Annotated in this window: 53 protein-coding genes and 2 pseudogenes (1 of these 55 only partly in view); 34 read left to right on the forward strand and 21 right to left on the reverse strand. The window is 73.1% G+C overall.

Going from position 1 to position 56,262, the window contains the following annotated elements; translation table 11 throughout:
- Positions 1-72 precede the first annotated feature (72 nt).
- Positions 73-1,911, reverse strand: a pseudogene (locus ACFWVC_RS05115) (DEAD/DEAH box helicase); the annotation flags it as partial.
- A 332-nt stretch (positions 1,912-2,243) separates the two neighbouring features.
- Here ACFWVC_RS05115 and ACFWVC_RS05120 point away from each other — a divergent pair.
- Positions 2,244-2,978 carry a ferritin-like fold-containing protein gene (locus ACFWVC_RS05120; RefSeq protein WP_384277707.1) on the forward strand — a complete coding sequence of 245 codons (735 nt, stop codon included), beginning with the start codon at positions 2,244-2,246 and terminating at the stop codon, positions 2,976-2,978.
- A gap of 303 nt (positions 2,979-3,281) precedes the next feature.
- Here the strand turns inward: ACFWVC_RS05120 and ACFWVC_RS05125 are convergent, their stop codons facing one another.
- The 4 genes from ACFWVC_RS05125 to ACFWVC_RS05140 all read right to left on the reverse strand — a co-directional run bounded on the left by ACFWVC_RS05125 (position 3,282) and on the right by ACFWVC_RS05140 (position 5,002).
- Positions 3,282-3,560: a hypothetical protein gene (locus tag ACFWVC_RS05125; RefSeq protein WP_384277712.1), complete on the reverse strand. Its 279-nt coding sequence runs from the start codon at positions 3,558-3,560 to the stop codon at positions 3,282-3,284.
- Positions 3,561-3,682: 122 nt separating this feature from the next.
- Complete coding sequence (locus ACFWVC_RS05130; protein ID WP_384277717.1) at positions 3,683-3,913, reverse strand: DUF3107 domain-containing protein; 231 nt, start codon at positions 3,911-3,913, stop codon at positions 3,683-3,685.
- Between the two features lie 116 nt (positions 3,914-4,029).
- Entirely contained in the window at positions 4,030-4,665 is a 636-nt protein-coding gene (locus tag ACFWVC_RS05135) for a TetR/AcrR family transcriptional regulator (RefSeq protein ID WP_384277723.1), read from the reverse strand.
- A 100-nt stretch (positions 4,666-4,765) separates the two neighbouring features.
- Positions 4,766-5,002: a hypothetical protein gene (locus ACFWVC_RS05140; RefSeq protein ID WP_384277729.1), complete on the reverse strand. Its 237-nt coding sequence runs from the start codon at positions 5,000-5,002 to the stop codon at positions 4,766-4,768.
- A 266-nt stretch (positions 5,003-5,268) separates the two neighbouring features.
- Here ACFWVC_RS05140 and ACFWVC_RS05145 point away from each other — a divergent pair, with 266 nt between their 5' ends.
- The 13 genes from ACFWVC_RS05145 (at position 5,269) to moeZ (ending at position 20,143) form a co-directional block, all read left to right on the forward strand.
- Positions 5,269-6,243: an alpha/beta fold hydrolase gene (locus ACFWVC_RS05145; RefSeq protein WP_384277736.1), complete on the forward strand. Its 975-nt coding sequence runs from the start codon at positions 5,269-5,271 to the stop codon at positions 6,241-6,243.
- 4 nt (positions 6,244-6,247) lie between these two features.
- Positions 6,248-7,624, forward strand: coding sequence for a DUF3152 domain-containing protein (locus tag ACFWVC_RS05150; protein ID WP_384277744.1), 1,377 nt, complete (start codon positions 6,248-6,250; stop codon positions 7,622-7,624).
- A 40-nt stretch (positions 7,625-7,664) separates the two neighbouring features.
- On the forward strand, positions 7,665-7,784 hold the full coding sequence (locus ACFWVC_RS05155; protein ID WP_384278594.1) for an Ms4533A family Cys-rich leader peptide: 120 nt from the start codon (positions 7,665-7,667) through the stop codon (positions 7,782-7,784).
- A 156-nt stretch (positions 7,785-7,940) separates the two neighbouring features.
- Entirely contained in the window at positions 7,941-9,656 is a 1,716-nt protein-coding gene (locus ACFWVC_RS05160) for an ABC transporter substrate-binding protein (protein ID WP_384277749.1), read from the forward strand.
- Positions 9,622-10,605 (forward strand): ABC transporter permease, encoded by a 984-nt coding sequence (locus ACFWVC_RS05165; RefSeq protein WP_384277752.1) that lies wholly within the window; start codon positions 9,622-9,624, stop codon positions 10,603-10,605. The genes ACFWVC_RS05160 and ACFWVC_RS05165 overlap by 35 nt, the downstream gene beginning before the upstream one ends.
- 5 nt (positions 10,606-10,610) lie before the next feature.
- Positions 10,611-11,600 carry an ABC transporter permease gene (locus ACFWVC_RS05170; RefSeq protein WP_384278599.1) on the forward strand — a complete coding sequence of 330 codons (990 nt, stop codon included), beginning with the start codon at positions 10,611-10,613 and terminating at the stop codon, positions 11,598-11,600.
- Positions 11,597-13,195 carry an ABC transporter ATP-binding protein gene (locus ACFWVC_RS05175; RefSeq protein ID WP_384277758.1) on the forward strand — a complete coding sequence of 533 codons (1,599 nt, stop codon included), beginning with the start codon at positions 11,597-11,599 and terminating at the stop codon, positions 13,193-13,195. The genes ACFWVC_RS05170 and ACFWVC_RS05175 overlap by 4 nt, the downstream gene beginning before the upstream one ends.
- Before the next feature lie 95 nt (positions 13,196-13,290).
- Complete coding sequence (locus tag ACFWVC_RS05180; protein WP_384277765.1) at positions 13,291-14,148, forward strand: alpha/beta hydrolase-fold protein; 858 nt, start codon at positions 13,291-13,293, stop codon at positions 14,146-14,148.
- A gap of 124 nt (positions 14,149-14,272) precedes the next feature.
- Positions 14,273-15,934, forward strand: a complete 1,662-nt coding sequence (gene pelF, locus ACFWVC_RS05185) for a GT4 family glycosyltransferase PelF (RefSeq protein WP_384277771.1) — start codon at positions 14,273-14,275, stop codon at positions 15,932-15,934.
- The gene (locus ACFWVC_RS05190; RefSeq protein ID WP_384277778.1) at positions 15,931-17,148 is read left to right on the forward strand and encodes a hypothetical protein; all 1,218 of its coding nucleotides are present in this window, start codon (positions 15,931-15,933) and stop codon (positions 17,146-17,148) included. The genes pelF and ACFWVC_RS05190 overlap by 4 nt, the downstream gene beginning before the upstream one ends.
- A 46-nt stretch (positions 17,149-17,194) precedes the next feature.
- Positions 17,195-18,109 carry an NAD-dependent epimerase/dehydratase family protein gene (locus tag ACFWVC_RS05195; protein WP_384277784.1) on the forward strand — a complete coding sequence of 305 codons (915 nt, stop codon included), beginning with the start codon at positions 17,195-17,197 and terminating at the stop codon, positions 18,107-18,109.
- A complete protein-coding gene (locus tag ACFWVC_RS05200; protein ID WP_384277792.1) occupies positions 18,097-18,858 on the forward strand; it encodes a spherulation-specific family 4 protein in 762 nt (253 codons plus the stop codon). Before ACFWVC_RS05195 ends, ACFWVC_RS05200 begins: the two co-directional genes overlap by 13 nt.
- 106 nt (positions 18,859-18,964) lie before the next feature.
- Entirely contained in the window at positions 18,965-20,143 is a 1,179-nt protein-coding gene (moeZ, locus tag ACFWVC_RS05205) for an adenylyltransferase/sulfurtransferase MoeZ (RefSeq protein WP_384277799.1), read from the forward strand.
- Between the two features lie 77 nt (positions 20,144-20,220).
- Here the strand turns inward: moeZ and ACFWVC_RS05210 are convergent, their stop codons facing one another.
- The 3 genes from ACFWVC_RS05210 to ACFWVC_RS05220 form a co-directional block, all read right to left on the reverse strand.
- Positions 20,221-20,463, reverse strand: coding sequence for a cold-shock protein (locus ACFWVC_RS05210; RefSeq protein ID WP_384277806.1), 243 nt, complete (start codon positions 20,461-20,463; stop codon positions 20,221-20,223).
- A gap of 68 nt (positions 20,464-20,531) precedes the next feature.
- Complete coding sequence (locus ACFWVC_RS05215; RefSeq protein WP_384277813.1) at positions 20,532-20,687, reverse strand: hypothetical protein; 156 nt, start codon at positions 20,685-20,687, stop codon at positions 20,532-20,534.
- Between the two features lie 55 nt (positions 20,688-20,742).
- Positions 20,743-21,234, reverse strand: coding sequence for a DUF4265 domain-containing protein (locus tag ACFWVC_RS05220; protein ID WP_384277820.1), 492 nt, complete (start codon positions 21,232-21,234; stop codon positions 20,743-20,745).
- A gap of 63 nt (positions 21,235-21,297) precedes the next feature.
- On the opposite strand from ACFWVC_RS05220, the pseudogene ACFWVC_RS05225 reads away from it, so the two are divergent.
- Both ACFWVC_RS05225 and ACFWVC_RS05230 read left to right on the forward strand, forming a co-directional pair.
- Positions 21,298-21,514 (forward strand): annotated as a pseudogene (locus ACFWVC_RS05225) (site-specific integrase); the annotation flags it as partial.
- 140 nt (positions 21,515-21,654) lie between these two features.
- On the forward strand, positions 21,655-22,278 hold the full coding sequence (locus tag ACFWVC_RS05230; RefSeq protein ID WP_384277825.1) for a hypothetical protein: 624 nt from the start codon (positions 21,655-21,657) through the stop codon (positions 22,276-22,278).
- Positions 22,279-22,522: 244 nt separating this feature from the next.
- On the opposite strand, the gene ACFWVC_RS05235 is transcribed toward ACFWVC_RS05230, so the two are convergent.
- The 6 genes from ACFWVC_RS05235 to ligD all read right to left on the reverse strand — a co-directional run bounded on the left by ACFWVC_RS05235 (position 22,523) and on the right by ligD (position 26,765).
- Complete coding sequence (locus ACFWVC_RS05235; RefSeq protein ID WP_384277829.1) at positions 22,523-23,080, reverse strand: DUF1990 family protein; 558 nt, start codon at positions 23,078-23,080, stop codon at positions 22,523-22,525.
- 129 nt (positions 23,081-23,209) lie between these two features.
- On the reverse strand, positions 23,210-23,560 hold the full coding sequence (locus ACFWVC_RS05240; RefSeq protein WP_384277833.1) for a hypothetical protein: 351 nt from the start codon (positions 23,558-23,560) through the stop codon (positions 23,210-23,212).
- A gap of 171 nt (positions 23,561-23,731) precedes the next feature.
- Entirely contained in the window at positions 23,732-24,058 is a 327-nt protein-coding gene (locus ACFWVC_RS05245) for a hypothetical protein (protein ID WP_384277837.1), read from the reverse strand.
- A 378-nt stretch (positions 24,059-24,436) separates the two neighbouring features.
- Positions 24,437-25,498 (reverse strand): phosphotransferase family protein, encoded by a 1,062-nt coding sequence (locus ACFWVC_RS05250; RefSeq protein ID WP_384277843.1) that lies wholly within the window; start codon positions 25,496-25,498, stop codon positions 24,437-24,439.
- Positions 25,495-25,680 (reverse strand): hypothetical protein, encoded by a 186-nt coding sequence (locus tag ACFWVC_RS05255; RefSeq protein WP_384277846.1) that lies wholly within the window; start codon positions 25,678-25,680, stop codon positions 25,495-25,497. The genes ACFWVC_RS05250 and ACFWVC_RS05255 overlap by 4 nt, the downstream gene beginning before the upstream one ends.
- Positions 25,681-25,724: 44 nt before the next feature.
- Positions 25,725-26,765, reverse strand: a complete 1,041-nt coding sequence (gene ligD, locus ACFWVC_RS05260) for a non-homologous end-joining DNA ligase (RefSeq protein ID WP_384277849.1) — start codon at positions 26,763-26,765, stop codon at positions 25,725-25,727.
- A 75-nt stretch (positions 26,766-26,840) separates the two neighbouring features.
- Here ligD and ACFWVC_RS05265 point away from each other — a divergent pair, with 75 nt between their 5' ends.
- Positions 26,841-27,896: an ATP-dependent DNA ligase gene (locus tag ACFWVC_RS05265; protein ID WP_384277852.1), complete on the forward strand. Its 1,056-nt coding sequence runs from the start codon at positions 26,841-26,843 to the stop codon at positions 27,894-27,896.
- Positions 27,897-27,983: 87 nt separating this feature from the next.
- On the forward strand, positions 27,984-28,199 hold the full coding sequence (locus ACFWVC_RS05270; protein WP_384277858.1) for a hypothetical protein: 216 nt from the start codon (positions 27,984-27,986) through the stop codon (positions 28,197-28,199).
- A 55-nt stretch (positions 28,200-28,254) separates the two neighbouring features.
- Here the strand turns inward: ACFWVC_RS05270 and ACFWVC_RS05275 are convergent, their stop codons facing one another.
- A complete protein-coding gene (locus ACFWVC_RS05275) occupies positions 28,255-28,854 on the reverse strand; it encodes an NIPSNAP family protein (protein WP_384277863.1) in 600 nt (199 codons plus the stop codon).
- A gap of 50 nt (positions 28,855-28,904) precedes the next feature.
- A complete protein-coding gene (locus ACFWVC_RS05280) occupies positions 28,905-31,931 on the reverse strand; it encodes a flippase-like domain-containing protein (RefSeq protein ID WP_384277868.1) in 3,027 nt (1,008 codons plus the stop codon).
- Between the two features lie 248 nt (positions 31,932-32,179).
- On the opposite strand from ACFWVC_RS05280, the gene ACFWVC_RS05285 reads away from it, so the two are divergent.
- From ACFWVC_RS05285 to nudC, 5 genes are all read left to right on the forward strand, one after another.
- Complete coding sequence (locus ACFWVC_RS05285) at positions 32,180-32,560, forward strand: MGMT family protein (RefSeq protein ID WP_384277873.1); 381 nt, start codon at positions 32,180-32,182, stop codon at positions 32,558-32,560.
- A gap of 222 nt (positions 32,561-32,782) precedes the next feature.
- The gene (locus ACFWVC_RS05290) at positions 32,783-36,073 is read left to right on the forward strand and encodes an ATP-dependent helicase (protein ID WP_384277879.1); all 3,291 of its coding nucleotides are present in this window, start codon (positions 32,783-32,785) and stop codon (positions 36,071-36,073) included.
- Positions 36,074-36,244: 171 nt separating this feature from the next.
- Positions 36,245-39,676: a UvrD-helicase domain-containing protein gene (locus ACFWVC_RS05295; RefSeq protein ID WP_384277885.1), complete on the forward strand. Its 3,432-nt coding sequence runs from the start codon at positions 36,245-36,247 to the stop codon at positions 39,674-39,676.
- Between the two features lie 10 nt (positions 39,677-39,686).
- Positions 39,687-41,075 carry a dipeptidase gene (locus ACFWVC_RS05300; RefSeq protein WP_384277891.1) on the forward strand — a complete coding sequence of 463 codons (1,389 nt, stop codon included), beginning with the start codon at positions 39,687-39,689 and terminating at the stop codon, positions 41,073-41,075.
- A 52-nt stretch (positions 41,076-41,127) separates the two neighbouring features.
- The gene (gene nudC, locus ACFWVC_RS05305; protein WP_384277895.1) at positions 41,128-42,099 is read left to right on the forward strand and encodes an NAD(+) diphosphatase; all 972 of its coding nucleotides are present in this window, start codon (positions 41,128-41,130) and stop codon (positions 42,097-42,099) included.
- A 53-nt stretch (positions 42,100-42,152) separates the two neighbouring features.
- Here the strand turns inward: nudC and ACFWVC_RS05310 are convergent, their stop codons facing one another.
- Positions 42,153-42,410, reverse strand: coding sequence for a glutaredoxin domain-containing protein (locus ACFWVC_RS05310; RefSeq protein WP_319665069.1), 258 nt, complete (start codon positions 42,408-42,410; stop codon positions 42,153-42,155).
- A 176-nt stretch (positions 42,411-42,586) separates the two neighbouring features.
- On the opposite strand from ACFWVC_RS05310, the gene ACFWVC_RS05315 reads away from it, so the two are divergent.
- The 5 genes from ACFWVC_RS05315 to ACFWVC_RS05335 all read left to right on the forward strand — a co-directional run bounded on the left by ACFWVC_RS05315 (position 42,587) and on the right by ACFWVC_RS05335 (position 46,272).
- On the forward strand, positions 42,587-44,773 hold the full coding sequence (locus ACFWVC_RS05315; RefSeq protein ID WP_384277904.1) for an ATP-dependent DNA helicase UvrD2: 2,187 nt from the start codon (positions 42,587-42,589) through the stop codon (positions 44,771-44,773).
- Between the two features lie 153 nt (positions 44,774-44,926).
- On the forward strand, positions 44,927-45,229 hold the full coding sequence (locus ACFWVC_RS05320; protein WP_384277910.1) for a hypothetical protein: 303 nt from the start codon (positions 44,927-44,929) through the stop codon (positions 45,227-45,229).
- Between the two features lie 102 nt (positions 45,230-45,331).
- Positions 45,332-45,679 carry a WhiB family transcriptional regulator gene (locus ACFWVC_RS05325; RefSeq protein WP_384277913.1) on the forward strand — a complete coding sequence of 116 codons (348 nt, stop codon included), beginning with the start codon at positions 45,332-45,334 and terminating at the stop codon, positions 45,677-45,679.
- Positions 45,676-45,987 carry a hypothetical protein gene (locus ACFWVC_RS05330; protein WP_384277919.1) on the forward strand — a complete coding sequence of 104 codons (312 nt, stop codon included), beginning with the start codon at positions 45,676-45,678 and terminating at the stop codon, positions 45,985-45,987. Before ACFWVC_RS05325 ends, ACFWVC_RS05330 begins: the two co-directional genes overlap by 4 nt.
- An 84-nt stretch (positions 45,988-46,071) precedes the next feature.
- Positions 46,072-46,272 carry a hypothetical protein gene (locus tag ACFWVC_RS05335; protein ID WP_384277925.1) on the forward strand — a complete coding sequence of 67 codons (201 nt, stop codon included), beginning with the start codon at positions 46,072-46,074 and terminating at the stop codon, positions 46,270-46,272.
- A 17-nt stretch (positions 46,273-46,289) separates the two neighbouring features.
- Here the strand turns inward: ACFWVC_RS05335 and ACFWVC_RS05340 are convergent, their stop codons facing one another.
- Complete coding sequence (locus tag ACFWVC_RS05340) at positions 46,290-47,660, reverse strand: ABC1 kinase family protein (protein WP_384277931.1); 1,371 nt, start codon at positions 47,658-47,660, stop codon at positions 46,290-46,292.
- A gap of 21 nt (positions 47,661-47,681) precedes the next feature.
- Positions 47,682-48,812: a TOMM precursor leader peptide-binding protein gene (locus ACFWVC_RS05345; RefSeq protein WP_384277938.1), complete on the reverse strand. Its 1,131-nt coding sequence runs from the start codon at positions 48,810-48,812 to the stop codon at positions 47,682-47,684.
- A gap of 244 nt (positions 48,813-49,056) precedes the next feature.
- On the opposite strand from ACFWVC_RS05345, the gene ACFWVC_RS05350 reads away from it, so the two are divergent.
- The 4 genes from ACFWVC_RS05350 to ACFWVC_RS05365 all read left to right on the forward strand — a co-directional run bounded on the left by ACFWVC_RS05350 (position 49,057) and on the right by ACFWVC_RS05365 (position 52,857).
- Positions 49,057-49,632 carry a M48 family metallopeptidase gene (locus tag ACFWVC_RS05350; RefSeq protein WP_384277944.1) on the forward strand — a complete coding sequence of 192 codons (576 nt, stop codon included), beginning with the start codon at positions 49,057-49,059 and terminating at the stop codon, positions 49,630-49,632.
- 86 nt (positions 49,633-49,718) lie between these two features.
- Entirely contained in the window at positions 49,719-51,383 is a 1,665-nt protein-coding gene (locus tag ACFWVC_RS05355; RefSeq protein WP_384277951.1) for a TerD family protein, read from the forward strand.
- Between the two features lie 12 nt (positions 51,384-51,395).
- Complete coding sequence (locus tag ACFWVC_RS05360) at positions 51,396-52,079, forward strand: AIM24 family protein (protein ID WP_384277958.1); 684 nt, start codon at positions 51,396-51,398, stop codon at positions 52,077-52,079.
- 16 nt (positions 52,080-52,095) lie between these two features.
- The gene (locus tag ACFWVC_RS05365; RefSeq protein ID WP_384277964.1) at positions 52,096-52,857 is read left to right on the forward strand and encodes an AIM24 family protein; all 762 of its coding nucleotides are present in this window, start codon (positions 52,096-52,098) and stop codon (positions 52,855-52,857) included.
- 30 nt (positions 52,858-52,887) lie between these two features.
- Here ACFWVC_RS05365 and ACFWVC_RS05370 read toward each other — a convergent pair whose 3' ends face one another.
- Positions 52,888-53,415: an NUDIX hydrolase gene (locus ACFWVC_RS05370; RefSeq protein ID WP_384277970.1), complete on the reverse strand. Its 528-nt coding sequence runs from the start codon at positions 53,413-53,415 to the stop codon at positions 52,888-52,890.
- The gene (locus ACFWVC_RS05375) at positions 53,412-54,866 is read right to left on the reverse strand and encodes a zinc-dependent metalloprotease (protein ID WP_384277974.1); all 1,455 of its coding nucleotides are present in this window, start codon (positions 54,864-54,866) and stop codon (positions 53,412-53,414) included. Before ACFWVC_RS05375 ends, ACFWVC_RS05370 begins: the two co-directional genes overlap by 4 nt.
- A 128-nt stretch (positions 54,867-54,994) precedes the next feature.
- Between ACFWVC_RS05375 and ACFWVC_RS05380 the strand changes: the two genes are divergently transcribed.
- Positions 54,995-56,098, forward strand: a complete 1,104-nt coding sequence (locus ACFWVC_RS05380; protein WP_384277977.1) for an SDR family oxidoreductase — start codon at positions 54,995-54,997, stop codon at positions 56,096-56,098.
- 66 nt (positions 56,099-56,164) lie between these two features.
- Positions 56,165-56,262 carry the beginning of a molybdenum cofactor biosynthesis protein MoaE gene (locus ACFWVC_RS05385; protein WP_384277985.1) on the forward strand. Its footprint extends 361 nt past the window's final position, so the window shows 98 of its 459 coding nt (coding positions 1-98); its start codon is at positions 56,165-56,167; its stop codon lies off the right edge, out of view.

The following is a 56,262-nucleotide window of genomic DNA, read 5'->3' on the forward strand; positions in this document are numbered from 1 at the left end:
CCGCGGAGGGTGCCCGGCCGTTCGCCGTCGTTCTCGTCCCGGCAACTCGCCGGGCGGGGTGCGTCAGCCCGCCGTCTCGGCGTCCGCGGGCTTGGCCGTACGGGTACGGCGCCTGCGGCGCGGCGCGGCCTTGGCCTCGCCTCCGTCGCCCTCGGCGGTCGTCACGCCGGCCGGGACCGCGGCCTCGGAGGTCTGCGCGGGAGCCTCGACGGCCGCCGAGGTGTCACCGGCGCCCACACGGGTGCGCCTGCGGCGCGGTGCGGCGGGTGTCTCCGTGGCGGGGGTCTCCTCCGCCACCGGGGCCGTTGCCGCGGACTCCGTGCCCGTACGGGTACGGCGCCTGCGGCGCGGTGCGGGGCGCTCCGCGGCCGGTGCGCCCTCGGCGGTGTCGAGCGCGGCCTCGGCGGCCTGCTCGGTGCCCGCGGCCTCCTCCGTCACCGGGCTTCCGCTGCGGGTGCGGCGGCGCTGGCGCGGGGCGCGGGTGCGGGCCGGGCGCTCCTCGGTCTCGGCCGCCGGGCCGGCCGCCTTGCGGCCGCCACGACCGCGGCCACGGCCGCCGGTCTCGCCCAGGTCCTCGATCTCCTCCGCGTCGAGCCCGGCGCGGGTGCGCTCGGCGCGCGGCAGGACGCCCTTGGTGCCCTGCGGGATGCCCAGCAGCTCGTAGAGGTGGGACGAGGTGGAGTAGGTCTCCTCCGGGTCGTTGAACGGCAGGTCCAGCGCCTTGTTGATCAGCTGCCAGCGCGGGATGTCGTCCCAGTCGACCAGGGTGATCGCGGTGCCGGACGCGCCCGCGCGGCCGGTGCGGCCGATGCGGTGGAGGTAGGTCTTCTCGTCCTCCGGCGTCTGGTAGTTGATCACGTGCGTGACGCCCTCGACGTCGATGCCGCGGGCGGCGACGTCGGTGCAGACCAGGACGTCGACCTTGCCGTTGCGGAAGGCACGCAGCGCCTGCTCGCGGGCGCCCTGGCCGAGGTCGCCGTGGACGGCGCCCGAGGCGAAGCCGCGCTGCTCCAGCTGCTCCGCGAGGTCGGCGGCGGTGCGCTTGGTGCGGCAGAAGATCATCGCCAGGCCGCGGCTCTCGGCCTGGAGGATGCGGGAGACGAGCTCCGGCTTGTCCAGGGAGTGCGCGCGGAAGATGTGCTGGGTGGTGTTGGCGACGGTCGCGCCCTCGTCGTCCGGCGAGGTGGCGCGGATGTGCGTGGGCTGCGACATGTAGCGGCGGGCCAGGCCGATCACGGCGCCCGGCATCGTCGCGGAGAAGAGCATGGTCTGCCGCTTGACCGGCAGCATGTTGATGATCTTCTCGACGTCGGGGAGGAAGCCGAGGTCGAGCATCTCGTCGGCCTCGTCGAGGACCAGCGCGCGCACGTTGCGGAGGCTGAGCTTCTTCTGGCCGGCGAGGTCCAGCAGCCGTCCCGGGGTGCCGACGACCACCTCGACGCCCTTCTTCAGGGCCTCGACCTGCGGCTCGTAGGCGCGGCCGCCGTAGATGGCCAGCACGCGGACGTTGCGCACCTTGCCGGCGGTCAGCAGGTCGTTGGTGACCTGCTGGCACAGCTCGCGGGTGGGGACGATCACCAGCGCCTGCGGCCCGTCGACGACGTCCTCGGGGCGGGCGCGGCCGGCCTCGACGTCGACCGGGACGACGACCCGCTCCAGGAGCGGGAGGCCGAAGCCCAGGGTCTTGCCGGTGCCGGTCTTGGCCTGGCCGATCACGTCGTTGCCCGCCAGGGCGACCGGGAGGGTCATCTCCTGGATCGGGAAGGGCGTGATGATGCCGACGGCTTCGAGGGCCTCGGCGGTTTCGGGGAGGATCCCCAGGTCACGGAAGGTCAAGGTGGTGGTCAGGATGCTGCCTCTTCTGTTTCTGGGCGCGGCGCCGTGCTGTGAAGCGGGGAGGGTCGAACGCAGGTGACTGCGTTGACCGCGCGGGGTGTCGTACGGCCATGGGCGGCCGAGGTGCGCGGGACCGCTGCCCTCGCGTGCGCCGCGAAGCGGGCCCCTCCCCAGACGCGGGGAGGGCGGTCGGTAGGAGCCGATCGGGCCACCGACCGGGCATCCATTTGTGCTCGTTCACAAATTACCCGCCGGTTCACCTGGCGGGCTCATACCACTGTACCCCGGAATCGCACAGCCGAGGTGGTCCGATTTCCGGGATGCGGGACGGGACCCCCGGGGGCTTTGGCGTGGCGGGGCCGTACGGGATGGTTGCCGACCTGGTGGGGTTGGCTATTGTGCGCACCATGGAGACGCCTGAGACCCCCGCCGAGACCCCCGACGCTCCCACCATCGCCGCCCAGTCCTGGGCGGCCGCGTCCGCGGACCCGCAGTACCGCGCCGCGGTGGTGGATCTGCTGGGGGCGCTCGCCTACGGCGAGCTGGCCGCGTTCGAGCGACTGGCGGAGGACGCGAAGCTCGCGCCGTCCCTGGAGGACAAGGCGGAGCTCGCCGCGATGGCGTCCGCCGAGTTCCACCACTTCGCGCAGCTGCGCGACCGCCTGTCGGCGATCGAGGCGGCCCCGACCCAGGCGATGGAGCCCTTCGCCGCGGCGCTGGACGAGTTCCACCGCCAGACCGCGCCCTCGGACTGGCTGGAGGGCCTGGTCAAGGCGTACGTGGGCGACTCGATCGCCTCCGACTTCTACCGCGAGGTCGCGGCCCGGCTGGACTCCGACACCCGCGAGCTCGTCCTCGCGGTGCTCGACGACACCGGCCACGCCTCCTTCGCCGTGGAGAAGGTGCGCTCGGCGATCGAGGCCGACCCGCGGCTGGGCGGCCGGCTCGCGCTGTGGGCACGGCGGCTGATGGGCGAGGCGCTGTCGCAGGCGCAGCGGGTGGTCGCCGACCGGGACGCGCTCTCCACGATGCTGGTGGGCGGCGTCGCCGACGGGTTCGACCTCGCCGAGGTCGGGCGCATGTTCACGCGGATCACCGAGGCCCACACGAAGCGCATGGCCGCCCTCGGCTTGTCTGCCTAGTTTTCAGGGCTCGGTTCGCCTCCGGGTCGCTTAAGCCGGTGTCGACAGTCGACCGTGCTCGCCTGCTCGTCCCTCGCAGGCTCCGCGCGCTCTCCTTTTCGACACCGGCCGCTCCCCTTTGGCTCACTCGCCACGGCTGCCCGCCTGATCAAGGGCTCGGTCCGCCTCCGGTGAGCTCAGCCGGAGTTGGGGCCCCTGTCAGCGGTTGCTGGGGGAAGTCGACACCGGCCGCTTCCCTTCGGCTCACTCGCCACCTCGCCGACAGGTCGCTCACCGGCGTGCCGGGGGCAGCCGGCGCGGGTCCTACGCGGGGCGGGGTGCCGGGCGGTGGCGTTCGGTGCGGGGGCGGCGGATCAGGACGGACAGGAGGGCGGCGGCCACGGCCACGGACAGGCCCAGGTTGACCGGGAAGAGCGCGGAGCCGAGCACCGTGCGGGCGATGGAACCGCCGACGAGGGCGGCGACGGGGCCGGTGACCAGGGCGAGCGGTGTCGCGGGACGGCGGCTCTGGGAGAGCAGCCTGGTCGCGGCATAGGCGACGGCGAGCCCGGCGACGGCGAACGCGATCGTTTCCCACAGCATGCGGCGGCCCCTCCCGGATGTGACGGTCGCTCCGGGTCCTACCCCGCCGGACGGGAACGTGAAACGGCGGGCCACCCCCCTCGTGAGGGTGACCCGCCGTCGTGCTCCGGAGCCGCGTACGGCTAGAGCTGGGCCCCGAAGCCCACCCGGCGCTGGGCGGGCTCGCCGATCTCGACATAGGCCAGCCGGTCGGCCGGGACGAGCACACGCTTGCCCTGCTCGTCGGTGAGGCTGAGCAGCTTGCCGGTGCCCGTCAGGGCCTCGGCGACGGCCTTCTCGACTTCCTCCGCCGTCTGCGCGCTCTCGATGCTGATCTCACGCGGCGCGTGCTGCACGCCGATCTTGACCTCCACGGCTTTCGTCCCTCCGAACGGTCTGCGGTGTGCGCGGTGATTCGCGCCGTACGCAGGACACATTAGCCGCGCCCGCGCCCCGCCGATCCGCCGACGGGCACGCCCTCAGCGAACAGTCAGTGCTCGGTGCCGTGCAGAGGGAAGCCGGCGATGCCTCGCCAGGCCAGTGACGTCAGCAGTTGCACCGCGGTGTCCCGGGGCATGGAACTGCCGCTGGAGAGCCAGTAGCGGGCCACCACCTGGGAGACGCCGCCGAGACCGACGGCCAGCAGCATGGACTGCTCCGTGGCCAGGCCCGTGTCCTCGGCGATCACCTCGCTGATCGCCTCGGCGCACTGGAGCGAGACCTTGTCGACGCGCTCGCGCACCGCCGGCTCGTTGGTCAGGTCCGACTCGAAGACCAGCCGGAAGGCACCGCCCTCGTCCTCCACGTACCCGAAGTAGGCGTCCATGGTGGCGGACACGCGCTGCTTGTTGTCCGTGGTGGAGGCCAGGGCCGTGCGGACCGCGTCCAGCAGGGCCTCGCAGTGCTGGTCCAGCAGGGCCAGGTAGAGGTCCAGCTTGCCGGGGAAGTGCTGGTAGAGCACGGGTTTGCTCACGCCGGCGCGCTCGGCGATGTCGTCCATCGCGGCGGCGTGGTAGCCCTGGGCGACGAACACCTCCTGGGCCGCGCCCAGCAGCTGGTTACGCCGGGCCCGGCGCGGCAGGCGTGTGCCGCGAGGGCGCGCCTCAGTCCGCTCGATGGCTGTCACGCCGCCTCCCAAGTGATGTCGTTCTGCGTTGCGGGTGCCATCGTACTTTTCGGTAGTGGGGCCATGCGCTGTGCGAACGCACATTCTCACCAAGTGGAACTCACCGGTAGTCGTCCTCGTCGAGTTCCACCACCCGCCGTTGCTCGGCGACGTCCGCCGGGTCGGCGTCGTCGGGCCGCTCGGTGATCGGGACGTCCCGGTGCTGCAGCAGCTCGAGGTGCTGCTCGGCGATGTCGTACTCGGGGGCCTCGATGTCGGCCTCGGTGTCCTCCAGGTCCTCTGTGATGTCGGTGAGCTCGGCGAGGTCACCGTCGAATGTCTCGATGTCGTCGGACACGGGCACCTCCTTTCCTGGCTTTCCTGACTTCTCCTGTCCGGAACCGGCGGGCCCCCGCCTCGCACGGGACCACCCGGCCGCTTGCGCGGCTTTCGCCGCGTCCTTCTGTTTCCCCGTTGTTCGCCCTCGCTCCCCTTGTTCCCCTCCTGCGAGCGTAGGAGACGTCATCGGCCCCCGCAGAGTGACGGGAGAGGCGAAAAAAACCCGGCGGCGCGTGTGAGAGCGAACACACAAGCGCATGCGTGATCGTCTCGTAACATTGCCCCATGTCCTCGACGGAGTCTCCCGAAGCCGCCTTCGCCGCCGTGCCGCTGCCGCCATCGGGGCCCAGAGCCGGGGACGGGGAGAGCGTGCGCGTCGTGTCCCTGCCCGGCCTGACACTGACCGTGCGATCACGTGCGGACGAGGACGAGGGGCTGGCCCCCGCGCTCTTCGTGCACGGTCTGGGCGGCTCCTCCCTGAACTGGTCGGTGCTGATGGGGGTGCTCTCCGATCGCGTCCGCGGCGAGGCCCTCGACCTGCCCGGATTCGGCCACTCGCCGCCGCCGGACGACGGCAACTACTCGATCGGGGGGCACGCGCGCGCGGTCGTGCGCCTGTTGGAGAACTCCGGGCGCGGTCCGGTGCACCTCTTCGGCAACTCCCTGGGTGGCGCCGTGGCCACCAAGGTGGCCGCCGCGCGGCCCGACCTGGTCCGCACCCTCACCCTGATCTCGCCCGCCCTGCCCGAGGTGCCGCCCCAGCGCAGCGCCTGGCCGACCGGCATCCTCGGGGTGCCCGGCGTGGCCGCGCTCTTCACCCGGGCGACCCGCGGCTGGCCGGTGGAGCGGCGCACGCAGCAGCTGCTCTCGCTCTGTTACGGCGACCCGCGGAAGGTGACCGAGGAGGCCTTCGCCGCGCACTCCAAGGAGTACGAGCGGCGGCTGGCGCTCCCCTACTTCTGGGACGCGCTGACCCGCTCGGCGCGCGGCATCATCGACGCCTACACACTGGGCGGGCAGCACAATCTGTGGCGGCAGGCCGAGCGCGTGCTGGCGCCGACGCTGCTGGTGTACGGCGGCCGGGACAGGCTCGTCTCCCCCCGGATGGCGTACCGTGCCGCGCGTACCTTCCGGGACGCGAGGCTGCTGCTGCTCCCCGACAGCGGGCACGTCGCGATGATGGAGCACCCGGACGCGGTGTCGCGGGCCTTCCGCGAGCTGCTGGACACCACGGACACGGACGCGCGGACGGATCACTGACGGCATGGGCAGGCACAGCGCACCGGGCGGCCGTGACGGCCGCCGCGACGACACGACCGGCGGCATATCCGGCGGCTCGGGCAACGGGCGCCGCAGGCGCGGCGGCCCGGCCACGACGACCCCGCCGCGCCCGGCGGGGCCGGGCACGCCGGCCCCCGGCGGCTGGGACGGCTTCCGGCCCGGTGACAGCGCCCGCGACCGGCAGGAGGGGTCCGGGCACGGGCACCCGGAGCACAGGGAGCACTCCGCCTGGGGCCGGACCGGTTCCTGGGCCCCGCCGCGCACCCCGCGGGGGACGCGGCCCGCGGATCTCGCGGACGCCGGGCTGGTGCCGGAGGACCTGGCGGACGCCGAGGACCCCGCCGATACCGCCGGCCGCGCCGCCGGCCGCCGGCCGGCCGGGCTGCTGCCGCGCCAGCGCACGGCCCCGCGTCCGGCCGGGCCGCGAATACCCGGGCCGCGCGAGGACTTCGTCGCCGCCTTCGACGCCGCCGCGCCGGCGGCCTCCGAGTCGCTCGATGAAGAGGGCGAAGACGGCGAATCCTCCGAAGAGGCGCCGAAGAAGGGCGCCAGGGGGCGCGCGTTCACCGGAACGGCCGCAGCCGCGGTGGTCACCGTCCTGGCCGTCGTGGTGGCCGGGCAGCTGTACGGCGACCACGACGGGAAGCGTCCGGCCACGGCCGGCGCCCCCGGCGCCTCCCGGGCGGGGGAGGACTCCGCGTCCCGTTCCCAGGGCCGGGCGACCCCCTCGGTCTCACCCTCCGTCGCCGCCGCGCCGCTCACCTACGACCAGGCGATGGCCCGGCAGTATCCGCTCGGCAAGGATCTGCGCCTGGCCGGCGCCTTCCAGACCGTGGGCGGCCGGCAGAAGGCGCCCGGCAAGGGCAGGCTGTTGCGCGTGCGGGTCGACGTCGAGAAGGGTCTGCCGCTGGACGGCCGGCTCTTCGCCGACGCGGTCTTCACGACGCTGAACGACAAGCGGAGTTGGGCGCACGACGGCACCCGCAGATTTGAGCGTGTGTCATCGGGACACGCCGACATCGTCATCACCCTGGCGAGTCCCGGGACCACGGCGAAGGTGTGCGCGGAGTCCGGTCTGGACACGACAGTTGACAATGTGTCATGTGACGCGGCGTCAACTCCGCGCACCATGATCAACGCATATCGCTGGGCGCAGGGATCGCCGACGTACGGCCCGGCGAAGATGCTCGCCTACCGCCAGATGCTGATCAACCACGAGGTCGGGCACCGGCTCGGCTACAACCATGTGCTGTGCCCGAAGAACGGGGCGCTGGCCCCGGTGATGATGCAGCAGACGAAGTTCCTCACCATCGACGGGCTGACCTGCAAACCGAATGCCTGGCCCTACCCGCGGGGATAGATTTTTGACATCGGGCGAATCATCGTTCAATGTTTTCGGCATGCCGCAGCACCGCCCCGCCTCAGACGCCGACGCCAGCATCGAGCTGGCGCTCATCGGCGTGGCCGGGCAGAGCGTGGCCGACATCTCGTGTCGCCCTTCCACGGTGCCGGACGCGTAACGGGAATCCCCCCTTCACCGCCCCGGAGCCATCCGCCCGTGGGCGCAGTGCTTGACGCACGCATTTCACCGGTCCTCCCGACAGGACCGTTCGCCGCTGCCTGCGGGCCTTCCTCCGCCCCGCCCCCTTGCCTCGCAGCCGCGAAAGGTCTTTTCGATGTCCAAGTTGTCCGTCACACCTCGCCGCCTCGCCGCGGCGGCCGTCGTCCTGGCGATCACCGGTGGCGCCGCCGCGTGCGGCCCGGAGGAGAACGGGGCCAAGGCGGCCGGCGGCGCCAAGCCCGCCAAGGGCGGCACGCTCTACGTCCTCAACCAGTCGCCCCAGGAGGACTTCGACCCCGCCCGGCTCTACACCTCCGGCGGCGGCAACATACCCGGCCTGGTCTTCCGCACCCTGACCACGCGCAACCGCGAGAGCGGCGCCCCGGGCGCCAAGGTCGTCCCGGACCTGGCCACGGACACCGGCACGCCCAACGCGGACGCGACGGTCTGGACGTACCACCTCAAGGACGGCCTGAAGTACGAGGACGGCACGCCCATCACCACCGCCGACATCAAGTACGGCATCGAGCGGTCCTTCGCCGCCGAGCTGTCCGGCGGCGCCCCCTACCTGCGTGACTGGCTGATCGGCGGCAAGGACTACCAGGGCCCGTACAAGGACAAGGGCGGCCTGGACTCCATCGAGACCCCGGACGCGAAGACCATCGTCTTCCACCTCAACAAGCCCGAGGGCGACTTCCCGTTCCTGGCCACGCAGACCTCCTTCGCGCCGGTGCCGCAGGCCAAGGACACCGGCACCAAGTACGAGAACCACCCGTTCTCCTCCGGCCCGTACAAGGTCGTGTCGAACCAGAACGACGGCGAGCACCTGGTCCTGGAGCGCAACACCCACTGGGACCCGAAGACCGACGCGGAGCGCAAGGCCTACCCGGACAAGATCGACGTCCAGTCCGGCCTCGCCGCCGCCGTGATCAACCAGCGGCTGTCCTCCGGAGCCGGCAAGGACGCGGCCGCCGTGACCACCGACACCAACCTCACCGCCGCCGAGCTGGCGAAGATCACCGGTGACAAGGAGCTGGCGAGCCGGGTCGGCACGGGCCACTTCGGCTACACCGACTACATCGCCTTCAACCCGAAGGTGAAGCCCTTCGACAACCCGAAGGTGCGCCAGGCCATCGCCTACGCGACCGACCGCACCACCGTCGTCAACGCCCTGGGCGGCTCCTCCCTCGCCGAGGCCGCCACCACCTTCCTGCCGGCGCAGAAGTCCTTCGGCTACACCGCGTACGACTCCTTCCCCGCGGGCGCGAACGGCAACGCCGCCAAGGCCAAGGAGCTGCTGAAGGAGGCCGGCTACCCGAACGGCCTGACCGTCACCCTCACCCACGACTCCAGCAGCGGTGACGAGCAGGGCCCCCAGGTCGCCACCGCCCTGCAGGACGCGCTGAAGAACGCCGGCATCACCGTCAAGCTCGACGGCCTGGAGTCCGGCGCCTACAGCGAGAAGATCCACGGCGTGAAGACCGAGCCGGGCTTCTTCCTCGCCGGCTGGGGCGCCGACTGGCCGTCCGGCGGCCCCTTCCTGGCCCCGATCTTCGACGGCCGGCAGATCGTCGAGGACGGCTACAACTTCAACAACGCGCAGCTGGACGACCCCGCGGTGAACAAGGAGATCGACGAGATCAACAAGCTCACCGACCTCCAGGCCGCCGCCGTCCGCTGGGGCGCTCTCGACAAGAAGATCGGCGAGCAGGCACTGACCGTGCCGCTGGTGCACCCGGTCTACAAGCGCCTGTACGGCAAGGACGTCAAGAACATCGTCATCAGTGACTGGACCGGTGTCCTCGACGTCGCGCAGGTCGCGGTCAAGTGACCACCACCGACGTCCTGGTGGCGCCCGGCAGGTCTGGCGACGGCTGCGCGCCCAGCGCGCCGCCCTCGCCGGCGTCGCCGTGATCGCCCTGCTCGTCCTGGTGGCCCTCGCGGCCCCGCTGCTCGCCGCCCTGGAGGGGCAGAACCCGGACGCGTACCACGCCTCGGCCGTCGACTCCGCCCTCGGCGGCGTCCCGCTCGGCTCCTTCGGGGGCGTGAGCGCCCACCACTGGCTCGGCGTCGAACCCGGCACCGGCCGCGACCTGTTCGCGCGGCTCGTCTACGGCGCCCGGATCTCGCTCGGCATCGGCGTCGGCGCCACCGTCGTCTCGGTGGCCATCGGCGTCGTCGTCGGTCTGGCCGCGGGCCTCGGCAACCGCTTCCTGGACGGCCTGCTCAGCCGGACCACCGACGTGATGCTCGCGCTGCCCACCCTGGTCTTCTCCATCGCGCTGCTGGCGATCGTCCCCGCCGGCTTCCCGCGCCCGGTGCTGCTGGTCCTCGTCCTCGGCCTGCTCGGCTGGGGCGGCACCTCCCGCATCGTCCGCGCCCAGACCCTCACCCTCAAGTCCCTGGACTACGTGGCCGCCGCGCGGCTCGGCGGGGCCGGCCGGTGGCGCGTCGCCCGCCGCGAGCTGCTGCCCTCGCTGGCCGCGCCCGTGGTGACGTACGCGGCGCTGCTGGTGCCCAGCAACATCGCCTCGGAGGCGGGGCTGTCCTTCCTCGGCATCGGTGTGAAGCCGCCCACGCCCTCCTGGGGGCAGATGCTCTCCTCGGCGACCACGTGGTACCAGGCCGATCCGACCTATGTGCTGCTGCCCGCCGGGGCGATCTTCGTCACGGTCCTCGGGTTCACCGTGCTCGGCGACGGGGTCCGCACCGCGCTCGACCCGCGGGCGGCCAGCCGGGTCGGCGGCCTGGCACGGCGGCGGAAGAAGGCGGGTTCCTGATGGCCATGACCCGGTTCGCGCTCCAGCGGCTGCTGGCGGCGCTGGTGGTCCTCCTCGTCCTGAGCGTCGTGGTCTACGCGCTCTTCTACGTCCTGCCCGGCGACCCGGCGCGGCTGGCCTGCGGGCCCAAGTGCAGCGCCGACCAGGTCGACCAGGTCCGCTCGCAGCTCGGCCTCGACTCCCCGGCCTATGCGCAGTACCTGCACTTCCTGCACGGCCTGGTCGCCGGCACGGACGTCAGCACGGGCGTCGGGACCGAGCACTGCGGCGCCCCGTGCCTGGGCTTCTCCTACCAGAGCGGTGAGCCGGTCACCTCCCTGCTCGCCCAGCGCCTGCCGGCCACCGCCTCGCTCTCCCTCGGCGCGATGGTGCTGTGGCTGGTCATCGGCATCGGCAGCGGGCTGCTCTCGGCCCTGCGCCACGGCGGGATCGGCGCGCGGCTGCTGACCGCGCTGACGCTGGCGGGCAACGCCGTGCCCGTCTTCATCATCGGCATCCTGCTGATGCTGCTGTTCGTCTCGGTGCTGGGCTGGCTGCCCTTCCCGTCGTACGTGCCCCTGACCGAGGACCCCGAGCAGTGGGCGTGGAACCTGCTGCTGCCCTGGCTCTCCCTGGCCATCCTGGAGAGCGCCAAGTACGCACGGCTGACCCGCAGTTCCATGCTGGAGACGCTGGCCGAGGACCATGTGCGCACGCTGCGCGCCTACGGCGTCCGCGAGCGTTCCGTCATCGGGCGGCACGCGCTGCGCGGCGCCCTGCCGTCGGTCATCGCGCTGTCCGCGCTGGACCTGGGCACGATGTTCGGCGGCGCGGTGCTCACCGAGTCGCTCTTCGGCATCCCGGGGCTCGGCAAGAGCCTGGTGGACTCGGTCAGCACCGAGGACCTGCCGGTGGTGGTCGGCCTCGTGCTGGTCACCGGCTTCTTCGTGGTACTCGCCAACGCCCTCGCGGACGTGCTGTACGCGGTGGCCGACCGACGGGTGGTGCTGACATGACGTCACCGCTGATCGAGGTCGCGGACCTCAGGATCGACTTCCCGACCGGGTCCGGCACGGTCCGCGCCGTGGACGGGCTCTCCTTCACCCTGGAGGCGGGCGGCGCGCTCGGCGTCGTCGGCGAGTCCGGCAGCGGCAAGAGCGCCACCGCCTACGCCCTGCTCGGGCTGCACCGGGGCACCGGCGCGGAGATCGGCGGCTCGGTGGAGGTCGCCGGGGTCGACGTGCAGGCGGCCGGGGAGCGCGAGTTGCGGCGGCTGCGCGGCGGCCTGGCCGCGATGGTCTTCCAGGACCCCTTGTCCTCGCTGGACCCCTACTTCGCCATCGGCGACCAGATCGCCGAGGTGTACCGGGTCCACCACCCCAAGGCCTCACGCCGCGCGGGCCGGCAGCGGGCGGTCGAGGTGCTGGACCGGGTGGGCATCCCGGACGCGCCGCGCCGCGCGCGCTCACGCCCGCACGAGTTCAGCGGCGGCATGCGGCAGCGCGCGCTCATCGCCATGGCGCTGGCCTGCGAGCCCCGGCTGCTGATCGCGGACGAGCCGACGACCGCCCTCGACGTCACCGTCCAGGCGCAGATCCTCGACCTGCTGCACGAACTGCGCCGCGAGACCGGCATGGGACTGCTGCTCGTCACGCACGACCTGGGGGTGGTGGCCGGCAGCGTCGACCAGGTCCTGGTGATGAAGGACGGCCGCGCCGTGGAGCGCGGCACCGTCGGCGACGTGCTCGGCGCGCCGCAACAGGCGTACACCCGCGACCTGGTGGCGGCGGTGCCGCGGGTGGAGAACGCGCGGACGCCGGTGGCGCCCGCGGGCAGCGGCCAGGTCCTGCTGGAGGCCACCGGCCTGCGCCGGGAGTTCGGCCGGCGCGGCGCCCGGTTCGCGGCCGTGGACGACGTCTCCCTGACGGTGCGCGCCGGCGAGACCCTCGGCGTCGTCGGCGAGTCCGGCAGCGGCAAGACCACCCTCGGACGCATGCTCGTCGGGCTGCTGGAGCCCACCGGCGGCGAGATCCGGCGCGAGGGCGGTCCGACCGGCCTGCAGATGGTCTTCCAGGACCCGGTCTCCTCGCTCAACCCGCGGCGCAGCATCGGCGAGTCCATCGCCGACCCGCTGCGCACGGCCGGTGTCCTCGACGACGCGGCCGTGGTGGCGAGGGTGCGGGAACTGCTGGAAAGGGTCGGGCTCGACCCCGCCTGGTACCACCGCTACCCGCACGAGTTCAGCGGCGGGCAGCGGCAGCGGGTCGGCATCGCGCGGGCCCTGGCGCCCGAGCCACGGCTGATCGTCTGCGACGAGCCCGTCTCGGCGCTGGACGTCACCACGCAGGCCCAGGTCGTCGCCCTGCTGGGGGAGTTGCAGCGGGAACTCGGCATCGCGCTGGTCTTCATCGCCCACGACCTCGCCGTCGTCCGCCAGGTCAGCGACCGCGTCGCCGTCATGCGCGCGGGCCGCATCGTGGAGCACGGTCCCGCCGACCGGGTCTACGACGCACCCGAGCACCCCTACACCCGGGGCCTGCTGGCCGCCGTGCCGGTCCTGGACCCCGCCGCCGCGGCGGCGCGTCGCGCGGACCGGGTCCGCGTGGCGTGATCGTCCCGCCCCTGGGGGAGGATGGGCGCGGCCCGCGCGACGCGCGCGGGCCGGGGGCGGGCGAGGGGAGCGCACAGGTGCGGCGGCGGGCGTTCATGGTGACAGGCGCGGTCGCGACCGCGGCCGCGCTGGGCGGCGGAATGGTGGGGGTGGCCGAGGACGCGCTGCCGGAAAGCGCCGCGTTCCGGCGCCGGCTGGGCTGGACCGGCCCGGCCGGTGTGGTGCCGGACGTGCCGGAGGGGCGGGTCACCCGCCGCCGGGTGACCTCGCGGGCCACCCGCACCCGTCCGGAGGTGGTGATCATCGACCCGCACGGCGTCCCCGCCGCGCGGGCGGACCGGCTGCCGGTGTGCCTGATGCTGCACGGCCGGGGCTCGTCGGCGTACGGCTTCGTGGAGCTGGGGATGGCGCGGTTCCTGACACAGGCGGTCCGCGACGGCGTCCCGCCCTGCCGCCTGGTCGCGGTCGACGGGGGCGAGGCCTCGTACTGGCAGGCCTCGGGCGGCTCGGACCCGCAGCGGATGCTGCTGCGGGAACTGCCCGGATGGCTCGGCGGGAAGGCCCCGCGCGCCGTGCTCGGCATATCCATGGGCGGTTTCGGCGCGCTGCGCTACGCCCGCTCGCGCGCCGTCGACGCGGTGGCGCTGCTGAGCCCGGCGCTCTTCCGCACCTGGACCGACGCCCGGCCGGTCGGGGTGTTCCACGGGCAGACGGACTGGACGGCGGACGAACCGCTGCGCCACATCGGGCAGTTGCGGGTGAAAGCCGACGGCATCGGGCTGTGGTGCGGCCGCGAGGACCCGTTCCACGACGCCGCGCTGGAGTTCGCGGAGGCCGCGCACCCGGCGGTGGCCGCTTTCGACCACGGCGCACACGACGAGGGCTACTGGCGCCGGGTCGCGCCCGACGCGCTCCGCTTCGTCGGCGAACGCCTACTCGGTAAGAACGCGTAACGCTTGCGAAAGTTACGCCTGTTCACCCCTTTCGGTGGCACGGCGGACAACCGTCCGTCGTGCCCCCACTTCACCGGCATACGGTCATCGCGCCCGAAAAGACCGGTGCCGAGAGGGGGCAGCCGTGCGTATCGCATTACTCGCGGAGGGTGGTTATCCGTACGCGAGAGGTGAGGGGAGTGCCTGGGTCGACCGACTCGTGCGCGGGCTCGACGCCAACGAGTTCGCGGTGTACACGCTCGGCCGCAGCGAACGGGCGGATGCCGCCGGTCTGCTGGAGCTGCCACCCCAGGTGACCGCCGTGCGCACCCTGCCGCTGTGGGGCCAGGCGCCCCGCGCGGCGGCGGCCGGGACGAAGGCGCGCCGACGCCGTTCCCTGGTGCTGGAGCACTACCGCGACCTGGTCGGGACGCTCGCCGGCGACGTCGGGGCCAATGGCGTGGCGGACCGTTTCGCCTCCGCGCTCTACGGATTGGCCGGTCTCGCCCGGGAGGACGGCGGCGTCCCCGCGCTGCTGCGTTCCGAACTCGCCCTGCGCGTCCTGGAGGACGCCTGCCGCGCGCCCGGCGCACGCCCGCTGGTGGCCGACGCGGGGGTGGGCGACCTGATGGCCGTCGCCGACCAGCTGGAGCGCGCGCTGCGCCCGCTGGCAGCCCCCTGGTACGACGAGTTCGGCGACGCCCTGGCCACCGCCGACCTCGCCCACGCGGTGACGGGCGGCACCGCGCTGCTGCCCGCTCTTCTGGCCAAACGGTTCTTCGGGACGCCCCTGCTGATCACCGAGTACGGCGTGCGCCTGCGCGAGACGCTGCTCGCCCACCGAGCCGCCGGGCTCCCCGCCCCCGTACGCGCCCTGCTCGCCGCCTTCCACCGCCGGCTGGCCGGCGAGGCCTACCGCGAGGCCGCCCTTGTCACCCCCGGCAACGCCCACGCCCGCCGCTGGCAGGAGCACTGCGGGGCCGATCGAGAGCGCCTGCGCACCGTCCACCCCGGCTACCAGGGCACCGTCCCCGGGCCGGTGGAGACCGGCGGCGGCGACCCGGCGCTGGTGTGGGTCGGCCGGATCGAGCCCGGCAAGGACCTGATCGCCCTGCTGCACGCCTTCGGCGAGGTCCGCAGGCAGGAACCCGGCGCACGGCTGCGCATCGTCCGGGGCGGCGACGCCGATCCGGCGTATCTGCACCACTGCCGTGCCCTGGCCGCCCAGCTCTTCCCCGACGAGGCCGCCGACGCGGTGACCGTCGGCGAGAGCCCGGTGACCTTCGAGGAACTCGGCGCGCCGGGCGCCCCCGGCCTCGCGGACGCCTACGCGGCCGGCGACGTGGTGGTGCTCTCCAGCATCGTGGAGGGCTTCCCGCTCTCCCTCGTCGAGGCCATGTTCTGCGGCCGGGCCACCGTCTCCACGGATGTCGGCGCCGTCCGCGAGGTCATCGGCGGCACCGGCCTGGTCGTCCCGCCCCGCAACCCGCGCGCGCTCGCCGAGGCGTGCGTCACCCTGCTGCGCGACCCGGAACGGCGGCAGCGGCTGGGCGCGGCGGCCCGCGAACGGGCCCTGGAACTCTTCACCGTCGAGCAGAACATCGCCGCCTTCCGGGAGATCTACCTCGACCTCGTCGCCCATGCACCCGGCCGCGACGGGCCCCTGCGGGACGAGGACGGCGCGCCCGTGCCCTTCGGCCGGCCCGCCGAGGCGCACGTCCCCGGGCGCTGGACGGCCGCCCCCACCTGGGCGCGCGCCCGGCGCGAGCCCGCGCTCGCCGGCAGTGAGAGGCAGGCCCGCGCATGACCCGCGCACAGCAGGAGCAGGAGCAGGAGCGCGGGCAGGAGCAGGAGCGGGGCCACGGGCAAGAGGGGGAGCGGGAGCGGGGGCAGTGGCGCGACCGGCCCTCGGCCCCGGCGGCCGGCGAGCCCTGGGGCGACCCGCCGCCCCCCGCCCCCGCCGAGCAGGCACCGGCCCGCAAGGGCGGCGCCCCGCGCAAACGCGGCCCCGCCGACCCGGTACGCGGCCTGATGCACCGTCATCAGCAGCTGTGCGCCGAGGCGGTGGACCCATTGGAGATCGTCGCCGGACTGGAGGCGCAGGGCGTCACCGACCGGGTCGCGGGCTCCTTCCGGCACCGCGACGTCTTCACGCTCGCCGAGGAGCTGTACGCCCGCGTGCCCCGGGCCGACCTGCCGGAACCGGCCGCCGAGCCGCCCGCGCGGCCGCCGGTGCTGCTGACCCTCGCCCCCGGCCTGGTGTGCGCGGCCGCCACCTGGGCGCTGCACGCCCTGCACTCGCTCGCGGTCGCCGCCGTCGCCGGCCCGCTGCTGCTGGCCGCGCTCTTCGCCGCGCTGCGTACCGGGCCGCTGCGGGCCCCGTACGGCAACGGCGCCGGCGGCACCCTGTGGGCCTGCTGGCTGCTGGGCTTCGCCGCCTTCGCCGAGGGGGTACGGGAGCCTGCCGCCGGGACCGTGACGACCGCTCTGGCGCTCTCGCTCGCGCCCGCCGCCTGGTGCGCGCACCGCTTCGCCGTACGCGCCCGCGGCCATCTGCTGCGCAGCCGCAGCCTGGAGGAGTTCGGGGCCGTGGTGCGCCCCCTGCTCTGCGGCACCCTGGCGCTCTACCTGATCGCGGTCACGGCCCTGTCGTGCGCCGCGCGCGCCGTCGTCGGCGCCCCTTTCACCCCCGCCGCCCTCGCAGGGCCCGCCGCGCTGGCCCTGCTGCTGTTCACCGGCCGCCTGCTGGCGATCCACGGCTACCCCGACGTCGGGGCGGTCGGCACCGGTCTGGCCTGCGCCACCGAGGCGGTGGGCCTGGCCGCCGTCCAGCTCGGCCGGCTGTCGCTCACGCCCGCCTCGGTCGCGGCCGTCGCGTGCGCGGCGACCGCCCCGGTGCTGGTGGCCTACGCGCTGTCCGCGCTGTCACGGGCCTCGGCCCACACCTTCGCGGCGGCACCCGCGATGACCCGCCCCGCCCCGCGGGGCACGAAGAAGCAGTCAAGGAGCAACCCACGATGAACCACCGACCCCCGAACCCGGCGCAGGCCCCGCGGAGGCGCGCGCGATGAGAGTCCTCCTGCTCGGGGCCGACGGATTCGTCGGCCGTCATGTGGCGGAACGGCTGCTGGCCGACCCCGCCGTGCAGCTCACCGCGCTGGGCCGCAGCGACGACGCCGACGTGCGCTTCGACCTGTCGTCGGGGAGCCCGGGGGCGCTCGCCCGGTTCATGGACGCGGTGCACCCCGGCGTCGTCGTCAACTGCGCGGGGGCGATCCGGGGCGGCGCGCGGGAACTGACCCGGCACAACACGATCGCGGTGGCCACGGTGTGCGAGGCCATGCGCCGCAGCGCCACCACGGCGCGGCTGGTGCAGGTCGGGTGCGCGGCGGAGTACGGCCCCTCGCCCGCCGGCAGTTCCACCGCCGAGGACGCGGTGCCGCGGCCCGGCGGCCCGTACGGGGTCAGCAAGCTCGCCGCGTCGGAGCTGGTCCTCGGCTCCGGACTGGACGCGGTGGTGCTGCGGGTGTTCACCCCGGTCGGCCCCGGCACCCCGGCCGCCTCGCCCATCGGCCGCCTCGCGGAGGCCCTGCGCCGGGCGATGCAGACCGGCGACGGGGAGCTCAAGCTCACCGGACTGGGCGTGCAGCGCGACTTCGTGGACGTCCGCGACGTGGCGCGCGCCGTGCACGCCGCCTCGCTGTCCGCCGCGCAGGGCATGGTGAACATCGGCACCGGCCGCTCGGTCGCGCTGCGCGAGGTCGCCGCGGGCCTGGCCGCCGCGGCGGGTTACACCGGCGCGCTGCACGAGGTCGAGGAGCCGCAGGTCGCCGGCGGCGGCCCGCCGCACTACCCCGACGGCTGCGGGGCCTGGCAGCAGGCCGACGTCCGCACCGCGCGCGACCGCCTGGGCTGGCGGCCCAGGATCGCGCTGGAGGAATCACTCGCCGACGTCTGGATGGAGGCGGCATGCCGGGTCTGACCTCGCCGGGAACACGTCGGCCGATCGGTCGCTGCGACGGGCTCGGCTTCGGCGTCCCCGCGTACGCGCACCCGCTGGTCGCCCCCACGGAGTGGGCCGAACTGGCCCGCCCCGAGGCGCCGCTGCACTGGGTGGTCGTCAACGTCGCCCGGGGCCCGGGTGCCCGTGTGGACCCCTTGTACACGGAGGCGTCCGTGCGGCTGCGGGACGCGGCCGTGCCCGTCCTCGGCTACCTGGACGCCCGGCACGGCGCGCGCCCGTTCGGGCAGCTCGTCGCCGACGCGCACCGCTTCCTCGACTGGTACCGGGTCGAGGGCTTCTACGTCGACCGGGCCCCGACGACCTCCGCCGAGCTCCAGGACTGCCGGCGGCTGATCACCACGCTGCGCGCCCTGCTCGCGGTGGAGGGCGGCAGCCGCGGCCACGTCGTCCTCGGCCACGGCAGCCACCCCTTCGAGGGCTACGCCGAGATCGCCGACCAGTTGGTGACGTTCGCCGGTCCGTGGTCGCAGTACCGCTGGTCCGAGGCGCCTCAGTGGACCGCCGCCCACCCGCCCGAGCGCTTCTGCCACCTCGTGCACGGCGTCCCGGCCCCACACCTGGAGAACGCCATGCGGATCGCCCGCTGGCAGGGCGCCGCCACCGTCTACTTCACCGACCGCACCGACCACGCGGCCTGGGAGGGGCTGCCCGCGTACTGGGCCGAGGCGTCGCGGATGCTGCAGAGCCAGCCGCCGCCCAGCATGTGACCCGCATGCGTCTCGCCCCTCGGGACGGCGGTCTTGGAATGAAGAAGGGCGTGGCAGTGTTACGGGTAGAACCACCCGTAGTGATCGATCGACAAACGGAGTCCCCGTGTCGCTGCCACCCCTGGTCGAGCCGGCCGCCGAGCTCACCGTCGACGAGGTCCGCAGGTACTCCCGCCACCTGATCATCCCCGACGTCGGGATGGACGGGCAGAAGCGGCTGAAGAACGCCAAGGTGCTCTGTGTCGGCGCCGGCGGGCTCGGCTCGCCGGCCCTGATGTATCTCGCCGCCGCCGGTGTCGGCACGCTCGGCATCGTGGAGTTCGACGAGGTCGACGAGTCCAACCTGCAGCGCCAGATCATCCACAGCCAGGCCGACATCGGCCGCTCCAAGGCGGAGTCCGCCCGCGACAGCGTCAAGGGCATCAACCCGTACGTCAACGTGGTCCTTCACGAGGAGCGGCTCGAGGCCGACAACGTGATGGAGATCTTCAGCCAGTACGACCTGATCGTCGACGGCACGGACAACTTCGCGACCCGCTACCTGGTCAACGACGCCTGCGTGCTGCTGAACAAGCCGTACGTCTGGGGTTCCATCTACCGTTTCGACGGCCAAGCCTCGGTCTTCTGGTCCGAGCACGGCCCCTGCTACCGCTGCCTCTACCCGGAGCCCCCGCCGCCGGGCATGGTCCCCTCCTGCGCCGAGGGCGGCGTCCTCGGCGTGCTGTGCGCGTCCATCGGCTCCATCCAGGTCACCGAGGCCATCAAGGTCCTCACCGGCACCGGCGAGCCCCTCGTCGGCCGGCTGATGATCTACGACGCCCTGGAGATGACCTACCGTCAGGTCAAGGTCCGCAAGGACCCCGAGTGCGCGGTCTGCGGCGAGAACCCGACCGTCACCGAGCTCATCGACTACGAGGCCTTCTGCGGCGTCGTCTCCGAGGAGGCCCAGGCGGCGGCCATGGGGTCGACGATCACTCCCAAGCAGCTCAAGGAGTGGATCGACGACGGCGAGAACATCGACATCATCGATGTCCGCGAGCCGAACGAGTACGAGATCGTCTCCATCCCCGGCGCCCGTCTGATCCCCAAGAACGAGTTCCTGATGGGCAACGCCCTCCAGGACCTCCCCCAGGACAAGAAGATCGTCCTGCACTGCAAGACCGGCGTCCGCTCCGCCGAGGTCCTCGCCGTCCTGAAGTCCGCCGGCTTCGCCGACGCAGTCCACGTCGGCGGCGGCGTCATCGGCTGGGTCAACACGATCGAGCCGGAGAAGCCCGTCTACTGAGCCGGGGCTCAGGACACGAATTGCCCGCTGACCGGCGTTGACGCCCTTACTGGTTGTCAACGCCGGTCAGCGTTGGTTCACCTGCCACGGCCAGAGGCGGCGCGTCGAGGCACGATGCTCACGGCCCGGTAGTCGTAGCCGTCCTGTTTGAAGCCGGGGGCTTCCCAGGAGAGATCCACTTGCTGGCCGGGCGACAGGGCGCGGAACCCGGTCGTCTGGATGTCGGAGTAGTGGCCGAAGCAGCCGCCGGGTGTCTCGGGGGAGTCGAGTACACCCCACCCCTCCTCGTTGCTCCACTCACGGACAGTCGCAGTCACCATGGTCGGAACCTTACGGGCTCAGTCTCTCGGTTCGGACCCGGCTCCAGACCTGTAGCGACGTGGCCGGCTCATGACTGATCAGTGCCAGTGCCGGTTCCCTGGAGATCCTGGGGAGTGAGCGAGAAGAGGACGAGGTCGATGCGGCCGGAGTGAGTGAAGCCGGCGTTGCGCATGACTCCTTCGCGATGCAGGCCGGCGCGCGTGGCCACGTGGTCGGCTGCCATCGTCTGCCAAGGCTGGCTGGGCGTGGGCAGCCCAGCGACGGCCCGGTCCCGCCTCTTACGCAGGCTGCCACCAGTTGAGTGGTTCTCCGTCAGCACCGAATACGTTGCTGAATCCCCAGTCGAGCTGCCCGCTCACTGCGGCGGCCCAAGTGCCCATCACCGCTTCGACGGCAGGGAATCCGGCAGAAACAGGCACCGTCACCACGATGAACCGGCGATCGGCAGGAGCCTCGACCAGGCCATTCAGCGACGCAAATCCCTCAGTCAGGGCCTCCAGGGAGCCAGCGTCGAAGGCAGGCTTGCCAAACGCTTGGATGCAGAGGTTCGGGCCTCGACGCTCAACGTGGAACAGTCCCTCGGCATCGATCTTCAGCAGGTCACCAGCCGCGCAGCCTTCGACCAGTCCCGGACTGCCCACCAGTTCGAACAGCCCCGGACCGACAGCCCTGGCCGGAAGGGTCTCGAACACCGGTTTGCCGGCACTTGTTCGGCCCGCTTGGAGCGACACGTGGCAGTGGCCGGCGTGATCTGGGTCTTCGACGGTCATCCGAGCATGCTGGCATACCCGTGCTGAGGTCGGCGTAGCGGCTTTGGGTGGGAGCTGCCAAGGGGCGAGAGAGCGCTTCGGCACTTCTACGCGTCCGTACTCCTGGACGCGGGGGAGAGCATCAAGGCTCTGAGCAAGTACCTGGGACACCACGACCCGGGGTTCACCCTGCGCACCTACACGCCCCTCATGCCGAGCAGTGAGAAGCGGACCGGGGTGGGCGGTCGATTGTGTCTATGCTGCCCGCCCAACTTCCGCTGCGAGCCCCCGGACGGCCCGTCTACTGAGCTGGGGCTCAGGACACGAATGGCCCGCTGACCAGCGTTGCCGACCGATGAGTGCGTCGGCGCTGGTCTGTGCCGGGCCGGCAAGCCGGAAATCTCGTGGCACTCCCCACCCCGACGGAGAACAATCCCGGGCATGGGGACGGACATACACGGGTTCATCGAGTGCCGCTGGGATCGCTGGCTGGACGAGGACGACCGCAGCTGGTTCAGGGCCATCGACCTCACGCATCTTTACAACGGACGCTCCTACGTTGCGTTCGGTTCCCTGTTCGGTGTCCGCGACACCACCTCCTTCCGCCCACTCGCCGATCACCGCGGCCTGCCTTCTGACGTGTCGCGGGAGATTCTCGCCGACCTCGGGGCCTGGAACTCGGACGCACCGGAAGCGTCCTGGATCACCTGGGCGGAACTCCTGGCCGCGGACTGGGAGGAGGTCGCCGACGAGGTCGATGACTGCGTTCACGAGTACCGGCGAGGCCCTGACGGGACCTGGGAGATGTACGGCCGCAACTCCAGCCTGACCCGCTTCTCCGAGCTCTCCGGTCACACCGACCACGACACTCTCCACCACGCGGGCAACGCCTACCCCGAGGGCACCGAGTGGCCGGACGGCGACCGCCTCTTCCGCATCGGCCGCCTCAGACGCAAGCAGGCCGTGCCGGACACCGAATGGGCTGCCGTCTGGTCGGTGATGCGCACGCTGGCGAGCCTGCACGGCGACGAGGGCGTCCGCCTGGTCGTCTGGTTCGACGGCTGATCCACCTGGCCCGAGCTTGACGGCCGGCTGCGCTGGGTCCTGTGCGACAACGCGCCGTACGCATGGGCCGGTTCGCGAGCCAGGCCGCGAACCGGCTCAAGGCCGCCACCGCGCCGGCCACCACCACGAAGCAGGTGGTCACACCTTGCCGTGGAGGACTTTGGACGGTCCGGCGTACGTCGTTCGAGCACGTGCCAGAAGAGCGTTGGCTCTCCCCTCAGGTGCACCACCCGACAGACGAAAATCAAGATGACGCCATCAGGGCACGCAGATAGCGGCGTCGGAAGAATCGCTGTGCCAGGAGTAGTGCCGGAAACAGGAGCCGCCACGGACCGTGTGGAGCGGCACGGGTCAGGGAGCGAATCGTCAGTGCGACCGTCCCGTCGGGGGAGCGGTGGACGACGAAGGCCTCCTCGCCGCAGACGGGGTGCCCGGTCAGAGTCCCATAGGCGAAGCCGCAACGGTCCGGCGTGTCGACCACGGCCACGACCCGCACGGGCTCCCGCACTGCGAATGGGCCGAAGCCTGCGGTGATCCGGTACTCGGCTCCCGCGGCAACCCGCTCCCCGGCACCGTCACAGCCCGTGACAGTGAAGCCGCTTCGCCGTTTGACGCCCCAGCGCAGGACGGCGTCCGCCGCGGCGTGCCAGTCATCATCCCCGCATCCGATGACGACGGTGCGGGACCAGGAGCGTAAGCCCGCGACCTCGGCCGACCACTGCTTCTTCGCGGGGTGAGTGGCTCCGACGGCGCCGTACGTGAGCGCACCAGCCGAATGGCGGCTGGTACTGCGGTCGGGCATGAGACTCCTACCGAACAGCGGAGGGCGATGGCTCCGAGACTTGGTCGACAAAATGACCTACCCCGTGCTATTTCGGCACGGTACATGCCTCGGTACGTGGCCGCTGCAGCGCAGTCGGCGCGCAACACGTCACAGGTCGACCCGGGACACGTCGGCCTCCGCGTCCCCGGCATCTCCGCGACGGAGGACGACGTACGCCGGCCGGAACGCAAGCTCGCGCAGAGCCGGTTCCATGACCTTGAAGAGGGCATCGGCGTCCGGGCCATACGCATAGAGCACAGCCTCACCCCCACCGAACTCGTTTCCGTCCACCTCGCCGACTCTCGCCGCTTCGACGGCCGCGGACATGGCACGTTGCGCATCGAAGAACCGTGCGCGCTCGTCGGGTTCGCCGAAGCTTTCGCTGCCGAGCCGGAAGTGAGCAATCACGGCCTGGTCGGGGGTGCCGGACCCAGGCAGTTCAAAAGGCGTGTCCTCCATACGGGACACGTTCTCACCACGTGCTGACAACGGACCGTGCAGGACGTTTCCTCGGGGCAGCACTGCTGCCCCGACATCCGCTTCCGTCAGGATTGGATTTGGACCTCAGGTCGCTGATCGGCGGGTGCGCCGACGGCGAGTCATGGCGTTCTGCGGTTGCTCCGGAGCGGGCTACCCGAGGGCCGGGGTCTCCAGCGAATCCTGGCCTGTCGCGATGAGGACCAGCGGGGCGTCCTTCTTCGGCAGTGCGACCTCGTGGGTTCCGTCCGCCGTGGTCAGCTCGTAGAACGCAAGCCTGCCGTTGAGCGGCACCTTCTTGTCGAGCCGCGTGAGCGTGAACGGGCCGTTGAGGACCGTCTCCTGCTTGGTGCGGCGCTCACGCCACACCAGTGGCCGGCCCTGGGCGACGAACAGGGCGCCGATCTTGAGGTGCTGTATCTGCCGGCCCTTGCCGATGTTCAACAGGACCACGCGGCCGAGCGTCTTGCTGAGTGCCACCAGTTCGAAGGTCTGGCCCTGGACCAGATCGGCGGCGTCCCGGGCGGGAGTACGGCGCCTGATGAAGGTCAGGGAGAGAGCAGATCGATGGCGTTGTGCGATCCGGCGGCCCGCCGGGAGGCTCTCGGGGCAGTCATGGCGGCGATCTTGGCAGTCGCGGCATGGGCCCGCAAGGGCCGGGGGCGCCCACCGTCGGCGAGCCACGCAGAATCCGGCCTGACCTGCGGAACCCCGGCTCTGCCGTCCCGTCTACGCGCCGCGGAGGCCGAGGTTGGCCCCGTCGCGAGTGTCGGGCGGGGGCGCCGCGGCGGCCCGCGGGGTGCGGCAGACGGGTGACTGCCGGCCCCGGTCTCGGTCCCGCCGCGGCGCACGGCCGCGTCAGCGGCCTTCGGCCATCGCCTCCAGCGATCCGCGGTGCAGGATGAGGTCGTCCGGGTCGGCCGGCATCTCCCGCTCCCCGGAGCGCACCTGCCGGTAGCCCTCGCCCAGCATCGCCACGGCGTGCCGCAGGGCCGCGTACAGGATGTGGAAGTCCAGGTCGCGAGGGGTGTGCCCGGTCAGTTCCGCGTAGACCCCGGCGACCCGGTCCCGGTCCAGGAAGCCGGGCATGCCGGGGAAGCCGGAGGCGGTCGCCAGATCCTGGAAGTAGCGGTGCCGGTGCACCAGCGAGGCCAGGTCCAGTTCGCGCGGCCCGGCACCGCTCGTCTCCCAGCCCAGTACGGCGACGGGCACGAAGTCGGCGTCGTAGACGATGTTGCCGACACGGGCGTCGCCCCAGCTGAGCACGGACGGACCGGGGTCGGCGGGCCAGAGGTCCGCCAGCCGGGCGAAGGCCCGCTCGATCACGGGGGAGGGGGCCCGCCCCTCGACGACCCGCGCGTAGTGGGCGCGTTGCGTCTCGACGTGCTCCCGCAGCCCGCCCTCCGCCGGCACCGAATGGATCTCCGCGAGCACGCCCACCGTGGCGCGCTCCAGCCGCGCCCGCTCCTCCCCGGTGGCGTCGAAGAGCCAGTTGGAGCCGTAGGTGTACGGCATGACGTCCGGCGGGACGCGCCCGGCGACCCGCTCCATGACGAGGAACGGCGCGCCCAGCGGCTCCGGGTCCGGCTCCAGCCACAGGAGTTCCGGGACGGGGACGCGGGTGCGGGCGGCGATGGTGCGGATGGTGCGGTACTCGGCGGCCATGTCGTACGACGGGAGGACCGCGGAGACCTCCGGGTCCGCCGCCAGCCGCAGCACGCAGGGCCGCACCCGCTGCCGGGCGGTGCCGGCGGGGTGCGGGACGGCGAGGTCGAACAGGACGGTCTCGCTCGACGGGCCGCCGGCGACGGGCACGCGCACGTTCCGGCAGCGGGCGCCGGGGTGCTTGGCGTTCAGCCAGTTGTCGAGTCGGCGGCACAGCAGTTCGGGGTCACGGGTGGTCGTGCGCACCGTGGTCACAGGGCCTCCTTGCCGGTGGAACCGCTGGGGGTGTGGCGGCCGATGCTGCCGAGCTCAAAGATGCCGTAGCCGACCCGGCCGTCCCTGGCGCAGCGCGGCATGATCGGTGACTCCGTACCCGGCCGGGCGCACGACGGCACCGGTCGGGGCGGGTCGTCCGCCCGCAGGTCGTGCCCGGGCATGTGACTGATGATGCGTCAGCGCGGGCCGTGCCGGGAAGAGGGCGTCAGGCCTCGGGTGCGTCGGACGCGGCGTCGGCCGGCTTGCGGCGGGCCCGGCTCGGCTGCACCCGCAGCGGCTCGCCCGGCATCTTCGGGTGGTCCGGCGGGTACGGCATGTCCCCGAGGCCGTGGTCGCGTTCGTCGCGCTCGGCCAGTTCCAGCACGGCGTCCAGCCGGAAGGCCTGCCCTTCCATGTCCGCGTGGACGTCGCCCTCCTCGGCGTATCGCACCGGCATGCTGGCCAGGTCGAAGTCGCCGGGGTGGGCGTCGGGCAGCTCGTCCCAGCGCAGCGGGGCGGAGACCGGGGCGCCCGGCCGGGGGCGGACGGAGTAGGCGGAGGCGATGGTGCGGTCGCGGGCGGTCTGGTTGTAGTCGACGAAGATCTTCTCGCCGCGCTCCTCCTTCCACCACGCGCTGGTCACCTGCTCCGGCATCCGCCGTTCCATCTCCCGCGCGATGGCGATGGCCGCCCGCCGCACGCCGGTGAACGTCCACTCGGGTGCGATCGGCACGAAGACGTGCACCCCGCGGCCGCCGGAGGTCTTGGGCCAGCCGCGCAGGCCGAGTTCCTCCAGCAGGCCGCGCAGCTCGCGGGCGACCCGGACCGCGTCGGCGAAGTCCGTGCCGGGCTGCGGGTCGAGGTCGATGCGCAGCTCGTCGGGGTGGTCGAGGTCGCCGCGGCGGACCGGCCACGGGTGGAAGGTGAGGCAGCCGAGGTTGGCGGCCCACAGGACGCCGGCGACCTCGGTGGGGCAGATCTCGTCCGCGTACCGGCCGGAGGGGAAGCGGATGCGGCCGGTGGGGATCCAGTCCGGGGTGTTCTTGGGGGCGCGCTTCTGGAAGAAGGACTCGCCGCCGATCCCGTCCGGGTAGCGCTCCATCGTCGTGGGCCGGTCGCGCAGGGCGCGCAGGATGCCGTCGCCGACGGTGAGGTAGTAGCGGGCCACGTCCAGCTTGGTGAAACCGGATTCGGGGAAGTACACCTTGCCCGGGTTCGAGAGCCGGACCGTCCGCTCGCCGACGGTCAGCTCGACAGCCTCGCCCATGCCGTCACCGCCTCTCCCATGCGCACACGGTAGGCCCGACGGGCGTGCGCCGCCTGTCGGGCGGACAATCGCGGCATGGACCTCCCGGTGATGCCGCCCGTGAAGCCGATGCTCGCCAAGTCGGCGCCCGCGATCCCGCCCGGCATGCTCTACGAGGGGAAATGGGACGGCTTCCGGGCCATCGTCTTCCGCGACGGCGGCGAAGTGGAGATCGGCAGCCGCACCGGCAAGCCCCTGACCCGCTACTTTCCCGAGGTCGTCGAGGCGGTCCGCGCCGCGCTGCCGCCGCGCTGCGTCGTCGACGGCGAGATCGTCATCGCCCGGCACGGCCGGCTGGACTTCGACGCGCTGCTGGAGCGCATCCACCCGGCCGACTCCCGGGTGCGGCAGCTCGCCGAGCGGACCCCGGCCTCCCTCGTCGCGTTCGACCTGCTGGCGCTCGGCGACCGCTCGCTGATGACGGACCCACAGAGCTGGCGCCGCCAGGCGCTGGTGGACGCGCTCGGCGCGGTCCGACCGCCGGTCCACGTCGCGCCCTCCACGACCGACATCGACCTGGCCCGGCAGTGGTTCGAGCAGTTCGAGGGCGCCGGCCTGGACGGCGTCGTCGCCAAGCCCCCGGACCTCGGCTACCGCCCGGACGAGCGCGTCATGATCAAGGTGAAGCACGAACGCACCGCGGACTGCGTGCTGGCCGGCTTCCGCTGGCACAAGTCCGGCCCCGTCGTCGGCTCCCTGCTGCTCGGCCTCCACGACGCCGCCGGCCGGCTCCAGCACGTCGGCGTCAGCGCGTCCTTCCCGATGCGCCGCCGTGAGGAACTGGCGGTGGAACTGGAGCCGCTGCGCATGGCGGGCGTCGAGGGGCATCCCTGGGCCGAGTGGGCGGAAGGGGGAGAACCCGGCGGCCGGATGCCCGGCGCGCAGAGCCGCTGGAGCGCGGGCAAGGACCTCTCCTGGGTCCCGCTCCGCCCCGAACGCGTCCTGGAGGTCGCCTACGACCACATGCAGGGCGACCGCTTCCGGCACACCGCCCAGTTCCGCCGCTGGCGCCCGGACCGCGACCCGGCCGACTGCACGTACGCCCAGCTGGAGGAACCGGTGGGCTACGACCTGGCGGACATCCTCGGCTAGTGCTGTAACCGTACGCGTACGCCGTGTTGTCGCGGCGATCGCTCCCGGGATGCCTCGCGGCCACGGGCGATCGGGAAAATGCCCGGTGTGGCTCCGGAGAAGGATCGGCCCGGGTGGTGGTCCGGACTTCGCGACTTCGCGCACTCCTGGGTGGGCAACACGCTGGGCGTCCTGACGGTTTACACGGTGGCCGGGCGGATGCCGGACGGCGTGCCCCTGTGGTGGGCGCTGCTCGGAGCGTTTGTCGTCCCGGCGCTGATCGGGACGCTCATCGCACTGTTGCCGAAGCGGTGGTGGCGTTGAGCCATGCGCTGCCGGGCCCCGGCCCGGCCCGGCCTGCGCCCGGCCCTGGGCCCGGTCAGCCCAGCGGCCCGCGCACCGGCACCAGCCGCAGTTCCCGGAGCGGCCGCAGCAGGCCGCCGCCGGGTCCCGCCGGGCGCGGGGCCGCCCGGTGGGCGTCGGCGTCGGGGTAGGCGGCAAACCACACGACGACGTCCTCGCCGGTGCGTACGGGCAGCGCGGGGAAGCTGTTCTCGGCGTGCTCGGTGCGGTGCACCGCGTGCGCGGCCGGCGGGACCGTGAAGCGGGCCGGATCGGCGGGGTGGCAGACCGTCGCGACGACCAGCCCCGCGTCGTCCGGCACGCGGTAGCCGGGGCCGCGCAGCAGCAGGACGTCGTCCGAGTCGATCATGGTGGCGTTGGCCTCGGCGCGGTGCGCCCGCCAGACCGGGCCGCCGTAGAACGCCTCCAGGGCGCGGGTCCTGGCCGCCATGTCCGGGAAGGCCCGCATCCACACGAAGCGGTCCGGGTCGTCCAGGTCGCGGAATCGGCCGCCGACGCGGATGCCGGCGGCCTCCTGGCCGGTGACGAACTCCCGCTCGAAGAGCGGGATCAGGGTGCCCAGCCCGCCCGGGTGCAGCGTGTACTGGCGCAGTTCGACGATCTGCGAGGTGTCCATGGCGGGACGGTAGGGGCGGCCCACTGACATCCGCTGTCAGTGGGCCGGGTTCACAACGCCTGCCGTCTGGTGAGCTGGGTGAAGGCCAGCCAGCCGGGCAGCACCGGCAGCCAGAAGGTCAGCACGCGGAAGAGCAGGACGGCCGAGGTCGCCGTCGCCGAGTCCAGCCGGCCGATGGTCGTCAGGCCCGCGATCAGCGCACCCTCGACCGCACCGAGGCCGCCGGGGGTCGGCGCGGCGGAGCCGAGGGCGTTGCCCGCCAGGAAGATCACGGCGACCGCCGCGAAGTTCACCTCGCCGTGGAAGGTGCGGACGCTGGCGTCCAGGCACAGCACGAAGAAGAGCGTCAGCAGCAGCGTGCCGCCGATGCCCGTGGTGAGCTTCACCGGCTGCTGCAGGACGTCCAGCATGCGCGGCACCACACCCGCGAACAGCGCCCTGATCCGCGTCGACACGAAGCGCCGCAGCGACGGGACCGCGGTGACGATCAGGAAGACCACTCCGACGGTCAGCACGCCGGCCATCACCGTCCGGGACGGCGAAAGGGACGGAGTCTTCTCGGTGCCGGTCATGTAACCGAAGATCATCAGCAAGGTGATGTGCGAACCGAGGCCCACCAGCTGCGAGGCGCCGACGCTCGCCACCGCCAGGCCCGGCCGGACCCCGGACTTCTGCAGATAGCGGGTGTTGAGCGCCACGCCGCCGATGGCGGCGGGGGCGACCAGCTTCACAAAGGAGCCCGCGACCTGGGCCAGCGTCGTCCGCAGGAACGACAGCTTCTCCGGCACGAAGCCGGACAGCGCCATCGCCGCCGCGATGTAGCTCGCCGCGGAGGCGAGCACCGCGACGATGATCCAGCCCCAGTTCGCCTCGGCCAGCAGGGTCGCCGGGTCGATGCTGCTGATCTGGGAGAGCAGGAAGTACGCGGCGAAGGCGCCGGCGATGATGCTCACCAGGGTGCGCGGCCGTACGCGTTCCAGCCGCACCGGCTCCACCGGGGCCTGCGGCCGGATCAGCAGCACCTGGTGGCGGATACGCGTGAGCAGGTCCTCCTCGCGAGCCTCCTCCAGCGCGTCCTCAAGAGCCTTCTTCTCGGCGCGCCGCGCGGCCTTGGTCTCCTTGGTGGTCTCCTTGGCTGTCTCCGTGGCGTCCTTGACCGGTTCCCCGACGGCCACCCGCCGCGCCTTGGAGGCGGCCAGCACGGCCTCCCGCTCGCGCTGCGCCCGCTCGCGGGCGAGCTGCTTGAGCGTGGCGCGGGTGGTGCGGCTCAGCGCGATGGGCTGCAGCAGCGGCAGCGAGTCGGCGACCGCGTCCGGGCCCAGGACGGCCACGGCGGAGGCCACCGACCGCTCGGGGCCCACGCGCAGCGCCAGGGTGGTCAGCAGCTGCGCCACGTCCATGCGGAGCACGATGTCGCCGGCCGCGATCTCCCCGCCGCGCAGGTCGGTCAGGAAGACCTTGCCGGAACGATCCATCTGCAGGGACTCGCCGACCAGCCTGCGGTGCGCGATGCGCCGCGACTGCAGCGCCTTCACCTGCTCCCAGGCACCGAGCAGCAGCCCGTCGGTGATCTCCTGGTCGGACAGCGTGTCCAGCGAGCGGCCGCCCATGTGCTCGTAGACCAGCATCACCGCGTCCGGGCCGAGCTCGGACGTGGCGATCAGCCGGGGGGCGTTCGCGCCGGCGGCGATGGCGGCGTAGGCGAGCAGCGCCTCCTGCTCCAGCGCCTGGCGCAGCGACTGCAGGCTGCGGCGCTGGGTGATGCCGCGCAGCTGCAGCCGGCGCCACATCCGGTAGAAGAAGCCGTGCGCCTGCTGCTCGCGGTCCACGACCGTGACGTCCAGCGGCGGGCCGTCCTCCAGGGTCACCAGGTAGCGGCGGCCGCGCTCCGACTCCGGGGAGTCCGGGAACTCGTCCTCCGCCCGGACCGCCGTCAGCGGCGCGAACCCGACCCGGCGCAGGCCTGCCAGCAGGTTCTGGCCGGTGGGCCGCACATTGGGCGAGCCGACGCCGTAGAGCGTGCCGTAGGCCACCGTCCAGCCGATCAGCACGGTGACGACGATCGAGAACGGCGTGGTGTAGCCGCCCATCAGCACGGCGAAGGAGTCCAGGAACAGCACCGACCACAGCGCCACCCGCCAGCGGGGGCGGCGCGCCATCCCGACCGCGGTCATGTACGCGATGACCGGCGCGAGGTAGCCGTGGACGGGGTCGGTCAGACCGCCGCCCGGCGCGTCCCGGGTCAGCGCGTCCCGGATCGGGCCCGGCGCCACGTCCGAGACCCACAGGTCGGTGGCGAGGGACACGCCATGGGCGAGGACGGCCGCCAGCACGCCGTCCGCGATGCGCAGCCCGTCCCGTTTGATCAGCCGCTCCACGGCGAACGCGACGGGCACGATGAGTACCGCCACGGTCGCCAGCAGCCCGGCGATGGTGATCAGCGGCTCGGGCGCGTGTGTGGCGCCCTCGGCGATGTCCTGTTCCACACCGGAGGTCGTCGCGTGCGCGAAGCCCGCGATGGCCAGCACCAAGGCGATGCCGAGGACACCGAACAGGAAGCTCATGAGGTCGACGGGCCGGTGCACGCGCGCGGGCAGCAGGGGCTCGTCGCGGGCCACCGGGTCGGTGTGCGGGCAGTTCTCGGGGTCGTCCGGGCCGTGTGGGCCGTGTGGGTCGTCGGGGGAGTCCGGGGCGGCGTCGGTGGTGGTGCCGTCGTCCGCGGCCGCGTTGTCCGGGGCGCCGTCACCCGGCTCGTCGGGGTCCGGGGCGGGTGTGACCTTCGCCTCGTTCTGCGCGCCGTCCTTCGTCCCGTCCCCCGCGCCGCCGGCGCCGGACGCCTCCGGCGGGCGGGTGCCACCGCCCTCGGCGGGGGCCGCGGGGCTTGCGGGGCCGGGCTGGGCGGGCTTCACGGGCTGGGCGGCGTCCCCCGGCTTCGCCTCTTCGTGCCCGTCCTGACCGTGGGAGGCGTCGGCCGCGGCGGCGACGGCCGGTCCGGCCACCCGCGCGTCGGCCGGAGCGCCGGCGGCGGCCGCCACGCGCGGGACGACGGCGACTGCCTCGGTCGTCGCGGGGGTCACCGGGACGGCGTTTCCGCTGGTCCGGGGCGCGTCAGAGGCAGCGCTGACCGCGCCAGCGGCTTCGTTCGCGCTCACGTCGTGCTTGTCGTCTGTCTCTTTTTGATCTCGTATCACCAGTCACCGCCCGGATGATGGTGGCACGAGCCGCCCGCGCATGGGCGCAGGAGGGGGCAATTCGCCGCCACGGGCGCCCCCGCGCGCGCTCCCGCCCCCCGCGACTGTCGGTGCCCTCGGGCACGATGTGACGCATGAACGAGGAGGAGACGGACGACGGCGCCCCGGAGCTGCCCGCCTACGCGGAGCGTGTCCTGGACGTCGCCGAGCGCATTCCGCCCGGGAAGGTCATGACCTACGGCGACGTCGCCGAGTGGCTGGGGGAGGGCGGCCCCCGGCAGGTCGGCCGCGTGATGGCGCTGTACGGGGGCGCCGTGCCGTGGTGGCGTGTGGTGCGCGCGGACGGCGGCCTGCTGCCCGGCCACGAGCTGGACGCCATGGCCCGCTACCGCCAGGAGGGCACACCGCTGCGCCCGGCCCCGCACGCCTCGAAGGGGCACATACCCCGCCTCGACATGCGCCGGGCCCGCTGGGACGGGACGGCTGCCCCGGACGGCCCCGGCGGTACGGACTGAACGGCACACGCTCACACCATCCAGCTTCCGCCATCCGGGCGCCGATGATGCGATCGGCCGTCCGTAAGGAGTACGGCGGGCGGCGCGACGCGGCTCCGGCATCCGTACCGGAAGGGCGGGACGCGTAACGGCGCCGCCGGCCGGTGGCGTAGCGTCGGCACCCGGCCTCTCCCGGGCCGGCACACCAACAGCACATGTACGCACACGGAACCGGCGAACCACGTGACCTCCTCCTCCACTCGGCAGACGGACGCCCCCACGCGGCGCTCCGGGGGGACGGTCGGGCCGGCGGGCGGCTACCGGCTGCTACGGACCCCGCCGCAACCGGTGACGCCCCCTGAACTGGACGCCTCGCAGCGCGCGGTGGTTGAGCACTCCGGCGGACCGCTGCTCGTCCTCGCCGGACCGGGCACCGGCAAGACGACCACCCTCGTGGAGTCCGTCGCCGAACGGGTGCGGCGCGGCACCGACCCCGGGCGCGTCCTCGTGCTCACCTTCAGCCGCAAGGCGGCCGGCGAGCTGCGCGACCGCATGGCCGCCCGGATGGGTGGGGCGGCGGCTCCGGCGGCGACCACCTTCCACTCGTTCTGCTACGCCCTGGTCCGCGCCCACCAGGACCCCGAGCTCTTCGCCGACCCGTTGCGCCTGCTGTCCGGCCCCGAGCAGGACCTCGCCGTGCGCGAGCTGCTGGCCGGTGAACCCGAGTTGGAGCGTGCCGGGCGCGGCCGGGTGCGCTGGCCCGACGAGCTGCGGGCCGCGCTGACCACGCGCGGTTTCGCCGACGAGGTCCGCGCGGTACTCGCCCGCACCCGGGAACTGGGCCTCGGGCCGCGCTCCCTGGCCGCCTTCGCGGGCCGCACCGGCCGCCCGGACTGGACGGCGGCCGCGGGATTCCTCGCCGAATACCTGGACGTCCTCGACATGCAGGGCGTCATCGACTACGCCGAACTCGTCCACCGCGCGGTGCTGCTCGCCGGGCGGCCCGAGGTCGCCCGGTACCTCGCCGGGGCGTACGAGGCCGTGTACGTGGACGAGTACCAGGACACCGACCCCGCCCAGGTGCGGCTGCTGCACGCGCTGGCGGGCGGCGGCCGGACCCTCGTGGCCTTCGGCGACCCGGACCAGTCCATCTACGCCTTCCGCGGCGCCGATGTGAACGGCATCCTCGGCTTCCCCGACGCCTTCCGGCACCGCGACGGCCGCCCCGCCGACGTACGCGTCCTCACCGTCGCCCGCCGCTCAGGCGCCCGGCTGCTCGCCGCCACCCGGCTGCTCACGGCCCGCATGCCGCTGACCCGGCTGCCTGCCGCCGCCGTCCGCGCCCACCGCGAACTGACCCCGGTCCGCGACGGCGGCGCACTGGCCGTGCGCACCTACCCGACGCCCGGCGCCGAACTCGACGGCATCGCCGACGTCCTGCGCCGCGCCCATCTGGAGGACGGGCTGCGCTGGTCGGACATGGCCGTCCTGGTCCGCGCCGGCGCCCGCTCGCTGCCCGCGCTGCGCCGGGCCCTCACCTCCGCGGGCGTCCCCGTCGACATCGACGGCGACGACCTGCCGCTGCGCGACGAACCCGCCGTGGCACCGCTGCTGCTCGCCCTGCGCGTGTGCGCGCAGGGCGCCGTCTCCGCCGCCTCCGGACCCCCGCGGCTGGGCGTCGAGGACGCCCTCACCCTGCTCGGCTCCCCGCTGGGCGGCATGGACGCCGCCGACCTGCGGCGCCTGGGCCGCGCCCTGCGCGAGGAGGAACGGGCCTCCGGCGTGGCCGTGCCCAGGCCGTCGGACGAGCTGATCGCCGAGGCGCTCGCCGAACCCGAGCGCCTCGTCGCGCACGATCCCTCCTACGCACGCGGCGCCCAGCGCCTGGGCGGGCTGCTGCGCGCCGCGCGCGAACTGCTGGCGGACGGCGGCACCGCCGAGGAGGCCCTGTGGGCGCTCTGGGACGGCACCCCCTGGCCGGGACGGCTGGAACGCGCGGCATCGCGCGGCGGCGCGGCCGGCCGCAACGCCGACCGCGACCTGGACGCCGTCTGCGCGCTGTTCGACACCGCCGCGCGGGCCGAGGAGCGCAGCGGCGGCCGCGGCGCGCTGAACTTCCTGGAGGAACTGACCGCCCAGGACATCGCCGCCGACGTGCTGACCCGCCGCGCCGTCCGCCCGGACGCCGTGCGGCTGATGACGGCACACCGCTCCAAGGGCCTGGAGTGGCCGCTCGTGGTGGTCGCGGGCGTCCAGGAGGGGCTCTGGCCCGACCTGCGGCGCCGAGGCTCCCTGCTGGAGGCCGACCGCATCGGACGGGACGGACTGGCCGAGCCGCTGACACCGGGCGCGCTGCTCACCGAGGAGCGCCGGCTCTTCTACGTCGCCGCGACCCGGGCCCGCGACCGCCTGGTGGTCACCGCCGTGAAGGCCGCCGCCGACGACGGCGACCAGCCCTCCCGCTTCCTGCGCGAACTCGGCGTCGAACCGGTCGACGTCACCCAGCGCGCCCGCCGCCCGCTCGCCGTCGCCCCGCTCGTCGCCGAACTGCGCGCCACCACCGTGGACCCGGCCGCCTCCCCCGCGCTGCGCGAGGCCGCCGCCGTGCGCCTGGCCCGGCTGGCCGCCCTGGAGGACGCGGGCCAGCCCCTGGTGCCCGCCGCGCACCCCGAACGCTGGTGGGGGCTGTACGAGCAGACGCGCTCCGAGGTCCCGCTGCGCGACCGCGACCAGCCGGTGGCGCTGTCGGGCAGCGCCTTGGACCAGCTGGCCAACACCTGCGCCCTGCAGTGGTTCCTCGGCCGCGAGGTGAAGGCCGAGCCCCCGGCCACCGCCGCGCAGGGCTTCGGCAATGTCCTGCACGTCCTCGCCGACGAGGTGGCCTCCGGCCGCACCCCGGCCGACCTGGACGTCCTGATGGAGCGCCTGGACTCGGTGTGGAACGCCCTCGCCTTCGACGCGCCCTGGAAGTCGCAACAGGAGAAGGAGAACGCGCGCGCCGCCCTGGAACGCTTCCTGCACTGGCACGTCATGGAACGCGGCCGGCTGCCCGTCGCCTCCGAGCACGGCTTCGACGTCACCCTGGAGACCGGCGAGGTCTCCGTCCGCATCCGCGGCAGCATGGACCGGGTCGAGACCGACGCCGAAGGCAACGCCTACGTCGTCGACTTCAAGACCGGCAAGAACAAGCCCACCGCCGCCGAGGTTCAGCACCACGCCCAGCTCGCCGTCTACCAGCTCGCCGTGCGCGAGGGCGCGGTCGACGCGCTCTTCCACGACACCCGGCCGGCACCCGGCGGCGCCGAACTGGTGCAACTGCGCTTGGGCGCCGCCCGCAAGGACGGCGGGGACGCGCAGCCCACCGTCCAGTCCCAGGAGGCGCTGACCGAGGACTGGGCCGACGGGCTCCTCGCCGACGCCGCCGCCCGGGTCCTGGACGAGCGCTTCACCCCCTCCAGCGGCCAGCACTGCGACAACTGCGCCTTCAAGGCGGCCTGCAGCGCCCGCCCGGAGGGCCGGCAGGTCGTGGAGTGACGCGCGTGGCGTGGGTGCCGTGGGGCCGTTCAGCCGCCCGGTGGCACGTGGCACCTCCACCTCGACGAGCGTGAGCGTAGAACGTAGTGGGCGCAAGGCTCCTGGTCCGGCTATATCCGGAAAACCGGGCGACGCCGCCCGCTGTCGGTGGCGCCCGATAGCCTCCCCTTTGTGTCGTCCCGTATCACCGGCCCCGAACAGCTCAAGGAGCTGCTGGGCATCCCGTTCACCCCGGAGCAGCTGGCGTGCGTCACCGCGCCGCTCGCGCCGCAGGTGATCGTGGCCGGCGCCGGGTCGGGGAAGACGACGGTCATGGCGGCCCGCGTGGTGTGGCTGGTCGGCACCGGGCAGGTCGCGCCGGAACAGGTGCTGGGGCTGACGTTCACCAACAAGGCGGCCGGCGAGCTGTCCGAGCGTGTGCGCAAGGCGCTGGTCCGGGCCGGTGTCACCGACCCGGACCCGGCCGACCCCGACCACGCCCCCGGCGAGCCGCAGATCTCCACGTACCACGCCTTCGCCGGGCAGCTGCTCAAGGAGCACGGGCTGCGCATAGGGCTGGAGCCGGCCTCCCGGCTGCTCGCCGACGCGACCCGCTACCAGCTGGCCGCCAAGGTGCTGCGTGCCGCGCCCGGTCCCTTCCCGGCGCTCATCAAGGGCATCCCAGGCCTGGTCAGCGACCTGCTGGCGCTGGAGGGCGAGCTCGCCGAGCACCTGGTGCCGCCCGAGCGGCTGCTCGCGCACGACCGCGCGTGGCTGGCCGAACTCGACGGCGTCCGGCTCACCAACGCCGATCTGCGCCGGCTCCCCGAGACCGCCCGCGCCCGCACCGACCTCACCGGGCTCGCGGCCGCCTACCGCGCCGAGAAGAAGAAGCGCGACCTGCTCGACTTCGGCGACCAGATCGCGCTGTCCGCGACCCTCGCCCGCACCAGGCCGGAGGTCGGCCGCATCCTGCGCGAGCAGTACGCCGTGGTGCTGCTCGACGAGTACCAGGACACCTCCGTCGCCCAGGGCCTGCTCCTCTCCGGGCTGTTCGGCGACGGCACCGGCCACCCGGTCACCGCCGTCGGCGACCCCTGCCAGGCCATCTACGGCTGGCGCGGGGCGTCGGTCGCCAACCTCGACGACTTCCCCCGCCACTTCGCGCACGCCGACGGCACCCCGGCCCGCCGCCAGTCCCTGTCGGAGAACCGGCGCAGCGGCGGCCGTCTGCTGGACCTCGCCAACGAACTCGCCACCGAGCTGCGCGAACGTCATGAGGGCGTCGAGGCCCTGCGTCCGGCGCCCGGTGCCGAGCGGGACGGCGTCGTGCGCTGCGCGCTGCTGCCGACGCAGGGCGAGGAGATCGACTGGATCGCCGACTCCATCGCCCACCTGGTCCGCACCGGCACCGCCCCGGGCGAGATCGCGGTGCTGTGCCGGGCCGCCGGCCATTTCGCCGACATCCATGCCGCGCTCGTCGCCCGCGACGTACCCGTGGAGGTCGTCGGCCTGTCCGGGCTGCTCGACCTCCCCGAGGTCGCCGACTTGGTCGCGGTCTGCGAGGTGCTGCAGGACCCGACCGCCAACGCCGCCCTCGTACGGCTGCTGACCGGGCCGCGCTGGCGCATCGGCGCCCGTGACCTGGCGCTGCTGGGGCGGCGGGCGCGGCTTCTGGTGCCGGGCCGCGGCGAGATCGCCGACCGGCTGGCGGCCGCCGTGGAGGGTGTCGACCCGGCCGAGGTGATCTCCCTGGCCGACGCCCTGGAGACCTTCGTCGACGGTGAGCCCGAGGACCGCCTGCCCTTCTCGTCCGAGGCCCGGGTGCGCTTCGCGCGGCTGGCCACCGAGATACGGGAACTGCGCCGCGCCCTGGCCGACCCGTTGATGGACGTCCTGCACCGGGTGCTGGCGGTCACCGGCCTGGAGGTCGAGCTCTCCGCGTCCCCGCAGGCACTGGCCGCGCGCCGCCGCGAGACGCTGCACGCCTTCCTGGACGTCGCGGCCGGCTTCCCGTCCCTGGACGGCGAGGCGAACCTGCAGGCCTTCCTCGCCTTCCTGCGCACCGCGGCCCAGTACGAGAAGGGCCTGGACAGCTCGCTGCCCGGCGGCGAGAACACGGTCAAGGTGCTCACCGCCCACAAGTCCAAGGGCCTGGAGTGGGACGTCGTCGCCGTCCCGGGCCTGGTGCGCAAGGGCTTCCCGAGTGAGCGCGGCCGGGAGCTGTGGCACACCAACGCCAAGGTGCTGCCGCATGCCCTGCGCGGCGACGCCGCCACCCTCCCCGACGTCCAGGAGTGGTCGCGCGCGGGCCTGGCCGACTTCAAGACGGCCATGGCCGAGCACAACCGGGTCGAGGAACTGCGGCTCGGCTACGTCACCTTCACCCGCCCCCGCTCCCTGCTGCTGGGCTCCGGCCACTGGTGGGGCCCCACGCAGAAGCGCCCCTTCGGGCCCTCCGCCTTCCTGGACGCGCTGCGTGTCCATTGCGAGGCCGGCCACGGCGAGGTCGAGCACTGGGCCGACCCGCCGGAGGACGACGCCGCCAACCCGGCCCTCGTCCGCGGCACCGAGCCGGCCTGGCCGCTTCCCCTGGACGCGCAGGCCCTGGGCCGCCGCCGCGAGGCCGCCCGGAGCGTGCTGGCCCACTTGGACGTCTCCTTCCGGCAGGAGCCCGCCGACGCCGCACCGGCCGACCCCGACTGGCCGCCCCCGGAGGAGGAGCCGCCGTACGACACCGGGGAGCCGCCGCACGAGGACGAGGACGAGGCCGGAGACTGGGACGACTGGGCTTCCGAACGGCCCGCCGTCCCGGGACCGCGTCCCATGCCCGGGCACGCGGAAGAACCCGCGCCGGAGCCGGTGCGCGCGGCGGAACCCGAGCCCCAGCCCGAGCACGGCGGCCGCGGGCCGCTGCTGCCCGAGGAGGCACGGCTGGCCGCCTCCTGGGACCGCGACCTGGACGCCCTCGCCGCCGAGCTGCGCCGGGCCCGCGCCGCCGTACGCGATGTGCCGCTCCCGCCGACGCTGACCGCGTCCCAGCTGCTGCGCCTGGCCGCCGACCCCGACGGCTTCGCCCGCGAGCTCGCCCGCCCGATGCCGCGCCGGCCGCAGCCCGCCGCGCGCCGGGGCACGCGCTTCCACGCCTGGGTGGAGTCCCGGTTCGAGGAGCTGCCGCTGATCGCCCCCGAGGATCTGCCGGGCATCGAGGGCGACGACGAGATCGCCGACGAGCGCGACCTCGCCGCGCTCAAGGAGGCCTTCCTCGCCACCCCCTACGCCGAGCGCACGCCCTACCGGGTCGAGGCGCCGTTCCAGCTCAGCCTGGCCGGACGGGTGATCCGCGGCCGGATCGACGCCGTCTACCGCGAGGGCGACGCCTACGAGATCGTCGACTGGAAGACCGGCCGCACCGGCTCCGCCGACCCGCTCCAGCTCGCCGTCTACCGGCTCGCCTGGGCCGAGCAGCGCCGCGTTCCGCCGGAGCGGGTCACGGCGGCCTTCCTCCACGTCCGTACGGGCGAGCTGGTCCGTCCGCCCGAGCTGCCCGGCCGTGCGGCGCTGGAGCGGCTGCTGCTGGGGGAGCCCGGAGGCGACGAGGGCTCCGGGGCCGTCGCCCGATAGGCTCAATGCCATGAGCACCACCCCGGACAGCGTCGTCCGTACGTACATCGCGACCCACCGTGAGGCCTTCCTCGGCGAGCTCGCCGAGTGGCTGCGCATCCCGTCCGTGTCGGCCGACCCCGAGCGGTCCGGGGACGTCGAGCGCAGTGCCCGGTGGCTGGCCGCGAAGCTGCGGGAGACGGGCTTCCCGGTCGCCGAGGTGTGGCCGACCGCGGGCGCGCCGGCGGTCTTCGCCGAGTGGCCCTCCGACGATCCGGACGCGCCGACGGTGCTGGTCTACGGCCACCACGACGTACAGCCCGCGGCCCGCGAGGACGGCTGGGACGGCGATCCCTTCGAGCCCGAGATCCGCGACGGGCGGATGTACGCGCGCGGCGCCGCCGACGACAAGGGCCAGGTGTTCTTCCACACGCTCGGCGTCCGCGCCCACCTGGCCGCCACCGGCCGCAGCACGCCCGCCGTGCACCTGAAGCTGCTGGTCGAGGGCGAGGAGGAGGCCGGCTCGCCGCACTTCGCCGACCTGGTGCGCGCGCACGCCGGCCGGCTGGCCTGCGACACGGTGATCGTCTCCGACACCGGCATGTGGGACGAGGACACCCCGACCGTCTGCACCGGCATGCGCGGCCTCGTCGACTGCCAGGTCGACCTGCGCGGCCCCGACCGGGACGTCCACTCCGGTTCCTTCGGCGGAGCCGTCCCCAATCCGGCCACCGAGGCCGCCCGGCTGGCCGCCGGACTGCACGACGCGGACGGCAGGGTGGCCGTCCCCGGCTTCTACGACGGTGTCGTGGAGCTGACCGAGCGGGAGCGGGAGCTGTTCGCGCGGCTGCCCTTCGACGAGAAGCGCTGGCTGCGCACGGCCCGGTCGTACGCGGCAAGCGGCGAAGCGGGCCACTCCACCCTGGAGCGGGTCTGGGCCCGTCCCACCGCCGAGGTCAACGGCATCGGCGGCGGCTACCAGGGGCCCGGCGGCAAGACGATCGTGCCGGCCTCCGCCCAGCTGAAGCTGTCCTTCCGGCTGGTCGCCGGGCAGGACACCGAGACCGTGCAGCGGCTGGTCGCCGACTGGATCGCCGCGCGCGTCCCGGACGGCATCCGGCACGAGATCACCTTCTGGGGCGCCACCCGCCCGTGCCTGACCCCGCTGGACCACCCGGCGCTGGGCGCGCTCACACGGGCGATGGGGCGGGCCTTCGGCAAGGAGGTCCTGTTCACTCGTGAGGGTGGTTCCGGACCGGCGGCCGACCTGCAGGACGTGCTCGGCGTCCCCGTCCTCTTCCTGGGAATTTCCGTGCCGTCCGACGGTTGGCATTCAGTGAACGAGAAGGTCGAGCTCGACCTGCTCCTGAAGGGCGTGGAGACCTCCGCGTACCTGTGGAGCGAGTTCACGACTCTGTGAGCATCCGCAAGAATCCGCGCGCTACGGGGAGTTGACAGCAGCTTTGTCCGATATGCCTGGTACGTCCGGCAATGCTGGCACCGGGAAGGGCTCCGGCCCGGTGTCCGGCCCGGCGGACCTCCCACCCCTGGCCCGCTGGTCGGGCGTCGACCGTGCCGCCCTCCACCGTCTCGACGAGGCGTGGCTGGCGGCTGCATGGAGTCACCCCACGACCCGGGTCTTCGTGGTCTCGGGCGGCCAGGTGCTGGTCGAGGACACCCCGGACGGCGGGACCGAGCTGGTCATGATGCCGTCCTTCGAGGCGCCGGAGAGCGAGGTGCACCGCTACTTCCTCGGCATCGACGAGGACGGCGTGCGCTACTTCGCGCTGCAGAAGGACAGCCTCCCGGGCCGGATGGACGACGTGGCCCGCCCGGCCGGGCTGCGCGAGGTGGGCGCACTGCTCTCCGACCGCGACGCCGGGCTGATGGTGCACGCGGTCGCGCTGGAGAACTGGCAGCGGATGCACCGGTTCTGCTCCCGCTGCGGCGAGCGCACGGTCGTCGCCGCCGCCGGCCACATCCGGCGCTGTCCGGCCTGCGGGGCCGAGCACTACCCGCGCACCGACCCCGCGGTGATCATGCTGGTCACCGACGACCAGGACCGCGCGCTGCTGGGCCGCCAGGCGCACTGGCCGGAGGGCCGCTTCTCGACCCTGGCGGGCTTCGTGGAGCCGGGGGAGTCCATCGAGCAGGCCGTCGTCCGCGAGGTCGCGGAGGAGGCCGGGGTGACGGTGGCCGGGGTGTCCTACGTCGCCAGCCAGCCGTGGCCGTTCCCGTCCAGCCTGATGCTGGGCTTCATGGCGTCCGCCTCGTCCGCGGAGATCACGGTGGACGGCGAGGAACTGCACGAGGCCCGCTGGTTCTCCCGCGAGGAGTACCGCAAGGCGATGGAGACGGGCGAGGTGCTGCCGCCGTACGGCATCTCCATCGCGGCCCGGCTGATCGAGCGCTGGTACGGCATGCCCCTGCCGGTACGGCACTGACCACGAGCGAACGGGCCCGGCCGCGGGGATACCGCGCGACCGGGCCCGGGGCCTCAGCTCGCCAGGGCCTGCTTGACCTGGGCGAGGCTCGGGTTGCTCAGCGGGATCGGCTCGGCGCCGCTCTCCGGGGTGACGAGCAGGGTCGGGACCAGCTGGTTGCCGCCGTTGACGGTCTCGACGAACTTCGCCGACTCCGGGTCCTGCTCGATGTTGATCTCCTTGAAGGGGATGCCCTCGCGGTCCAGCTGGCCCTTCAGACGGCGGCAGTAGCCGCACCACGTGGTGCTGTACATCGTCACAGTGCCGGACATCGGTGTTCGCTCCTCAGGGCTGGGGGAATCGCTTGGGGGAATCTGGGTGAAGATAGCCTCCCCAGAACGCCGGCCCAAGGGTCCCGCATTCCTTGCATTCGCATCCGATCCGACAATCGGGCCTCAGCTGTGGATAACTTTCCCGGCTGTCTCCCGGGACCTGGCAGCATGGCGGGGTGACTGCTCCAACCCATACCCCGCTCTTCCCGGAGTTCTCCGCCGTCCCGGACTCCCCGGACGCCGTGCTCGCCGGGCTCGATCCCGAACAGCGCGCGGTCGCCACCGCCCTGCACGGCCCGGTGTGCGTGCTGGCCGGCGCCGGCACGGGCAAGACCCGCGCGATCACGCACCGGATCGCGTACGGGGTGCGGGCCGGGATACTGCAGCCCGCCAGCGTCCTCGCGGTCACCTTCACCGCCCGGGCGGCCGGCGAGATGCGCGGGCGGCTGCGGCAGCTGGGCGCGGGCGGTGTGCAGGCGCGGACCTTCCACTCCGCGGCGCTGCGGCAGTTGCAGTACTTCTGGCCGCGCGCGATCGGCGGCGAGATGCCGCGGCTGGCCGAGCGCAAGATCCAGCTGGTCGCCGAGGCCGGCGCCCGCTCCCGGATCCGGCTGGACCGCAACGAGCTGCGCGACGTCACCGGCGAGATCGAGTGGGCCAAGGTCACCCAGACCGTCCCGGAGGACTACCCGGGCGCCGCCGCCAAGGCGGCCCGCGAGGTGCCGCGGGACGCCGCGGAGATCGCCCGTATCTACACCACGTACGAGCAGCTCAAACGCGACCGCGGCGTCATCGACTTCGAGGACGTGCTGCTGCTCACGGTCGGCGTCCTGGAGGACCGTCCGGACGTCGCAGAGGCCGTCCGCGGCCAGTACCAGCACTTCGTCGTCGACGAGTACCAGGACGTCAGCCCCCTCCAGCAGCGGCTGCTCGACCTGTGGCTCGGCGGGCGGGACAGCGTCTGCGTGGTCGGCGACGCCTCGCAGACCATCTACTCCTTCACCGGCGCCACCCCCGAGTTCCTGCTCGGCTTCCGCACCCGGCACCCGGACGCCACCGTGGTCAAGCTCGTCCGCGACTACCGCTCCACCCCCCAGGTCGTGCATCTCGCCAACGGACTGCTGTCGCAGGCCCGGGGCCAGGCCGCCCAGCACCGGCTGGAGCTGGTCTCGCAGCGCGAGGCCGGCCCCGAGCCGTCCTACACGGAGTACGCGGACGAGCCGGCCGAGGCCGAGGGCACCGCGCGGCGGATCCGCGAGCTGATCGACGACGGAGTGCGGCCCAGCGAGATCGCCGTGCTCTACCGGGTCAACGCCCAGTCCGAGGTCTACGAGCAGGCCCTCGCCGACGCCGGGGTGCCTTACCAGCTGCGCGGCGCCGAGCGCTTCTTCGAGCGGCCCGAGGTCCGCGAGGCGGGGATGCTGCTGCGCGGCGCGGCCCGGGCCAGTGATCCGCTGGAGGACGCGGACCTGCCCGCGCACGTCCGGGCGGTGCTGAGCACCCGCGGCTGGTCCCCGGAGGCCCCGGCGGGCTCGGGCGCGGTCCGCGACCGCTGGGAGTCGCTGGCGGCGCTCGTGCGGCTCGCCGAGGACTTCTCACGTGCCCGCGAGGGCGCCACCCTCGCGGACTTCGTCGCCGAGCTCGACGAGCGGGCCGGAGCACAGCACGCACCCACCGTGGAGGGCGTCACGCTGGCCTCACTGCACGCCGCCAAGGGCCTGGAGTGGGACGCGGTGTTCCTGGTCGGCCTGACCGAGGGCACGATGCCGATCACCTACGCCAAGACCGACGAGCAGGTGGAGGAGGAACGGCGGCTGCTCTACGTCGGCGTCACCCGGGCCCGCTTCCACCTTGGGCTGTCCTGGGCGCTGTCCCGCTCCCCGGGCGGCCGCGGCGGCCGGCGGCCCTCGCGCTTCCTGGACGGGCTGCGGCCGGGCACGGCGGCGCGGGGACGGACGGGCGGCCGCGCGGCGGCCGGAGGCGGCGTGGAGCGCGGCGCGGGCGGTCGGCGGCGACGCGGGCCGGTGCAGTGCCGCGTCTGCGGCCGCACGCTCTCAGACGCCGGCGAGATCAAGCTGATGCGCTGTGAGGACTGCCCCTCCGACATGGACGAGGCGCTGTACGAGCGGCTGCGCGAGTGGCGGGTCGAGCAGGCCAAGGCGCTCGGCCAGCCCGCCTACTGCGTCTTCACCGACAAGACGCTGCTCGCCATCGCCGAGGTAAGGCCTTCCACGGAGTCCGAACTGTCGGTTATCTCCGGAGTCGGGGCCCGCAAACTGGACAAGTTCGGCGCCGAGGTTCTCGCCCTGTGCACCGGCTCCGGGGCGGGTGATGAAGCTGTTGCAGAAGACCTCGGAAAATAGTTTGCGCGCCCCGAGGAAATCCCCATAGCCTGCGTGAGCGCGGACGACGCGGCTTCGTGGAGGACCTTCCCGGAGCGGTGGAATCCGTGATGTACTAACCCCGCAAGACCTGTCCGGACCAGCCCCACGAGACGCCGAGAGGAGGCGAGACCAGTGATCACTTACATCGACACCACGACCGATCGCACGGTCGTCGCCGCATGCCCGCTCGGTGCCTCGATCCTCGGCACCGGTCTGTCCAGCAGCCTGTCCGGTCGTGTGTCCGCCCTGGGCACTCCTGCCCTCTCCCTGCGGGAGCGCGCGGGCGAGCGACCGACTCAGGCGCCGGCGGAAGCGGTGATGGCACAGGCCAAGGCCTATGCCTTTGCGGCGACCAATGGTGCCGGAAACCCGAAGACGCAGCAGCACCCGAAGTGGGCCTTCCGCGGGCTCGAACCCTGGAGTGATCCAGCCTGACGACGATCAGGCCGGCGCCTTCAGGGCCGCGGAATCCCAGACCGGGATCCGCGGCCCTTCTGTTTTCCCACCCACGACAAACAGACGAGGAACGAAGCGATCGTGCACATCACTTCGCACGCACCGGCCGTACCCACCCCAGTTCGCCCGCCTGACCCGGAGGTCACCTTGATCCCCCTCACCGAGCTCGACGACGAGATCGAGCGCCTCGGCGTCCCCGTCCCGTGCCGGACCTTCGACCCGGAGGTTTTCTTCGCCGAGTCCCCGGCCGACGTCGAGTACGCCAAGTCGCTGTGCCAGACCTGCCCGGTCCGTGAGGCCTGCCTCGCCGGCGCGAAGGACCGCCGTGAGCCCTGGGGTGTCTGGGGTGGCGAGCTGTTCGTCCAGGGTGTCGTGGTGCCCCGCAAGCGGCCCCGTGGCCGCCCGCGCAAGAACGCGGTCATGGCATGAAGCGTCCAGCCGTCGGAACGATCGATCGACCCCTCACGCACGACCCGATGAAACAGGCCCCGATGAACCCGTCCACCAGCGAACGCCCCGCACCGACTGCCGACGCGCCGACCGCGCGCCAGAACAGGAACCTTGAAATGCAACTCATGCCAGAAGCCCTGGCTCGCGCCCATATGCAAGAGCGCCTCTACGAGGCCGAGCACGAACGCATGGCGCTGCGCGTGCTCACCGCCCGGCGTCTGCAGCGCCGCGCCGAACGTGCCTCGATGCGCGCCCGCCGCGCGCTCGCGATGGCCGTGATGCAGTAGCCGTCACCCAGCGGTCACACATCCGTAACGACACACAACCGCGGGGCCGGTCGATTTCGACCGGCCCCGCGATATCGTCACGAAGTGGACCAGAAGACTCAAGTCGATCGGGTCGGGACTGCTCCCACGACGACGACGTGCGCCCGCTGCGGCGCGGTCGCCCAGGGGCTCCCCCTCACCTGGACCTGCTCCGTGGAGAACGGCAGTCGCGTGTACTTCTGCGACGACTGCGGGCGCAGCAACATCCGCAGTATCGAAGGGCGGCTGGACTCCGCCTGGTGGTAGCGCCCTGAACGCACCCGTCAGGCCGAGGCGTCCTCGACCTCGGGCAGCGGCGCATCCCCCTCGCCGGCGAACCCGGGCAGCCACTCGAGCAACTCGTCGTGCAGCCGCACGGTCGCCGCCAGCTGGCACAGCACCCCGATGGTGCTCAGCGTCACCCGGTGGATCAGCAGATACGAGGGCGGCAGATTGAGCTGCTTGCCCAACTGGTGCGCGGGCGAGCGCGGGTCCGCGATCCGCGCGGCCTGCGCGCGCATCCAGTCGCGGGCGAAGGCGAACTCCTCCACCGCCGCGGGCTCGATGATCGGCCGCAGATAGTCCAGCACGGCGTCCGGATCGAGGTCGATGGTCGGTTTGACGAAGCCCTCCTGCCGGAGCATCGCGTGCACCGACTCGGCGTCGTCCGCCAGCGCCAGCCGCAGGGCCGTCCCTATCGGCACCGGAAGGCCCTCCGGAAGCCGGTCGACGGTGCCGAAGTCCAGCACGCCCAGCCGCCACCCGGCCGCGGGGCCGTCGTCCATCAGCAACCGGAAGTTGCCCGGGTGGGGGTCGGCGTGCAGCAGGCCCGTGCGCGCGGGACCGGCGAACAAGAAGCGCGCCAGCAGCTGTCCCGCGCGGTCGCGCATCTCCTGGCTGCCCCCGGAGATCACCTCCGCCAGCGGCACCCCGTCCATCCACTCCGTGACCAGCACCCGTTCGGTGCGGTGCACGACATCCGGCACGAACACATCCGGGTCGCCGGCGAACTCCGTCGCGTGCGCGTGCTGGGCCTGGGCCTCCAACTCGTAGTCCAGTTCCTCCGCGATCCGGTCGCGCAGTTCCGAGATCAGCGGCTTGATGTCCATGCCGGGGATGAGCGGCCCGAACAGCCGCGCCACCCGGCCCAGTTGGTTGAGATCCGACAACAGGGCGTCGCCCGCGCCGGGGTACTGCACCTTCACCGCGACCTTGCGGCCGTCGTGCCACACGGCGCGGTGCACCTGGCCGATCGAGGCGGCGGCCGCGGGCCGGTCCTCGAACTCCGCGAACATCTCGCGCCAGTCCTCGCCCAGCCGCTCCGCCAGCACCCCGTGCACGGTGCGGGCGGGCATCGGCGGCGCCGCGTCCTGCAGTCTGGTGAGCGCCGCCCGGTAGGGGCCGGCCACCTCCTCGGGCAGCGCGGCCTCGAAGACGGACAGCGCCTGCCCGAACTTCATCGCCCCGCCCTTGAGCTCGCCGAGGACCTTGAAGAGCTGCTCGGCGGTCCGCTGCTGGAGTTCGGTCGCGACCTCGTCCGCGGGGCGGCCCCCGAGTCGCTTGCCCAGCCCCAGTGTCGCCCGGCCCGCGAATCCCAGGGGGAGTGCGGCCAACTTGGCGGTTCGGGTCACCGCTTTACGCGGAAGATCAGACATGCGCCCCCACTTTCCGGTCGGTCACCCCGTCATTGTCCCCCGCCCCTCCCGGAGGGCGGCACCCAGTTCCCCGGTCGCACCACATCCGCACCTGCGGTCCACAGGGACCGGACGTACCTCGGTGGTCAGCCGGGCGAGCCCCAGTTCCCAGCGCGCCCCGCAGCTCGGCGGCCGGCCCCCGTCGACGAACGCCAGGGCGTGGGCCGCCGCCAGGCCCGCGACCGTGGTGGCCAGCGCCACATCGCAGGCCGGCACGCCGCCGCGACCGGACCGCAACTGCGCCAGCACCCGGGGCCAGGCCGCGTCCGCGTCCGCCATCCGCAGTCCCAGGCAGCCGGCGCAGCCGGTGCTCCCCGGTACCACCAGCGGACCGACGACCCCCATGCCCTCCACCACCCCGGCGTACAGATGGGGAATCCCCGCCGCCAGCAGGGGCTCGGCCTCGCGCGGATCGGGCGCGTAGGCCGCCAGCCCGTCCCGGGGCGCGATCACGACCAGGGAGAGTCCCGGTTCGGGCCGGGCGGCCGGTCCCCGTCTGCCGACCGCGCCGGCCCGTGGATCGGGCGCCGCCCGCCGGACCAGACCGCGCGCCGCCGCGTCCCTGCGCTCCCCGATGTGGTCCGCCGGGATGCCGCCCGGCGCGGTGTCCCACGGCTCGACCCGGCCGTCGTCGCGGACGTCGACCCGGCCCACCCCCGCCGCCGAGAGCACCCCCGCGATCGTGCCCCCGACGCGTCCCGCCCCCACCACGCGCACCCGTGTGCCGCGCCGCTCCCGTATGCGGTCGGCCGCCCCGCCGGGATCGGTGTGCACGACGGAGAGCGCGGCCAGGTCGGGCCGGAGCCGGTCCAGCGCGGCCGAGCGGTGGCTCATCGCCTCCGACAGCTCGGCGTGCGAGGAGGCGTCGTCCAGCACGCCGCCCTCCGCGAGCAGCCCGAGCAGCCGCCGGGCCTGGCGGGGCTCCAGCCCCAGCGACTCGGCCTCCCGGGCCAGCGGGCCGATCCCCCGCGTGCCGTCGAGCAGGTCGAGGAAGGCGGAGGCCGCGCCGTCCACCGAGTCCAGCACGACGGCGTGGGCCGGGTCGACCCCGAATTGCAGGCTTTCCCGGCTGCGCCAGCTGCGGCGCATGGCGGGTTTGAGCATGGGACGCATCGCCACCCCCGTGGACGAGGGACCCCCTGCCGGAGATCCCGGTGAATCCGTGGTGACCAGCATGCCCGGAAACCGCGAACCGGCCGCGAAAGTTATCCACAGGCGACAGCAATGATCATTTGATCGGGAAATCCAGCGGATGTCGTCGGGGATGTCGTCCGGTGGTTCTTGAACGCGAGTCTTTTTTCAGGTGAGCACACCCGGGGGCGGGACTTGACGGACTCCGGGCGGGTAACGTCGTGCCGTGTCCGCCGACCCCTCCCACAGTCTTTCCAGCCAGCCCCCGCGCGCCTCCCGGACCAGCGCGGTGGAAGTGCGCCGGAGTGCCCGTCGACGCCGCACCGTCTCGGCGTACCGCGAGGGCGACGTCACCGTGGTCCTCATCCCGGCGCGGATGTCCGTCGCCGAGGAGAAACGCTGGGTGACGGTCATGCTCGACAAGCTCGCCGCCCAGGAGAGCCGCAAGATGCTCGGCGACGAGCAGCTCGCCGCCCGGGCCGCGCAGCTGTCCGCCCAGTACCTCGGGGGCCGTGCCGCCCCGCGCACCGTGCGCTGGGTCACCAACCAGAACTCCCGGTGGGGCTCGTGTACGCCGGCCGAGGGCAGCATCCGCCTGTCCCACCGGCTTCAGGGCATGCCCGAGTACGTCATCGACTACGTTCTCCTCCATGAGCTCGCGCACCTCCTCGTGCCGGGCCACGGGCCCGACTTCTGGAAGGTGCTGGAGTCATATCCGCGCACGGAACGCGCGCGGGGATACCTCGAAGGGGTCGTCGCGGCGGCCCGCCTCCCGCACCCGCCGACGGCACGCGAGGAATAGCCGGGGAATGGCCCGCCGTCGGAGTCAGCGGATAGCCTGACGCAACGCAGAGGCACGTACGTACGGATGGGGGGCGGTCGTTCGCAATGGCCAGGGAATTCCAGCGCGGCCACAAGGCCAAGATCAGTGATCTCACGGCAGGGACGGATCTGTACGTCGGCGTGCAGATCGGCGGACCCGGCCTGACGTTCGACATCAGCTGCTTCGGTCTCGACGCCGAGGAACAGCTGTCGGACGACCGCTATTTCATCTTCTTCAACCAGCCCAAGTCGCCCGAGGAGTCGATTCAGCTGCTCGGCGCGCAGGCCGGCGACAGCGAGTCCTTCCGGGTCACGCTGGAGCGCATCCCGCAGCGGATCCACAGGCTCAGCTTCACCGCGACCCTCGACGGCGCCGGGCAGATGTCCCAGGTCGGTCCCGGCTACATCAGGATCGTCGCGGGCGGCGAGGAAGTGGCGCGCTACGCCTTCAGCGGCGCGGAGTTCAGCACCGAGCGCGCGGTCATGCTGGCGGACATCTACCTCAAGGACGTCTGGCGCTTCGCGGCGGTCGGCCAGGGCTTCGACGGCGGACTGGACGCCCTGCTGAAGAACTTCGGCGGCGAGGTCGCCGAGGAGCAGCAGCCCGCCGTGCCCCAGCAGCCCGCGGCGGCACCGGGCTTCGCCCCGCCGGCCGGGCCCACGCCCGGCTTCGCGGCGCCTCCGGCACCGGCCCCCGCGCCGGCACCCCCGGTTCCGCAGCCCGCCCCCGCCTTCGGCGCGCCTCCGGCACCCCCGGTCCACGCGGCGCCCACCATGGTGGCGCCGATGACCACCCCGCCGCCCCAGGCCCCGCCGCAGGCGCCGGGACAGCCGCCCTTCGGCCAGGTGCCGCCCCCGCAGGCGCCGCCTGGACACCCCGGTCCTCCCGGCCAGATGCCGGGTCAGCCCCCGTTCGGCCAGCCGCCCGGCCCGCCGCCCTTCGGCCAGGCCCCACAAGGCCAGGCCCCCTACGGTCAGCCGCCGCAGGCTCCGTTCGGCCAGCCGCCGGCGGCCCCCGCGCCGTACGGTCAGGCACCGGGCGCTCCGCAGGTCCCGCAGACTCCCGGCGGCGGCCTCGCCGCCGCCATGCAGAAGTACCGCGAGGTCCCCACCGGCCAGCGCTGGACGCAGCAGAACTCCAAGCTCGTCCGCGTCGACCTCTCCCAGGCGGGCGGTCAGCCGGTGCTCGCCCGTCAGGGCAGCATGGTGCTGTACCAGGGCAAGGTCGAATTCGGCTACAAGGGCGCCGGATTCGCCGGCCGCATCGTCGGCAACATGACCGGCCAGGAGATGCAGCTGATGCGCTGCACCGGCCGCGGACAGGTGTTCTTCGCCGAGGACGCCTCCTATCTGCACCCGATCGAGCTCCAGGGCGACGCGATCTGCGTCTCCGCGGAGAACGTCCTGGCCTTCGACGAGTCCCTGCAGCACGAGGTGCGCCGCATCGAGGGTCACGGCATCCCCGGCGGCGCCCTGTTCACGATGCAGTTCCAGGGCACCGGCACCGTGATCGTCAAGACCCACGGCACGCCCGTGGTGCTGCCGGTCACGCCCACCACCTACGCCGACAGCAACGCCATCGTCGCCTGGTCCGCCGCGTCGCAGGTGGTGCTCTCCAGCCAGGTGCGGCTGCGCCGGAACGCCTATCCGGGACACAGCGGGGAGACCGTGAACCTCCAGTTCCGCGGCGCCCCCGGCAACTTCATCGTCGTCCAGCCGTACGAGGTCTGAGGGGAGCCCGCCATGGACCAGACTCTGATTTCCGGGTACTCCCCGGCACCGGTCACCGCCCGTATGGAGACCCACGGCAACAGCATGCTGAAGGTCGCCATGCAAAGCGGCCAGGACCTCTACGCGCGCACCGGATCGATGGTCGCCTACGAGGGCTTCGTCCAGTACGAGCCCAACCCGCCCGCCGTCCGTCAGATGGCGTCGCAGTGGCTGACCGGGGAGGGCGCGCCGCTGATGAAGTGCACCGGCGACGGGCTGCTGTACCTCGCCGACTACGGTGCCGACGTCGTCTGCCTGTACCTCAACAACGAGTCCCTGTCGGTCAACGGCACCAATCTGCTCGCCTTCGACGCGCATCTGCAGTGGGGCGTGGAGCGGGTGAAGGGGCTGGCCAAGTTCGCCGGACAGGGCCTGTTCAACGTCGGCGTGTCCGGCACCGGCTGGGTGGCCATCACCTCGCGCGGCACCCCGGTCGTCGTCGACTGCGGCCGCGGCGAGGACGAGACCTATGTCGACCCGGACGCGCTGGTGGCCTGGTCGAGCGGGCTGAAGACCAAGTCCAAGCGAAGCTTCAAGGCATCCTCCCTGATCGGGCGGGGCAGCGGCGAGGCCTTCCAGATCGGCTTCTCCGGCCAGGGCTTCGTCGTCGTACAGCCCAGCGAAGACAGCACCGACCGCCTCCGAGTCCGGGGCTGAGGGGGAGCGATCCATCATGCAGAGCCCGCTTTTCGGCTACACCGAGGTCCAGACCGACGACCAGTACGCCCTGCAGAACCCGTACCTGCTGCGGGTCAAGCTCGACGGCAGGAGCGACTGCCTGGCCCGCAAGGGCGCCATGGTCGCCTACCAGGGCCTGATCGAGTTCGACGGCGAGTACCAGAGCCACGCCCAGCGCAACGCCCGCTACCGCACGGGCGAGGGCCTGGAGCTCATGCGCTGCTCCGGGCAGGGCACCGTCTACCTCGCCAATCTCGCCCAGCACATCCACGTCGTGGACGTGGACCACGACGGCCTGACCGTGGACGGCGCCTATGTGCTGGCGCTCGACTCGGGGCTGCACTGGGAGGTCATCTCGGTGGACAGCCAGTTCGGCATCTCGGGCAGCGGCGCGTACAACCTCAACATCTCCGGCCACGGCAAGGTCGCGCTCATGACCTCGGGCCGCCCGCTGCTGATGCAGGTCACCCCGGACAAGTACGTCTCCGCCGACTCCGACGCGGTGGTCGCCTGGTCGTCCTCGCTCCGCGTGCAGATGCAGGCGCAGACCAGTTCCTCCAGTGTGTGGCGGCGGCGCGGCAACACCGGTGAGGGCTGGGAGCTCAACTTCCTGGGCCAGGGCTACGTCCTGGTGCAGCCCAGTGAGCTGATGCCGCCGCAGAACGCTCAGCTCGGCCAGGGCTTGGCCGCCCAGTACGGCTTCGGCCAGCAGGGCGCCCACGGCCAGAACCAGGGCAACATCTTCACCAACCGCTGACGCCGCCCCGGGCCCGGCCCGCGCGCCGACTCACATCAGCGCGCGGGTGCGGGCCAGCAGCGTCCGCACCGACCCGTCCGCGACCTCGGCGATCTCGTCGTAGGCGAACCACTTGAGGTCCAGCGACTCGTCGCTGATCTCCTCGACGGCACCGGGCGGCGCCACGGCGGCGTACTGCACGTCGAGATGCCAGGCGCAGGGCGTCAGATGGCGGTCGAGGTTGACCGGCTCGGGGCGCAGCAGCGTCAGCCCGGCGATGCCGGACTCCTCGACGCCCTCGCGCAGCGCGGCCGCCGCCAGCGAGGTGTCCTGCGGCTCGCAGTGGCCGCCCATCTGCAGCCACATCCTGAGCTTCTTGTGCAGGGTCAGCAGGACACGGCCGCCGTGCGGGTCCACCACGAGCGTGCTGCCGGTGACGTGCCCTGCGGCGCACGCCTTCCACATGCCGTCGGGATGCGCGTCGAGGTGCGTCAGATAGTCCAGCCGCAACTGGTCCTGGGCGGTGTCGGGCGCGTCCCACTCCTTGAGGACGCGCACCGCGTCGTCGTACAGGTTCACTTCTCGCCGTCGTCCTTGCCGTCGGTGCCCTTGCCGGTCTCGTCCTTCTCGTCCTTCAGGTCCTTGCCGTCGTCCTTCGTGCCGCCGAGGGCGGCTTCGCCGAGCATCTTGTCGAGCTCGGCGAAGTCCAGCTGCTCGCGGTGGACAAAGCCGTCGGGGTCGTCGAGATCGGCGGCGGTCGGCAGCATGTCGGGGTGCGCCCACAGGCCGTCGCGGCCGTCGACGCCGCGCGCGTCGGTCAGTGACGCCCACAGCCGGGACGCGTCGCGCAGCCGGCGAGGCCGCAGCTCCAGTCCGATCAGGGTGGCGAAGGTCTGCTCGGCGGGACCGCCGGAGGCCCGGCGCCGCCGCAGGGTCTCGCGCAGGGCGCCCGCCGACGGCAGGTGCGGGGACGCGGCGGCGTGCACCACCGCGTCGACCCAGCCCTCGACGAGCGCGAGGGCCGTCTCCAGCCGGGCGAGCGCGGCCTTCTGCTGAGGGGTGTCCTCGGGCTGGAACATGCCCTGCTGCAGAGCGTCCTGCAGCGCCTCGGGGTGGGACGGGTCGAGCTGACCGACCGCCTCCTCCAGCTTGGCGGTGTCGACCTTGATGCCCCGCGCGTAGCCCTCGACGGCGCCGAAGAGGTGCGCCCGCAGCCACGGGACGTGTGCGAAGAGCCGCTGGTGGGCCGCCTCGCGCAGCGCCAGGTAGAGCCGGACCTCGTCCTGCGGCACGCCCAGGCCCTCGCCGAACGCCGCGATATTGGTCGGAAGGAGCGCCGCCTTGCCCGCCGGGCCGAGCGGCAGGCCGATGTCGGTCGAGCCCACGACCTCACCCGCCAGCGTGCCCAGCGCCTGCCCGATCTGCGTGCCGAACATGGCGCCGCCCATGGAGCGCATCATGCCGAGCAGCGGGCCGGCCATGGCCTGCATCTCCTCGGGGAGCACGTCGCCCATGGCGTTGCCGACGCGTTCAGCGACCGGGTCGACGAGTTCCTTCCACACCGGCAGCGTCGTCTCGACCCACTCCGCGCGGCTCCACGCCACCGCCGAACCGGCCCCGGAGGGCATGGAGGTCGCGCCGTCCAGCCACAGGTCGGCCAGGCGCACCGCCTCCTCGACCTTCGAGCGGTCGGCCGGGCCCACGCTGGGGTCGCCACCGGAGCCGGCCTGCGCGACAGTCTGCCGGGCGATGTCCTTGGCCATCTCCCAGTTCACCGGGCCGCCCTCGTACGAGAGCATCTGCCCCAGCTGCTGGAACGCGGCGCCCAGGTCATTGGGGTTGAGCGAGCCGAACATCGCCGCGAAGGGGTTCTCCCCGCCCGCACCGAAGGGGTTGCCGCCGCCGAACCCGAACGGATTGGCCGGACCCTGGGAGCCGCCGCCGGAACCGCCGGGCTTCCTGCTGTCGTTCCCGTCCCCGTCCTCGGGCTCCTCGGGAGGGACTCCGAATCCGAATGGGATGTCGCTCACGGTTTCCTCGGCTCTGTGTGTTGTGGGCTGTACCTCCAGCCTAGACACCCGTCAGGCAGGATGGCTGCGTACGGACCGTGGTTGCGGACCGCGCACCTCGTACCGGAAACAACCGTGGGAGACACCTGGTGAGTTCCCCAGAACCGACCGTTCGCCCAGAGCGGAGCGGCGGCAGGGCCGCCGCCGGCCCGGTGGTCGCCGTGACCGGCGCCGCCTCCGGCGTCGGTCTGCGGCTTGCGCTGCGGCTGGCCGAGTCCGACCAGGTCAAGAAGGTCGTGGCGATCGACGAACGGCGCGGCGACGTGCCCGGCGCGCAATGGCGCGTGCTGGACGTACGGGACCCGGCCATCGCCGAGCGGCTGCGCGGCGTCGACGTCGTCGTCCATCTCGCGCTCGACCTCGACCTCGAGTCCGACCCCAGGGCGCGCAGCGCCTTCAATGTGCGCGGCACGCAGACCGTGCTCACCGCGGCGGCCGCGGCGGGGGTGCGGCGGGTCGTGCTGTGCACCTCGGCGATGGTCTACGGCGCGCAGCCGGACAACGACGTCCCCCTCGCGGAGGACGCGCCACTGCGCGCCACCGCCGAGGCGTCCTTCGTGGGCGACCTGCTGGAGATCGAGCGGCTGGGCAGGCGCGCGCCGCGCGCCCACCCGGGGCTCCACGTGACGGTGGTGCGCCCCGCGGTCCTCGTGGGCGGCACGGACACCGCGCTCACCCGGTACTTCGAGTCGCCGCGACTGCTGGTGGTCGCGGGCAGCCGGCCGTGCTGGCAGTTCTGCCACGTCGACGACCTGGTGACGGCGCTGGAGCACGCGGCGCTGGAGAAGGTCGACGGCGAGATGACGGTGGGCTGCGACGGCTGGCTGGAGCAGGAGGAGGTCGAGGAACTCTCCGGAATCCGGCGCATGGAGCTGCCGCCGGCCATAGCGCTGGGCGCGGCTTCCCGGCTGCACCGGCTCGGCCTCACGCCGTCGCCGGCCGGGGACCTGGCGTACACGATGCATCCCTGGGTCGTCAGCGGCAGCCGGCTGCACGAGTCGGGCTGGCGGCCGCAGTGGACGAACGAGGAGGTGCTCGCCGTTCTCCTGGAGGAAGTCGCGGGCCGCAACTCGGTCGTCGGACGGCGGCTGGGCCGCAAGGACGCGGCCACTCTGGGCGCGGCCGGCGCCACGGTGGCGCTGGTCGGCACGGCGGCCATGGTGCGGCGGGCGCGCAAGCGCCGCGGGGTGTGAACGCCGTCGCCCCCTTTCGAGGCGTGTGACGAAAAACTATTTCCGCATAGCGGGAGATGAGAGAGCATGAGTCCTATGGCGCAGACGTACGAGGAACCCATCCGGCTGGTCGCCGTCCGCGACACCGAGCTGTCCGTGGACGAGGTCTTCCGTGCGGTGGAGCA

It is taken from the genome of Streptomyces sp. NPDC058691 (assembly GCF_042714775.1).
Lineage (GTDB): Bacteria > Actinomycetota > Actinomycetes > Streptomycetales > Streptomycetaceae > Actinacidiphila.

Excerpts from the sequence above, each read along its gene's own strand:
- ACFWVC_RS05120 (WP_384277707.1), top strand. The coding sequence starts at position 2,244 with ATGGAGACGCCTGAGACCCCCGCCGAGACCCCCGACGCTCCCACCATC.
- ACFWVC_RS05125 (WP_384277712.1), bottom strand. The coding sequence starts at position 3,560 with ATGCTGTGGGAAACGATCGCGTTCGCCGTCGCCGGGCTCGCCGTCGCC.
- ACFWVC_RS05145 (WP_384277736.1), top strand. The coding sequence starts at position 5,269 with ATGTCCTCGACGGAGTCTCCCGAAGCCGCCTTCGCCGCCGTGCCGCTG.
- ACFWVC_RS05150 (WP_384277744.1), top strand. The coding sequence starts at position 6,248 with ATGGGCAGGCACAGCGCACCGGGCGGCCGTGACGGCCGCCGCGACGAC.
- ACFWVC_RS05155 (WP_384278594.1), top strand. The coding sequence starts at position 7,665 with ATGCCGCAGCACCGCCCCGCCTCAGACGCCGACGCCAGCATCGAGCTG.
- ACFWVC_RS05160 (WP_384277749.1), top strand. The coding sequence starts at position 7,941 with ATGTCCAAGTTGTCCGTCACACCTCGCCGCCTCGCCGCGGCGGCCGTC.
- ACFWVC_RS05170 (WP_384278599.1), top strand. The coding sequence starts at position 10,611 with ATGACCCGGTTCGCGCTCCAGCGGCTGCTGGCGGCGCTGGTGGTCCTC.
- ACFWVC_RS05175 (WP_384277758.1), top strand. The coding sequence starts at position 11,597 with ATGACGTCACCGCTGATCGAGGTCGCGGACCTCAGGATCGACTTCCCG.
- ACFWVC_RS05180 (WP_384277765.1), top strand. The coding sequence starts at position 13,291 with ATGGTGACAGGCGCGGTCGCGACCGCGGCCGCGCTGGGCGGCGGAATG.
- ACFWVC_RS05190 (WP_384277778.1), top strand. The coding sequence starts at position 15,931 with ATGACCCGCGCACAGCAGGAGCAGGAGCAGGAGCGCGGGCAGGAGCAG.
- ACFWVC_RS05195 (WP_384277784.1), top strand. The coding sequence starts at position 17,195 with ATGAGAGTCCTCCTGCTCGGGGCCGACGGATTCGTCGGCCGTCATGTG.
- ACFWVC_RS05200 (WP_384277792.1), top strand. The coding sequence starts at position 18,097 with ATGCCGGGTCTGACCTCGCCGGGAACACGTCGGCCGATCGGTCGCTGC.
- ACFWVC_RS05210 (WP_384277806.1), bottom strand. The coding sequence starts at position 20,463 with ATGGTGACTGCGACTGTCCGTGAGTGGAGCAACGAGGAGGGGTGGGGT.
- ACFWVC_RS05215 (WP_384277813.1), bottom strand. The coding sequence starts at position 20,687 with ATGGCAGCCGACCACGTGGCCACGCGCGCCGGCCTGCATCGCGAAGGA.
- ACFWVC_RS05220 (WP_384277820.1), bottom strand. The coding sequence starts at position 21,234 with ATGACCGTCGAAGACCCAGATCACGCCGGCCACTGCCACGTGTCGCTC.
- ACFWVC_RS05230 (WP_384277825.1), top strand. The coding sequence starts at position 21,655 with ATGGGGACGGACATACACGGGTTCATCGAGTGCCGCTGGGATCGCTGG.
- ACFWVC_RS05235 (WP_384277829.1), bottom strand. The coding sequence starts at position 23,080 with ATGCCCGACCGCAGTACCAGCCGCCATTCGGCTGGTGCGCTCACGTAC.
- ACFWVC_RS05240 (WP_384277833.1), bottom strand. The coding sequence starts at position 23,560 with ATGGAGGACACGCCTTTTGAACTGCCTGGGTCCGGCACCCCCGACCAG.
- ACFWVC_RS05255 (WP_384277846.1), bottom strand. The coding sequence starts at position 25,680 with ATGCCCGGGCACGACCTGCGGGCGGACGACCCGCCCCGACCGGTGCCG.
- ligD (WP_384277849.1), bottom strand. The coding sequence starts at position 26,765 with ATGGGCGAGGCTGTCGAGCTGACCGTCGGCGAGCGGACGGTCCGGCTC.
- ACFWVC_RS05265 (WP_384277852.1), top strand. The coding sequence starts at position 26,841 with ATGGACCTCCCGGTGATGCCGCCCGTGAAGCCGATGCTCGCCAAGTCG.
- ACFWVC_RS05275 (WP_384277863.1), bottom strand. The coding sequence starts at position 28,854 with ATGGACACCTCGCAGATCGTCGAACTGCGCCAGTACACGCTGCACCCG.
- ACFWVC_RS05285 (WP_384277873.1), top strand. The coding sequence starts at position 32,180 with ATGAACGAGGAGGAGACGGACGACGGCGCCCCGGAGCTGCCCGCCTAC.
- ACFWVC_RS05300 (WP_384277891.1), top strand. The coding sequence starts at position 39,687 with ATGAGCACCACCCCGGACAGCGTCGTCCGTACGTACATCGCGACCCAC.
- nudC (WP_384277895.1), top strand. The coding sequence starts at position 41,128 with ATGCCTGGTACGTCCGGCAATGCTGGCACCGGGAAGGGCTCCGGCCCG.
- ACFWVC_RS05310 (WP_319665069.1), bottom strand. The coding sequence starts at position 42,410 with ATGTCCGGCACTGTGACGATGTACAGCACCACGTGGTGCGGCTACTGC.
- ACFWVC_RS05330 (WP_384277919.1), top strand. The coding sequence starts at position 45,676 with ATGAAGCGTCCAGCCGTCGGAACGATCGATCGACCCCTCACGCACGAC.
- ACFWVC_RS05340 (WP_384277931.1), bottom strand. The coding sequence starts at position 47,660 with ATGTCTGATCTTCCGCGTAAAGCGGTGACCCGAACCGCCAAGTTGGCC.
- ACFWVC_RS05345 (WP_384277938.1), bottom strand. The coding sequence starts at position 48,812 with ATGCGTCCCATGCTCAAACCCGCCATGCGCCGCAGCTGGCGCAGCCGG.
- ACFWVC_RS05355 (WP_384277951.1), top strand. The coding sequence starts at position 49,719 with ATGGCCAGGGAATTCCAGCGCGGCCACAAGGCCAAGATCAGTGATCTC.
- ACFWVC_RS05360 (WP_384277958.1), top strand. The coding sequence starts at position 51,396 with ATGGACCAGACTCTGATTTCCGGGTACTCCCCGGCACCGGTCACCGCC.
- ACFWVC_RS05365 (WP_384277964.1), top strand. The coding sequence starts at position 52,096 with ATGCAGAGCCCGCTTTTCGGCTACACCGAGGTCCAGACCGACGACCAG.